This window comes from Zooshikella ganghwensis DSM 15267 (assembly GCF_000428585.1).
In the GTDB taxonomy this organism is placed as follows: Bacteria; Pseudomonadota; Gammaproteobacteria; order Pseudomonadales; family Zooshikellaceae; genus Zooshikella; species Zooshikella ganghwensis.
Genome location: NZ_AUAF01000020.1, coordinates 1 through 57671, shown reverse-complemented (window position 1 = coordinate 57671; position 57671 = coordinate 1). Strand labels below are relative to the sequence as shown.

Below are 57671 nucleotides of genomic sequence, written 5' to 3'. Positions count from 1 at the left end.
TTTCCCATGACTGGTGTGATCCATCAGGGTATCCCATCTTAGACTCTTTATGCCCAACATAGTATACCTCTCCAGAAAAGAACTTTGGTCTGTATTGAAAAAGAGCCTTACTTTGAGTGAGCCAAGAATCTATAAGATCTTGGGTTATGTTAATGCTAAAGTTACTCTTACGGCCAGAAGAAGCAAATAAGCAAGAGATATAATCCAGTTTACTTTCCAATTTTGAAAGCTTTTCCAGAAGTGAGAGGTCTAACTCTACCTGATCACCAAATAAGTAATACAGCACATGATCACATGTGTTATGAGGTTCGGGTAGATCATCGGGAAATGGCGTGTCAATCATTAAAACAGGATTAATTTTTTCCGATTTATTTAGGGCTTGTTGAGCTATTTCAAAAGCAATGAGGCCTCCTAGAGAACTCCCACCTAAATAATAGGGTTTTCCATCACGATGCTGATTTATTTCTTTCTGATAGCATCTTGCCATCTCTTCAATAGTATATTCTTGCGTAGCTGAATGTTGAACCGAGCGTATACCATACACTTCAACGCTGTCCCCTAATGCATCAGCTAGTGGTTTATAAAAATATACTTCTCCACCTATTGGATGAATTAAGTACAATACTTTATCAGCTTTATTCTTGCTTAACGGTACAATAAATTCCCTATTTTTTGATGATTTATTAATAAGACGTTTGTTCTTTGATTGATACGAGTAATTAATCTCATCGATTACAATCATTTTATGAATGGCTTCTACGAACGCATAAAAGTTGGGTGTTTTGACTAACTGTTGAGTTGGAACTTCAATTGACAGCGTTTGGTTTATTTCTCCAATAAGGCTTACAGCCATAAGAGAGTCTCCGCCCAATGTAAAAAAGTCTTTTTCTTTTAACTCATCCAGATTAACGCTAAATCGAGAGTTCCAAATGTTATAAGTCGTTAGTTTTATTTTTTCTAAACTTAAGGCATTACTTTTATTTTGTTTTGTTTTATATTCTTGTTGCTTGATTGACGCTTCATTTTTATTTTTTTCTTTATTGCTTTGATTCTTAATCCAGCACTTCTTTTTCTCGAATACATAAGAAGGAAGCCCTCTTATAAGTGTACGGTGTTCTGTTTGGTAAACATTCTCTAATTGAACATTACATCCAGCCTCCCAGATTAACCCAAGACTCTCAGAGAAGGTCTTTTCATCTGAGTTACTATCTAAATGATGGCCTGTTGTTGATAATATTCGATCATTACTCCGAATTTCGGGATGAAGATTTGTTAGACTCTTCAGGACTTGCCCCGGCCCTACTTCAATGAATATCCCACCATGTTTTCCATCATGTAATTTTCTAACCAAAGTGGATATCCCGTCATGATATCGTACTTCACTCCTAAGGTGTTTAGACCAATAGTTAGGACTACAAGCTTGTTTCTTCTCAATCCAATTACCAGAAACATTGGAGATGTAAGGAATGCTTGGTTCATTAAGCACATGTTTTTCTATAACAGATTCGAATTCTTTCAAGATAGGTTCCATCATAAACGAATGAAAGGCATGAGATGTTTGTAATATTAATGACCTTATTTCATTCTTTTCACAGTACTCTTTTAATTTTGAGATTGATTGTACCGTGCCTGCTACCACTGTTTTACTATGGTGATTCAAAACTGCAATATCAACTTCAGAACTTTGAGACAACGACACGTTGTCGAGCAAATGCTTAGTTTGTCTTTCACATAATTCAATAGATAGCATATCTCCTTTAGGAAGTGACTGCATCAATGCTCCTCTACGACTAACAATTTGCAAGGCAGATTCCAACGAAAATACACCGGCTAAACATGCTGCAACATACTCACCAACACTATGTCCTATCATAAAATCTGGTGTAACTCCGTATGACTCCCAAAGCTTCGCGAGACTATATTCCACACTAAATAGCACTGGTTGACTTAATTTGGTCTGATGGATCAACTCAGAATTTTGCTGTCCGCTATTTGGATAAAGTACTGACTTTAAGTCAATGCCTTCTGTTGATCGAAGCAAAGAAATACAGTAGTCAAGTGCCTTTTTAAACGCGGGCTCATGAATATAAAAATACTGTGCCATATCAACATACTGAGAGCCTTGCCCAGAAAACATAAAGATCACTTTAGGTTGGCTAAGTGTACTAAACGACTGGCTTGGCCTTTGTGCTAGCTCTAACTGCTCTCTTAGGCTTTCCAGGCTTTGGGCTTGAATTATTTTTCGGTGGTTGAAGCTGTTTCTCCCTACTCGTAAGCTGAAAGCCAGATCTGCGACTTCTATTATCTGTTGCTGCGAAAGATGTTCATCAAACGCAGATAACTGTAGGAGCAGAGAGTTGGCAGACTTTGCAGAAAATGGAAATAAGTGATAACTACGCAAGCTTTTTGACGTTTTTCTACTATTTTTTGGAGCTTCTTCCAAAATTAAGTGAACATTACTACCACCAATTCCAGTACTATTTACCGAAGCCCTCCTCAATGTCCCATTATCACTTTCCCAGTGTCTAAGCCGCGTATTGACATAAAATGGAGACGCACTAAAGTCGATATTAGGATTAGGCACTTTGTAATGCAATGTAGGAACAAGTGATTGATATTTAAGGCATAAAGCTGTTTTTATAACTGAAACGACTCCAGCTGCTGCATCTGTATGACCGAGATTAGATTTAACTGATCCCAAAGCACAAGAATTTGCGCTAAGGTCCTGTTTAGCCAGTCTTCTAAAAGCAGCATTTAATGCCTTGATTTCCAAAGGGTCCCCTAAAGCTGTCCCAGTTCCATGTGCTTCAACATAACTAATTTGGTCTGTAGATAGTCCAGAGTTTTTTATGGCTAATTCAATAGCTCTATGCTGCCCATTAACACTAGGAGCGGTGAAGCTTACTTTATCGGAGCCGTCATTCTGCATTGCGCTACCACGAATTACTGCATAAATATTGTCTCCATCTTTCAAGGCTGTCGATAAAGGTTTGAGAAGGATCATCCCTCCACCTTGACTTATAACAGTGCCTTTTGCTTCTTTATCAAAAGGCCGACAATGTCCATCAGATGATAAAATCATTCCTTCCTGATACATATACCCTTGTTTACCAAACCCTCCTAGAAGTGAAACTCCGCCTGCAAGTGCAAGTTCGCAGCGACCTTCGCGGATATCCTGGCATGCTTTATCAATTGCAGCCGCTGATGTTGAACAGGCGGTTTGAACAACTACAGCAGGTCCTGTTAGGTTTAATTTGTAGGTTATTCGTGAGCAAAGAAAGTCAGAAGCATTAGCAATTAACGATTGGTAGGAAAAAGCGAGATCCTCTTGTAGAGTGAGCCCCTTATCTTGAAAGTGTGGATTCAAGTGCTCTTGTTCATACATGTTTTTGCTACAGCCGCCATATACGCCAATATGACGACTTTGGTTATCCAAATTATATGAAGCATCCTCCAATGCCTGATAACTCAGCTCTAAGAACAAACGATGTTGGGGATCAATCATGCTTGCTTCATGCTCGGAGTAGCCGAAAAAGTTGGCATCAAAATCTTCAACTCCTTCTAGCCACCCCTTCGCCCTCACATAATTGGGATTTTGATATATAAACTCAGGAACCCCATCTGCCTGCAACTCCTGCTCATCAAAAAAATATATTCCCTCCTGACCTGATTTTAAGTTTTCCCAAAAAGTTGTTACATCATTAGCCTTAGGTAGACGGCAAGACATGCCTATAATAGCAATTTCTATTTCTTTTTCTTGATCAGGTGTAGGAGATTCAGCCATTGCAGTTGATTTGTTTAATTGACTGAGCCTTAAGTTGCCTTGGCTAGAAATAAATGAAGCAAGTTTGTTGATCGTAGCATGACTTAGCAGATCAGTGACATCCACATTAAAGCCGTGTTTCTTCAATAAATGGGACACTTTAATTATGCTTAATGAATTTCCACCAGCATCAAAAAAAGAGTCATGTATGCCTATTTTTTCAAGCGGAAGTACCTCTCGCCATATTTGATGAATCTTCTCTTCTATAAATGTTTGTGGTTTCAGGTAGTTTTCGATTGAAGTACTGGTTACTTGCTTTTGTTGAAGTATACTACGAGCAATCTTTCCACTTGAAGTAAATGGAAAGTAATCTAGTCTCTCCCATAAGCTTGGAATCATAAACGACGGTAGTTTATTGGCAAGGAACGAATTTAATTCTTCAAGTGGAAGTTTCCTGTCAGACAAATAAAATACAACCAGCCGTTTATTTTCATCGCTCCCTTGTGCTATGACTACTGCATCCTTGATACCTTCATACTGTTTAATATTTTCCTCAATTTCTCCAAGTTCAATACGGTATCCTCTAAGTTTTACCTGACTACCTATACGATCCAACCACTCTACATTACCATCTTCCCGATATTTACAAAGATCGCCTGTTTTATACATTCGAGAATAAGCGACTTGATTGGGATCTGAAGAATCGATAAACGGATTGGATATAAAGAGTTGATTTGTTAACTCTGGCTGATTTAAGTATCCACGCGCAAGGCCTTCACCGCTAATATATAGCTCCCCTGCAACTCCAATAGGAACTGGTTCGAGTTGTTCATCCAATATATACAATCTTGTATTATCAATTGCCTTCCCAATAGGGATTGCCTCCATTTCTCGCTTCATTTGAAAGGTTGTAGATATAATTGTACACTCAGTCGGCCCATACACGTTGTAAACATTATGGTATTTAAGATAATAGCTTAAATCATTGGAGTTGGCTCTTTCTGAACCTGAAATAATTTTTTTTAAGCTAGGAATTCTAGCGTTGTTTAAACTTTTGATAAATGAGGGAGTTAAAAGTATCGACGACACCTGATTTTTATTAATATAGTCAATAAACTTCTCAGTATCGAGTTGTTCTTTTCGTGGTACAAGAACAAGGCAAGCCCCAGATAACAATGAAGAAAAAATGTCATAAATTGCTGCATCAAAAGAGTAAGAACTACATTGCCCAATATTATCTTTCTCACATATATTAAATATTCTAATAAGACTAAAAAGTGTGTTTAAAACAGATTTATGCTCTATCATGACCCCTTTTGGCTTACCTGTAGAACCAGAAGTGTATATGATATAGGCAAGCTGGCTACTACAAAAATCACCATTTAGTTTTTGCTCAGTTTGCCTTATTTTGTGCCAATCAAGGTCAAGATAGATTGTTTCCTTTACAATCGGTATATCAATATTTAATGTCTTATGCGTCAACAATACTGATAATCCGCTATCCTCAACCATATAGGAAAGCCTATCTTCAGGGTAAGTTGGGTCGAGAGGAATAAAAGCTGCACCTGACTTTAGGATCCCTATCATCGCGATTATCATATCAATTGACTTTTCTACACAAATACCCACAAAATCTTGAGGCTTAACACCTTTTTTTTGAAGATATCGAGCGAGATGCTCAGCTTTAGCATTCAACTCCGCATAGGTTACACTTTGATCATAGATTTTTACAGCAGTTGCTTGAGGGGTTTTGGTGGCTTGGACTTCAAAAAACTGATGTAAACCCTGCTCTTTACGACTATGTATTTCCGTCTGATTCCAGTCAACTAATATCGTTTTCCTTTCCGCTTTGCTCAGGATGGATATTTCTGAAACAGGAGTATGAATGTTATTTATTATTTGTTGAATGATTTTCTTATAGCTTCTGGCAAAGCGTTTTATTTTATCATCCTTAAAACATTTTAATTGATATTTCCACAATAATTTAAATCTTCCATTTTCATCAGGAACTATTATTAAACTTAAAGGAAATAGCCCCTCGTGAAATGGGACTGAGTATCCATTCACTACAAATGAAGAATATTGTTTGTGATACTTCTCACTTAAGACACTTTCCTCTGTGGATAATATTTCAAAAACAGCCTGAATAGGCGTTGACACACTTTCAATTTGAGGAAGGTTTAAATCCTGAATCAATTTTGCAAAAGGAATATCTTGGTTTTCTATGCCTTTCTTAACAATATTTTTCATTTTCTCCAATAACGAAAGGAAAGTTTCGCTTTTTGAAATAGAACATGTCAAAGGCAGTAAATTTGCAAAATAACCAATTCCATAATTTTCTTCAATTTTTTTTCTTCCTAAGCTAGGGCTACCAATTAATATATCTTTCTGCTCAGAGTATTTTGATAGTAAAACGCCATATGCTGACAGAAGTAGAGTAAATAATGTTGTATTGTACTCTATTGCAATTGAGCTCAAACTATCCACATCACACGCATCGAGATAAAAAGACTCTGAACCCCCAAAATCGCCGGAGTCTTTTTCTAGATTCTTATCAAATGGAAGCGAAATACTGAAAGAGTACCCCTGTAAGGCCTCTCGCCAATATGATAATTGTTCTATATACGTTTCTGATTCCAAAAACTCTTTTTGCCAGACAATATGGTCAAAATAACTAGTATCTTTTTCCTTCTCTCGAGGTGTTTTTTCCAAAATTAACTGCTGATAGATTTCAAAAATTCCTTGCAAACTAGATATCGACTGGCCATCAAAAATAATATGATGCACCACAATTGAAAAAATCCAGTTTTCTTCATCTACCTGATAAAGATGGAAGCGACAGAGCGAATCTCCTTCAATATTGAAAGGCTGTTGTAAATTTTCAACAATCAATTGCTTTATCTCTCTATCGCTAAACTCTTTGCCACGTAGGTCACTTAGTTCAAGTTCAATAGAAGACATAGCATTGTACAATTGGACAGGTAAATTCTCTTCGTTCAATCTAATTCGAGTCTTCAATATTGGATGTTGTTCAACAAAATGTTTACAGGCTTGTTCCCATAAGCTGATGTTGAGTTTAAAAGGTAACCTAAAACATATGGGTCCATTATAAGCATAAGATTGAGGATTCTTTTTTTGATAAGAAAATAATGCTAATTGATTAGGACTCAAATTTAACTCAAAAGTAGAGTTTTTTTCCGCTTCCAGTAATAACTCACTAAGCTTATCTTTCCAATGAATTGTGTACTCTTTCTGGATACATTGAAAGTGGTCACCTGAAATAGGAACTGTTGTTAAACAAGCATTTGTAAGTGCCAACCAATTTTTTTTACTATTGGGAAAATTTTCAGGATTATTTTTTTGTGCATCAAAAAGATAGATTCTGTTGTTACCTAAGTATTGAGTGGGCTGATAAGCGATTAATGCCCTCTGGTTTGCTTCATAAACCCTTAATGAATCACTCCCAAAAAAATCAGGTACCAAGTTTGATGGCATGGTCTTCACTAAATTAACAAATTTATCTCGACTTAATCCAGTAATCTTATCTTGAGAAATACTCATCTTTGGTGAAATTGCCTTTAGGCCTAGAGATAATGGGAGGGGTCTCCAATCAGAATATGTATCAATTAAGCCAAGAAACCCAACGCAATAGCCATCCACTTTTAGCTGCTGAGCAATTTCATAAGCAATCATTCCTCCGAAGCTATAACCCATCAAATCAAATGGACCAACCTTTTGAATTTTCAAAATCTGCTCTACAAAGAAGCTTGCTATCGTTTTGAGTCTAGAATATGGTTCTGCTTCACCACTTGCTCCCAAGCAATAACCTCCATATATTGGTCTATCAGTGACGCCATCTAGCAGGTTTCTATAAAGAAAGCTATTGCCCCATAATGCAGGCAAAACAAAAATAGGCCTACCCACTCCCTTTTTAATCAAAGGCATGTAATTAATATTTTCAATTAATTTGGAAGGTTTTGGTTCGGCTTCATTAATACTATTATTATCCGTTTCAAAGTTTTTCAAATACCTTGAAAGTTTGTCTAATGTTGGGTAGTCAAATAATGCGCTCATCGAAACTTGATCTGACCATTCAGCTCTTAGCTTATAAACAATTCTCATACTCATTATGGAATCCATTCCATAACTCAAGAAACTTTTATTTTCTTCAATTTCATTTTCGCCCACATCTAATGAATCAGCAATCCACTGTTTCACTTTAAGCATCAGCTCTTGATGGCTTAAATAGCCTATATTAGTTAAATCATTATCATTATTTGACGAATTTGATTTAATGGGAGTAGATAAAGTTTGGAGGAACTTTTCCTTATCGCCGTCGTTAACTATCACTTGGGGAAGACCAAGTTTCAAACTGGTTTCAAATGCATGCAGAAATGTCTCGTCTTTTAAAGCATTCATTCCCTTCAAATTGAGTAGATGTTCTCCAACTCCCTCAACAAGATCTATCCCACCATTAATCAAATAAGGCCAATTAATGCTAGTAACAAACTGGCATGGGTTTGAAAATGAATTAGAAAAACTATCCAAAAATGCATTGGCGGCTGCATAGCTTGAACTTCCTTCAAAACCCAAAGCTGATATCGATGAAAATAGAAACAATTGATCAAACCAACCTTTTTCTTGTAAATTACTTAAAACCAAAGTGCCAGTAATTTTTGGTTGAATTAGAGATTTAAAGTTGGTTAAACTATCATCTTGAACGTTGAGAGTATTTATCAAACCAGCTAAATGAAAAACACCATTAAGTGATATTTTTCTATTTTTTAAATGACTAAATAAATTAATAACTGAATCAAGCTCTGTAATATCAACAGAGTAATATGTTACGTTTATACCATGATGACGAAGTGAATCTAAAAAAGACTGCTTATCAGGGGTAACTTTTGACCGCCCTATAAAAATAATGTTAACTTTATATTTTTGTATCAGATATGTGGATAAGATCTTTCCTAAACCACCTAGTCCTCCAGTTATTAAATAAGTACCTTGCTGTTTGATTTTAGCTCGGTTGATCGCATAGTCTTGATCTGATAAAGTTTTAGTAGGGTATTCTGCTATATTATAAACATAACGTTGATCATTTTGATAAGAAATGAGTAATTCATTTTTTCCTTCTCGAGACTCTTTTTCTAGCATTAAATAGTTTAACTTAGATACACTATCTATATGAAACAACTTTAAGATGCTATGTGGATGTTCTATATTCAGAGATTTGCTGAAACCAGACAGTGTCCAATGTAATGGATTCTCATGTGGTAAGTGACCAGAATAAACGTATGTGAACACATAGTCTGTATGTCTTTTTTTAGTAAAGTTCTGGATCACAGAAACAACAGTATTAATAGTGGAATCTGATGATGACTGCAAATTTTTCAACGTTACAGTTTTAGGTATATCTAACCCCCACAGAAAAAATATTTTTTGTGGTAGAAGGCCCTTTTCTTCCATATCTAAAAGAATATTTTGAATGCTTTTTATACAGCCCGCCCTCAGAGTATAATTATTCGACCCAATATAAGAGTTGTGTTCGCCTCGTTTAATCCAAATGATATTTTCTTGTGATGATAACTGAGAGCTAAGGTTTGATTGGTCATATTTATCAATGAAAACCCAAGAAACTCCCTCATCATAAATACGCTTAGGCTTTTTTAACTCACATAATTTGCGGTTTTCCCAAATAGGTTGATAGTATGAAAGGTTACTAACTTCTTTATGTTGGACTGTATTCGCTCTTCCTTTCTCAATCCAGTATCGATGCTTTGCAAAAGAGTAGGTCGGTAATGAAACTCGTCTCCCTAACTTGGGAGGGTTTGCTTTTTGTTGACTTAGTACCTCTTTGTAATCTTGAATAAACCGATCACTAAATCTTCTCTGATCAACTACTTCAGATTGACTTAAAAAGACTTTTAAACTTTCAATAATATCAATGGTAGAGTCGACGAAGAATGCTAAAGCATGGCGCATTAATTCTCGTCCGTAATAAAGAGTAAATATAATATCATTAAAATCTGGTAATTTATCTTGATCAATGTTTTCCAAAAACAGTATTAGATCTGTGGCCCTTCTATTTAAGCTCTCATTATCCTGAGCAGAAATAACCAGTAGTGACTTTTTATTTTTGGCTGATATAAGTGGTTTTTTAAGATTACTCTGAGTATACTCTTCCAAAATGACATGTGAGTTTACTCCTCCAAACCCAAAAGCACTAACGCCTGCACGTCGGGGAGCGTCTCCACCCTTTAGTAAAGGGGAGATCCAAGGTTGAGTTTTTTTGATTATATAGAAAGGACTTTCCGTTAAATCAATATTTGGATTTATATTTTGAAAGTCTGCTAAGCCTGGAACTTGGTTATATTTGAAAGATAATAAACTTGCTATTAGTCCTGCGATTCCTGAGGCTGCCTCTGTATGACCAATGATCGATTTAACACTGGATAAACCACAATAAGCCTCTTGATGCTCAGTTGAACTTATCTTGCCCCACGCTTGTTTCAGGCCCTCAATCTCTATGGGGTCACCAACCGGCGTACCAGTACCGTGAGCTTGAAAAAATTGAATACTTTCAGGAGTAACGCCAGCATTTTCTTGAGCTTGCTGAATTGTTCTCGCCTGAGCCTTTGCATTTGGAGTTGTGATTGTTGTACCAGAACCTGTATGGCTTACAGCGCTTCCTTTAATAACCCCGTAAATATGATCTTTATCTTCAATTGCTTTTTCTAAGGGTTTAAGTAAAATCAATCCTGCCCCTTCAGAACGTACATATCCATCAGCTCTAGCATCAAATGTTTTACACGAACCTGTTGGTGATAACATTCCTGTAGCTGAATAGGTAAGATACATATCTGGTGTAAGCATTAGATTTATACCACCAGCAAGTGCAGCTTCACACTCCCCACTATTGATAGACTGAACTGCCAGGTGAACTGCATTTAATGAAGAAGCACATGCGCTATCTATATAAAGACTGGGACCATAAAAATTAAAATAGTGTGATATTCGATTGGGAATAATTGCAGGTTGAGCAGTTCCAGTTGAGTAATGAGGTTGAATTTCAATGCACTGTTGCCGAGATAAATCTTTGTAGTCACCATGAGAAATACCAAGAAAAACTCCAATATTTTTTTTCGCTAGGCAAGATGGAAGAACTCCCGCATCTTCAAAGCATCCCCATGCCAACTCCAGCATAATTCGCTGTTGTGGTTCCATACTCTTGGCTTCTTTTGAGGATATGTTAAAAAAAGGAGCATCAAATGCATCAACATCTTCAATAAACCCTCCCCATTTACTATTGGTTTTATTAATCTCAGTATATGGGTTTCCCCAGTATTTCTCCCAACTCCACCTGGTTTTTGGTATTTCTTTTATACATGACTTGCCTTGGACAAGATTATTCCAATATTCTTGATAGTTTTTTGCCTCTGGAAAACGACAAGCAATACCAATGATAGCTATCTCTTTTTGTTGCATAGTCTTTTATCCCTTTTATAACTTCGACGTTTGGTAAAAATTTTCCTTTCGTTAATTACAACTATCTCCATCAACTATCATGAGATAGGAAGAGTAAATAACTTACACATTATACAGCGAATATCGCCTATCCAATCAACTATCCCCTCTAGTACGCAACTTTCATCCAATTGATAGCAGTTGACATTGTAGTGAAATCACCCAAAATCGAGAAACTAACCGCTGAAGACTTTAGTCAACTAAAGCAAGTCATTGAGCAATCAAACTTATCTGATGGGCACAAGATGTTAGTTATTGGTGTATTGGAGCTGTGTTTATGGCTTCAGCAAAAACTGACGTTTTCGCAAATTAGCATTAGCAACCTTAAAAAGGCGTTTGGCATCCAATCAGAGAAGCATTCTCGAGGTACAAAGCCATCGGATACTGATGATTTAGAAGTATCGGCTGAAGATGAATCCAGCCAGGACGAAAGTACTGAGGCTAGCCAATCTGAGTCAAGCACCAATACAACAGACAAACCGAAACGCCCTGGTCATGGTCGATTACCAGCCAGCGCCTATACCGCTGCTGAAACGATTTCACTTGATCATCCTGATTATAAAACTGGTGATCCTTGCCCTACTCAGTGTGGAGGAAAGCTCTATCAAATCAAGACGCCTGGTGTCTTTATTCGAATTGAAGGCGGCCAATTGTTTAATGCTTACCGCTATGAGCAAAAACGGTTACGCTGTGCGGTTTGTGGTGAAATATTTAAAGCCTCATTGCCAGTTGCCGTTACTGAGAAATATGATGAGCGAGCAAAAGCAATGGTCACGGTTTTAAAATACCAGCTTGGCATGCCATTTTATCGGCTCGCACAATGGCAACAGCAAACGGGTGTTCCCATTCCTGATACAACGCAATGGGAGCTGTGTGTTGATGCTCACCAAGTCGCGACTTATGTTTTTAATGCCTGCCTCATTTTAGGGGCTCAAAGCCCTTTATTCTTTCAGGATGATACGACAGTCAAAGTACAATCAGTAATGACAAGTAAGGAGGTGAATCCTGATAAGTCAGATAAAAAAGGCACATTTACTACCGGTCTAGTGGCTGATCACCAAGGTCATCCTATCTATTTATTTTTCTCCGGCGTAAAAAATGCGGGCAATAATCTAACCGATGTATTAAACGAACGGGAGGAGGATTTACCTATTCCGTTTCAAGCTTGTGATGCCTTATCCCAGAATAACGTGGATAAAGCCTTAAAAACGATAGTCTGCCATTGTCTTATCCATGGGCGAAGAAAATTTGTTGAGCTTGAAGATAGTTATCCTGATGAGGCTAAAATCGTCTTGGATACGGTTGGGCAAGTTTATGCTAACGAAGCCCATTGCAAAAACCATAGGCTATCTCCTGAAGACCGACTGACTTTCCATCAGGAAAAAAGCAAGCCATTGTTGGAAGAAATGAAGCAATGGATGGAGCGGCAACTGGCGGGAGAAGAGCCTAAAACGCCCTTAGCGAAAAGCTACCGCTACTGGCTTAAACGCTGGGACACGTTGACCCGGTTTTTAACCCACGTCGGTGCACCGTTGGATACCAATACAGTTGAGCGTGCTTTGAAGCTGGCCATCCGTATTCGGAAAAGCAGCTTATTCCACAAAACCCTCAATGGTGCCAAAGTGGGCAGTGAACTCATGAGTGTTATCCATACCGCTCTAAAAAACGGCATTAATCCCATTGATTATTTAACGGCATTACAGCAACACCAAGCGCAAGTAAAACAAGACCCATTTGCTTGGTTGCCCTGGAATTACCAACAAACCTTACAAGCACTGGCAGAGGAAACTCCACTCGCCGCATAATAGTCACACTCATTTAAAAACCATTAAGCGACAACTGATTTCCAATCTTCCATAATGGCAGCGCGTCTCGGGTCGCCTTGATATAACAGAATTTGTAGCTCTTTAGCACTGATTTTATAAGTGGTGTCACCAGCCTTTGGCCACCATTTTAATTTGCCCTGGGAGAAGCGTTTCATGCAGAGCCAAAACCCTTGACCATCGTAGACTAATAATTTAACAGATTCTTTACGGCGATTAGTAAAGACAAAAATAGTCCCCGAATCGGCTTCTTCATTCAATTGCAATTTACACAAGGCAATCAGGCTGTTGATTCCTTTTCTGAAGTCCACTGGTTTAACGGCCAATAATAATCGATGCTGAGGCGTCAGTTGCAACATAATATTAAGCAATAAAACGAGTAATTAACGCATCAACGGCTTGTGATGATAATGCATTCACCTTCAATACAGTGCCATCAGGTCGCGTTAACTCAATGGATAAAATGTCAGATAAACATGATTCTGTTGCAGGTAATTTTGCAGTTTCACCACTAAAGTCAACCGCAATAAAGTCATTGGCTGGTGGATCTTTTCTTTCAGCAGACTTAGCTTTACCATTTAACCTTTGCTCTTGAACCCTTAATTGAGCATGACTAATTCGTAAAGTGGACAATATTTTTGATATTTTATAGTGCTCCTGAAGTGCAATAACATCACGCCAATATGCCTTTGGAAATGGCTGACGCTTACCTGGTCGCTGTCGCCAAGCATCAAACTTGTCTTGCACTGCCTCAAGAGTTAATGGGGCCTCGGTGGGGGTTGCTGCTTCGGTCATTGTAGTCCTCAACAAGGGGGGTAACTGTTGAGGCTAGGCTATCAAGAGTTAGCATAACAAAGCACGCACATCTGCCGAGGGGACACGATGTAATAGCAAGTACGTACGCAGGACTAAGCAGCCTTAATCGAGTTTAGATATAACTAAAATGGTGTAACATTTTAAGCAGTAAACTGAAGGTGGCATTTAAGCTGAAAAAATGAAGATGACATTATATAGGTGCCTCATCTGACAGCAGAAAACTCTTTAAACCACTTCAGCCATTGGGTTTAGGAGCTTTAGGGAAGGCTCCAGAAATGGGTTCATTAGACAACAACGAAGTTATGCCAACATTGTTGGCATAACTCCGAGTAGCTAAAGAGAGAATTATTTGGAGCAGGATAATACTTTATTGTATTACCAACTATTGGTCTGCGACCTATTCAACCGTAACTGACTTCGCCAAGTTACGTGGCTGATCAACATCGGTTCCCTTAATAATGGCCACATAATAAGACAGCAATTGGAGTGGGACGGTAAAAATAATCGGTGCAACCACTTCATGTACATGTTCAATATACATGACCTTGACACCCTCTCCCCCTTTAAGCTGGGTTGCCTGATCTGCAAACACATAAAGCTGCCCACCCCGAGCACGTACTTCTTCCATGTTTGACTTAAGCTTTTCCAATAAATCATTATTTGGCGCAACAACAACAACTGGCATATCAGTATCAATCAATGCCAGAGGTCCATGCTTTAACTCACCCGCTGCATAAGCTTCAGCATGGATGTATGAAATCTCTTTAAGTTTCAGCGCACCTTCCATAGCAATTGGGTACTGATTACCACGACCTAAAAATAAGCTGTGGTGTTTTTCTGAAAAATCTTCAGCAAGCTGCTCAATATCATCAGCCAACTGTAAAACATGATTAAGGTGATTAGGCAGCTCTTTTAATGCTTTAACAATTTCGGCTTCCATTTCAGCAGACATACCCTGATAACGGCCAATTGCTGCTACCAGCATTAAAAATGATACCAGTTGGGTGGTGAATGCTTTTGTTGAAGCAACCCCAATTTCAGCGCCCGCTCGGGTCATAAAGGCCAGATCTGACTCACGCACCAGAGAAGAACCAGGTACGTTACAAATAGCCAAGGAAGCCATATAACCCTGTTCTTTTGCCAAGCGCAACGCTGCTAAGGTATCTGCTGTTTCACCTGACTGAGAAATAGTCACAAACAAACAGTTTTTCGGAACAACTGATTTGCGGTAGCGAAATTCTGAGGCAATTTCCACATTACATTGCACCCCTGCAATGCTTTCAAACCAGTAGCGTGCAACAAGCCCTGCATGATAACTGGTACCACAGGCAATAATCTGAATTGACTCTACGTTGCTAAAAATATCATGCGCTTCATGGCCAAAGCTGGCTTCGATCACTTGTTTATCCGTCAGCCGCCCTTCAAGCGTATTGATAATAGCATCGGGTTGCTCATAAATTTCCTTCAACATGTAGTGACGGAATTTACCTTTATCACTCGCATCATGCGTTACTGTGCTTTCTGATTCTTCACGTTGAACAGGCTTTCCTGATTGATCATAGATATCAATCTTGTCACGGGTAATCTCTGCGACATCACCTTCTTCAAGGTAAATAAAGCGACGTGTCACGGGTAATAAAGCCAGTTGGTCTGAAGCAAAGAAGCGTTCACCAATACCTACTCCTATTACCAATGGACTGCCAGAACGTGCACCTATCAGTCGGCTTGGATCACGACGATCCATCGCAACCATTCCATATGCTCCTTCCAACTGTTTTACTGTCTGTTGAACGGCTTCCAGTAAACTACTTGTGTGCTGTCGCACTGAGTGAATCAGGTGAACAATTACTTCCGTATCTGTTTCAGAAATAAACTCGTATCCCTGCTTTTTGAGTTTTTCCCTTAGAAATTCGTGGTTTTCAATAATACCATTATGGACAACGGCAATATCGCCATTGGAAACATGTGGGTGAGCATTCCGCTCACTAGGCTCACCATGTGTTGCCCAACGGGTATGCGCTATTCCGGTACCACCAGCCAAAGGCTCAAGCTTTAATGCATCTGCCAACTCTGCCACTTTGCCTAAACGACGTAATCTATTCAGCTCAGTTGCCTGGTTGACAATAGCCATACCCGCTGAATCATACCCGCGATACTCTAGACGACGAAGCCCTTCCAGTAGTATCTCAGCAACATCCCGTTGAGCAACAGCCCCAACAATTCCACACATAACCACGTTCCTTATACTTAAAAACCAGCTACAGGTAACACGTCTTATTTTTACGTGCTGTATTATCTAGCTATTTCTTTTTTGGTCGTTGCCAACCATCAATGTTCATCTGTTTTCCACGAGCAACCGCAAGCTGTTCAGCTGAAACGACTCGGGTAATGGTTGAGCCAGCTCCCACTGTAGCACCTTGAGCAATGGTTAGCGGGGCAACCAGTGAGCTGTTAGAGCCTATGAATACATTATCTTCGATGACTGTTTTGTGTTTATTTACTCCATCATAGTTACAGGTGATGGTACCGGCCCCAATATTTACATCAGCGCCAATCTCTGCATCGCCTACATAAGTCAGATGGTTTATTTTACTGCCAATACCAACATTGACCTTTTTCGTTTCTACAAAGTTACCTACTTTAGCTTTTTTGGCTAGCACTGTTGCAGGACGTAGACGGGCAAAAGGTCCCACTTCAGCTTCTTGACCTACCTCTGCAGATTCCAATATAGAGTGTGCTTTTATAACGGCATTATCAGCTATAACACTATCACTAATAACACAGTTAGGGCCTATCACAACGTTATTGCCAATCGTCACCGCACCTTCAAACACAACATTGACATCAATAAACACATCTTGCCCAACATTCACATCGCCCCGCACATCCAAGCGGTATGGATCAGCAACCGTTGCACCTGCCAGCATTAATTTTTTTGCCTGCTCAAACTGAAACCATCGCTCTAGCTCTGCTAGCTGAACACGATTGTTAACCCCTTGAACTTCCTGTTCACAGCTTGGATGAACTGCATTAACAGTCAACCCGTCAGCAACAGCCATTGCCACAATATCGGTTAAGTAATACTCCCCTTGTGCATTATCATTGCTCAGCTTAGGCAGCCAGTGTTTTAGTTTTTCTGTTTTTACCGCCATGATACCGGTATTAATTTCTTTGATGGCCAGTTGCTCAGGTGTCGCATCTTTATGCTCAACAATAGCCGTAACCTGTTGTTGAGCATTGCGTACAATACGCCCATAACCTGTCGCATCAGCTAACTCAACGGTGAGTAGTGCAAACCCACTTTGCTTAGCTGACGTCAATAAGTTATGCAGCGTATCTGCCTGAATAAGCGGCACATCGCCATATAAAATCAGCACAATATCGGATTCATCAATATGGGAGGTGGCTTGAGCAACAGCATGCCCAGTACCTAACTGTTGCGCTTGGGTTATCCAATTTACCGCATAGTGATTGAGGTGATGTTTTACAGTATCTCCTCCATGGCCTACGACAACATGTAATTGTCGTTTATCCTGCTGCTGCATAGCTTGTTGAGCCGTTAGCATGACGTGCTCTAACATAGGCTTACCCGCCAAAGAATGAATGACCTTTGGCAAGTTAGATTTCATTCGAGTGCCTTGGCCCGCAGCCAAGATGACAATATCAACATTCATGATTAGTCGTGAGGTACTTGTTGGTAATTTTTACAGATAGGGACTTGTGACAGCCCCAATTTTTTGAAAAACCGTACAATTAAAACGAACTATTTAGATGGCAATGTATGCTTTGCAAATCCTACACCATCGCCAAAATTAAAAAAGCGTCTTTAGCGAGAGTTCAATCATAAAAAAAGGGTAGCATAGCTACCCTTTTTTAAACCGGCTGGTTATCTGATCAACGCTTGTGCCGAATATGTTGCAAAGTACGCAGTTTTGCAGCGGCTTCTGCTAGCTGGCTAGCGGCACGAGAATAGTCAAACTCACCACTTTGGTTAGCTAAAGCATGCTCAGCCTCTTGCTTAGCACGAACTGCTGCAGCCTCATCAACGTCGCCTGCACGCAGTGCTGTATCTGCAAGCACCGTGATGGAGTTTGGTTGGACTTCAAGGAAGCCACCAGAAACATAAAAGATTTCTTCTTTGCCACCTTGTTTTACGATTCGAACAGGGCCAGGCTTAAGGTCAGTCAACAGGGGAGCATGGCCAGGGGCAATACCCAGGTCACCCAGGTTACCTGTTGCAATAACCATCTCAACCAAGCCTGAGTAAATCTCCTGCTCAGCGCTGACGATGTCACAATGTACTGTAATTGCCATCGCGGTATGCCTCGCTACGGCCTAAGCCGGTAACTGCTAATTTGCTACCGGCTGCAGGCGCATTAAAGTTTCTTGGCCTTTTCAACAGCCTCGTCAATACTACCCACCATATAGAAGGCCTGCTCAGGTAAGTCGTCGTACTCACCTTCCAGAATACCTTTAAAGCCACTAATAGTGTCTTTAAGTGATACGTATTTTCCTGAAGAGCCAGTAAAGACTTCCGCTACGAAGAATGGCTGTGACAAGAAGCGCTCAATCTTACGTGCACGAGACACAACCTGCTTGTCTTCCTCAGAAAGCTCATCCATACCCAAAATGGCAATGATATCTTTCAACTCTTTATAACGCTGAAGAACAGACTGAACACCACGGGCAACGTCATAATGCTCTTGACCAATAACTAGTGGATCAAGCTGACGTGATGTTGAGTCCAGAGGATCTACCGCAGGGTAAATACCCTTTGCCGCAATATCACGGGACAATACAACCGTCGCATCCAAGTGTGAGAAAGTGGTGGCTGGTGATGGGTCAGTCAAGTCATCGGCAGGAACGTAAACAGCTTGAATCGAGGTAATAGAACCTGTCTTCGTTGATGTAATACGCTCTTGAAGCACACCCATCTCTTCAGCCAGTGTTGGCTGATAACCTACCGCTGAAGGCATACGACCTAGTAGCGCAGACACCTCAGTTCCCGCCAGGGTGTAACGATAAATGTTGTCGACAAACAACAATACGTCACGGCCTTCATCACGGAACTTCTCAGCCATGGTCAAGCCAGTCAAAGCTACCCGCAAACGGTTTCCAGGTGGTTCATTCATTTGACCATATACTAGCGATACTTTGTCCAGTACGTTTGATTCCTGCATCTCGTGATAAAAGTCATTACCCTCACGAGTCCGCTCACCTACACCGGCAAATACAGAATAACCACTGTGTTCAATGGCGATGTTACGGATAAGCTCCATCATGTTTACGGTCTTACCCACACCAGCACCACCAAACAGACCTACCTTACCCCCTTTGGCAAAGGGACAAACCAAGTCAATAACTTTGATACCAGTTTCTAACAGCTCGTTAGCTGCTGCTTGCTCATCAAAAGAAGGGGCTTCACGGTGAATTGAGGAGCGCTCTTGCTCACCAATTGGCCCTTTTTCATCGATCGGATTACCCAATACGTCCATGATACGACCCAGGGTTTCTTTACCCACAGGTACTTTAATTGGGTTGTTGGTATTCTTAACATCTAAACCACGGCTCACACCTTCTGTTGAACCCATGGCGATTGACCGTACCACGCCATCACCCAGCTGTTGCTGTACTTCAAGGGTTAAGTCTTTGCTCTCAACTACCAGAGCATCATAAACCTTGGGTACAGAATCGCGGGGAAACTCTACGTCGACCACGGCACCGATAATTTGTACGATACGTCCGCTACTCATCGATGGTTCCTCATATTCAATAACCTGAACCTGTTCAAACCATTAAACAGCGGCAGCGCCGCCAACGATTTCTGAAATTTCCTGAGTGATTGCTGCCTGACGGGCCTTGTTATAAACCAGCTGTAGCTCATCAATCAGATTACCCGCGTTATCTGTTGCGCTTTTCATCGCAACCATTCGGGCAGCCTGCTCACAGGCATTGTTCTCAACAACGGCCTGATAAACCTGAGACTCAACATAACGAACCAGCAAGCCATCTAATAATTGCTTAGCGTCTGGCTCATACAAGTAATCCCAATGATGTTTTAAAGTTTTGTCATCACTGGCTTGTAGAGGAAGCAACTGCTCACTGTTAGGCTCCTGAGTCATGGTGTTCACAAAACGGTTAAACACCAGGTACAGGCGATCAATTCGACCTTCTTCGTAAGCATCAAGCATTACCTTAACGCCACCAATTAGGTCAGCAATGGAAGGTTCATCACCCAAACCATTGATAGCTGCTACCGCATTACCACCATAGTGGCGGAAAAAGGCACCAGCTTTGCTGCCCACGAGGCAAAGATCAATCTCTGCACCTTGGTCAGCCCACTGTTTCATTTCAGTAATGGTTTTTTTGAACAGGTTAATGTTCAAGCCGCCGCACAGACCGCGATCAGATGACACCACGATAAAACCAACCCGCTTGACTTCTCTTTCCGTCATGTAGGTATGGCGATATTCCGGAGTTGAGTTGGCAATATGGCCAACCACCTCACGAATGCGCTCAGCGTAAGGACGGCTGTGTTGCATACGATCCTGTGCCTTACGCATTTTACTCGCCGCCACCAACTGCATAGCGCTGGTGATTTTTTGTGTGTTTTTGATGCTCGCAATCTGCGTGCGAATTTCTTTTCCGACTGCCATGTAGCACCCTTTCAGGTTGAAAACATTACTGATGCCAGTAATGCAGCAGCGGATCAGCCAATGACTAACGCCTTTGACTGATACCTAACTTACCAGGTTTGAGTCGCTTTAAACTTCTCAATACCTTGCTTGATACCTGCTTCAATTTCGTCGTTGTAGTCACCAGACTCATTAATTTTATTCATCAATTCAGCGAATTCACTGTTCATGAATGAAATGAGTGCAGCTTCAAAATCAACGATTTTCTTAAGCTCAACGTCTTCCAGATATCCTTTGTCTGCTGCGTAAATACTGACGGACATTTCAGCCACACTCAGCGGCGAGTACTGTTTCTGTTTCATCAGCTCTGTTACACGCTGGCCATGCTCCAACTGTTTACGCGTAGCTTCATCAAGATCTGAAGCAAACTGCGAGAAAGCGGCCAACTCACGATACTGAGCCAAAGCAGTACGGATACCACCCGACAGCTTTTTCATAATTTTCGTCTGTGCGGCACCACCTACCCGAGATACCGAAATACCTGGGTTGATCGCTGGACGTATGCCAGAGTTAAACAAGCTTGTTTCCAAGAAAATCTGACCGTCCGTAATAGAAATTACGTTAGTTGGTACGAATGCAGAAACGTCACCCGCCTGCGTCTCGATAATTGGCAACGCTGTCAGAGAGCCTGTTTTGCCTTTAACTTCACCATTGGTAAACGCTTCTACATATTCAGCATTTACTCGAGCAGCACGCTCTAGCAAACGAGAGTGTAGATAGAATACGTCTCCAGGATAAGCCTCACGGCCTGGTGGGCGACGCAATAACAATGAAATTTGGCGGTAAGCCCATGCCTGTTTGGTTAAGTCATCATAAATGATGAGTGCATCTTGACCACGATCACGGAAATACTCACCCATTGAGCAACCTGAGAAAGGTGCCAAAAATTGCATGGGTGCAGGATCTGCAGCACCAGCAGCAACCACAACGGTGTGCTCCATAGCGCCGTGCTCTTCTAGCTTACGTACTACGTTAGCAATCGAAGACTGCTTTTGACCAATTGCCACGTAGATACATTTAATACCTGTACCTTTCTGGTTGATAATAGTATCAATCGCTACTGCAGACTTACCAACCTGACGGTCACCGATAATCAACTCACGCTGACCACGGCCAATTGGAATCATCGAGTCAATCGCTTTCAAACCTGTCTGCACAGGCTGATCTACCGACTTACGTGCAATTACCCCTGGTGCTACTTTTTCAACAGGCGCCGTCAATTCAGCATCAATCGGTCCCTTGCCATCAATAGGGTTACCCAATGCATCTACAACACGGCCTAAAAGCTTCTCACCAACAGGTACTTCAAGAATACGACCAGTACATTTTGCTGTTTGGCCTTCAGCCAAACCTTTGTAGTCGCCCAAAACAACAGCACCGACTGAGTCACGCTCCAAGTTCAGTGCCATGCCAAATACACCACCGGAGAACTCAATCATCTCTCCGTACATTACGTCAGCCAGTCCATGGATACGAACAATACCATCAGATACGCTGACGATCGTGCCCTCATTACGGGCTTCTGTTGCGATATCAAGCTTCTCAATTCGCTGCTTGATAATATCGCTGATTTCAGATGGATTCAGTTGCTGCATGCTATGCCCCTTTAACTCAGGATCTCATCGCGTCGGCCAATTGATCAAGCTTGGCACGGATACTGCCATCAATTACCAGATCGCCAGCTTTGATGATAAGACCACCTAACAGGCTCTTATCAACCTTATTCTCAACATTAATTTCACGACCAAAACGCGAGCTGAGTGATTTTGCCAGTTTATCCTGCTGTTCAGCTGTCAGTTCAAAAGCTGAAGTTACTTGTACGTCAACTTTCTTCTCTTCTTCAGCCTTTAACTGCTCAAACAGGCCAGCGATGTATGGCAGCAAGGTTAAACGTTTATTGCTAGCTAAAGCGTGAATGAAGTTTGCTCCGTGGCTATCAATTTCATCACCACACATATCTAAAAAAACGGCTGCCCGGGTTGCTCCATTAACATCAGGAGAGGACAGCAACTGTTGTACCTTAGGCTGCATGGAAATTGCAGCACCAAGATTTAACATTGCTGACCAGTTTGACAGGCTTTTTTTAGCCACAGCAAACTCAAACGCTGCTCTTGCATAGGGTCGAGCTAAGGTGGTCAGTTCCATTTGGCTAACCCCTGTTATAGCTCAGCGGCAAGCTGGTCTACGAGTTTGCTTTGCGCTTTCTCATTAACCGCTTCACCAAGAATTTTTTCAGCCCCGGCAATTGCTAAAGTTGCTACCTGAGCACGAAGCGTTTCGCGTGCACGGTTAACTTCTTGTTCAATTTCTGCCTGAGCCGCAACCTTCATCCGTTCACCTTCAACTCTTGCTTGCTCTTTAGCTTCTTCAATAATCTGAGATGAACGCTTATTTGCCTGCTCGATAATTTCAGCAGCCTGTTGCTTTGCTTCACGTAATTGTTTGCCGGCTTTATCTTGAGCCAACTCTAAATCACGCTTGGCGCGATCCGCAGCCTCTAAACCATCGGCAATTTTCTTTTGTCTCTGCTTGAGTGCTTGCATGACTGGAGGCCATACATACTTCATACAGAAAATAACGAAAATCGCGAAGGCCAGAGACTGTCCTATAAGGGTCGCATTGAGATTCATGCCAACACCTCTCGCTGTATTTTTATAGGACAACTAATGCACAAACGACTGGCACTAGCCGTTATTTGCATAAATGACCTAATTAACTAAACCAACAAATGGGTTAGCGAAAGTGAAGAACAATGCAATACCCACACCGATCATTGTAACCGCGTCCAATAGACCCGCTACGATGAACATTTTAATTTGTAGCATTGGTACCATTTCAGGTTGACGAGCAGCGCCTTCAAGAAATTTACCACCCAACAAACCAAAGCCAATCGCAGTACCTAAAGCACCCATACCAATTAAAAGAGCTACTGCGATCGCTGTTAAACCAACTACAGTTTCCATTTATTTCCTCCCGACAGTCGTCGTCTTTAGTTAAAGAAAAGTGATGACAAAAACCGATAGATTAATGGTCTTCATGAGCCATACTTAAGTAAACAATCGTAAGCATCATGAAAATAAACGCCTGCAGTACAATGATCAAAATATGGAAAATTGCCCAAGGTACTGAAAGGAACCATTGCGCCCACCAAACAGGAATCAACGCAATTAGAATAAAAATAAGCTCGCCAGCATAAAGGTTGCCAAAGAGACGTAAGGCTAAAGAAACTGGTTTCGCCAGTAACCCAACAAACTCTAACAAGAAGTTAAAAGGAATCAGTGACCAGTGGTTGAAAGGGTGAAGTGTTAACTCACCAACAAAACCACCTACACCTTTAACCTTGATGCTGTAGTAAATAATCAACCCAAACACTGCCAGCGCCATCGCAATGGTGGCATTGGGGTCGGTAGTGGGTACCACCTTCATGAAGGGAATGCCAAGCTGAGTCGCTATGAGTGGCAGCCAGTCAACAGGCACCAAGTCCATAAGGTTCATTAAAAAGACCCAGACAAAAATGGTCAATGCAAGCGGCGCAATCAACGCATTTCGACCGTGGAAAGTGTCCTTAACGTTGGTATCAACAAACTCCACCATCAACTCGACAAAATTTTGCAATGCACCAGGCACACCACTTGTTGCATAAATTGCAGCTTTTCGAAACAGGTATAAAAATAATACCCCTAGAAAAATCGACCAACCAAGCGTATCAAGATGAAGCGCCCAAAAGCCCATTGCTTTTGCTTCCGCAGCATTATGTGCGATCGTCCATGCAGAGTCAGTTAGCGTTTCAACCACCTTACCGTGATGATCAACCCGCTCAAACCCTTCTGGCAGTCGGCCAAATGTCAAATTCTGTAAATGGTGCTGAATATACTCAGCAGATGTTTGGTTTTCAGTCGCCATGGTATGCTCTCGCAGTAATCCAATAAGCTAAAACTTTATTATCCAGGCAGTAAACCAGTTCACCATCTGAACAACTATAAAGGTCCCAAACAAGGCGAAGACATTAAGCGGCTTTATGAAAATAAAGACCAACGCAAAAATTATTGCAGTCAAAATAAACTTTCCAGCTTCACCTTTGTAAAACGATCTGGCTATTTTTTGTGCAGCACGAGCACCTGAGTACGCAAACGCTTTGCTCACTAAATAGGCATTGGGCAACAGAGAAGCTAACCCACCCAGCAGTGCTGAATAGGCTACAACTGTGCTATGTAGCCATAATGCTAGTGCGACCAATACCGTAATTAAGAGTTGTATAATTATTACACGGTATATGGGCGGCTTTCTTAAATGGGGTGCGGTCATGCAGCTAATGCCTTAGCAGCGAAAACACACAACACCTCCAACCAACTGACGTGCGCTACTCGCCTACAACTGTTCAATAAGGCCCCCTCGAGCTTACCAAAGGCCCCCTCGAGACCTCAAAACATAATTCAGTTAATTTTTGGGGCTTGAAGTATATTGGGAATGGCTCGAGTGTTCAACACTCACCGGGCTTAATGAACCTGGCTCATTAGTCAAATACACTAAGCGTCGAGATAGTCCACTGAAAAAGCTGTATTATTTAATATGATCTAATACACCGTCTAGCTCATCAAGACTGTTGTATTTAATGATAAGCTTGCCTTTTCCTTTAGCCGTATGTTGAATAGCGACAGGCGCTCCCAACTTTTCACCCAGGTCCTGCTCCAGCTTTTTAATGTCAGGATCAATAGGCGTACTTTTATTGTCTTTTACTTTTTTGTCTGCCTGAATATGCCGTACTAAAGACTCAGTTTGTCTGACAGATAATCCTTTCGCGACAACACTTTTGGCAGTTTCTGTTTGTATAGACTTAGGCAAGCCTAACAGCGCTTTAGCATGCCCCATATCCAGGTCACCATGCTCCAGCATTGTTTTGACATCATCACTTAACGTCATTAAGCGCAGCAAGTTGGTAATAGCCACTCGCGACTTGCCAACTGCATCTGCAACCTGTTGCTGAGTGAGTCCAAACTCTTGCTGAAGGCGCTGCAGAGCAATGGCTTCCTCAATCGGGTTAAGGTCCTCTCGCTGAATATTTTCGATTAGTGCCATCGCTATAGCTGCTTCATCAGGCACATCGCGAACAACTGCAGGAATGGTATCCAAGCCAGCTAGTTGACTGGCACGCCAGCGCCGCTCTCCAGCAATAATCTCATACTGATCAGCACCAATAGGTCTTACCACGATGGGCTGCATAACCCCTTGCGCTTTAATGGAGTTAGCCAGTTCTTCTAAGGCATCAGGGTGCATATCGCGCCGTGGCTGATAGCGTCCCCGCTGAATAAACTCAACAGGAAGATGCATAAGCTCTTTCTCTTTTTGCTCGCCACTCTCTTCACTAGAGTCTGGCTCATTATAAGATGAGCCTCCTAGCAGAGCATCTAGGCCTCGGCCCAATCCACGCTTTTTAGCTGCCATAGGAAATAATCAACTTTGTCCAAGGGTTAGAATACTTATGCAGACTCTTGTTTAAGCGGTGTTTCCTGGCGTCGAAGCATTTCTCCAGCCAAGGCAAGATAAGCAACCGCTCCACGAGATGCTTTATCATACGCCAGTGCAGGCATACCAAAACTAGGCGCTTCCGCCAGGCGAATATTTCGAGGTATCACCGTCCGATAAACCTTATCACCAAAATGATTGACCAACTGTGATGATACTTCATTAGCCAAACTGGTTCGCGGGTCATACATAGTACGTAACAAGCCTTCTATTTTTAAGTTGGCATTTAAAACCCGACTTATTCGTTGAATGGTATCAAGTAAAGCGGTTAACCCCTCCAGTGCATAATATTCGCACTGCATAGGAATAATAACACCATTAGCTGCAGCCAGTGCATTGACGGTTAACATATTCAGAGAAGGAGGACAGTCAATAATAATATAGTCGTATTTAGATGCGGTCTTAGCCAGTGCATAACTGAGTCGCTTTTCTTTATTAGGTAACTCCAACAGTTGTACTTCAGCTGCAGTCAAATCACCATTGGCTGGTAACAAGTCAAATCCACCTGATTCACTTGTTACCAATGCATCCACCACCTCTTTTTGTCCCGTTAGCACATCATAAACAGACGCCGAAAGCACTTGCTTATTAACACCACTCCCCATGGTTGCATTGCCCTGCGGGTCAAGATCAACAAGAAGCACACGGCGCTTGGTGGCTACTAAAGATGCAGCCAGATTGACGCAAGTGGTAGTCTTACCCACCCCGCCTTTTTGGTTGGTCACTGCAAGTATTTTCGCCACCTTGGATGTCCCTCAGTTCACTTAATTTAAACAGGTTTATTACTAATTTTAATGAGGTGACGCTGCGCATCACACCCAGGGACAGATAACTGATAAGCTTCAATTTGCTCTGTCATTTTTGAATCGAGTTGTGCTATTTCTGCTTCAGGGTAAAGTCCTTTCATTGCTAAAAAATAACCCTCATCAGCACATAAATGATGCGTATTTTGTAACATATCACATAGTGACGCAAAAGCCCGTGACACAATTATGTCAAATGACTGCTTCACCTCAAACTCTTCTGCTCTAGATTGCACAACAGTAACGTTATCCAATTCTAACCGAATTTTTACCTGGGTTAAAAAACGGGTTTTCTTACCATTGCTATCTAGCAGTGAGAAATGCTTGTCAGGAAAAAAAATGGCTAATGGTATCCCGGGTAGACCAGGGCCTGTTCCCACATCCAGAATGTGATCTTTGTCGATATACGGTGTAACACTTAGACTATCCAGCAAGTGTCGCTCAACCATTGTATTGGGATCTCTAATGGCTGTGAGGTTATAAGCCTGGTTCCATTTGACGAGTAAACCCAAATACGTCATCAACGCATCTACTTGACCTGTCGTCAGCGTCAAGCCCATCTGTTTTATACCGTTGACCAGGAGTAAATGTTGTGATTCCACCATACTTTTATTACTTATCATGAAATGGGTTTTACATAATACAGCAACTAAAAACTGAGTGGATTAAAATTAAAACTAAGACTGTTACCAAAATATTGATAACAGTCTTAACCACTCACGAAAGTCGACTTACGGCTAGAAGTGAAAATTAAGCTGACTTCTCATTTAACAATGAGCGCTTCTTCAGATGGACAATCAGTAGAGAAACCGCAGCAGGGGTAACGCCAGAGATACGTGATGCCTGTCCAAGTGTTTCGGGCTGATGTGTAATTAACTTTTGTTTGATTTCATTCGACAGGCCAGGAATGTTGTCATAATCAAGGTCCGCAGGTAAACGTGTCTCTTCATGACGACGAAGCTTGATGATCTCGTTTTCTTGGCGAGCGATATAACCTTCATACTTTACTTGAATTTCAACCTGCTCTGCTACCTGGCAATCGCTGGATACAGGTTCACCGACAAGGTTTGCAATGTGCTCATAACGCACTTCAGGCCGGCGTAACAACTCAAGTAAATTGTACTCATGGGTAATTGGACTGGTAATCACTTTATTGAGCTGCTCAGCTTCGACAGAGGCTGGTTGAATCCATGAAGTTTTTAGTCGCTCCTGCTCTTTCGAAATAGCGTCTTGCTTCGCTGAAAATACAGCCCAGCGGTGATCATCAATTAATCCGAGTGAGCGCCCTTTCTCGGTTAACCTTAAGTCAGCATTATCCTCCCGTAAAATGAGTCGATACTCTGCACGACTGGTAAACATTCGGTAAGGCTCACGGGTACCATGCGTGATTAAATCATCCACAAGCACTCCAATATAAGCCTCATCCCGACGCGGGCACCATGCTTCTTTTTCTTGCGCTCTACGTGCAGCATTCAAACCGGCTAAAAGTCCTTGAGCAGCCGCCTCTTCATACCCTGTGGTACCGTTAATCTGACCAGCAAAGAACAGTCCTTGGATAAATTTAGTCTCCAAAGAGCTGTGCAAATCTCTTGGATCAAAAAAGTCATACTCTATGGCGTAACCAGGTCGGGTTATATGTGCATTCTCAAAACCTTTAATAGACCGAACCAAGGCCAGCTGTACATCAAACGGTAAGCTGGTTGAAATACCATTAGGGTAAAGCTCATGAGTAGTTAGGCCTTCAGGCTCTACAAATACTTGGTGAGATGCCTTATCCGCAAAGCGCATTATTTTGTCTTCAATCGAAGGACAGTAACGTGGTCCAACTCCCTCTATAACCCCAGTGTACATGGGTGAGCGATCTAGACCTTTACGAATGATCTCATGGGTTTGCTCATTTGTATGGGCAATAAAGCAGTTAACCTGTTGTGGATGCTCATCCACTCGCCCTAAAAATGACATGACTGGCAATGGCGTATCACCTGGCTGTGGTGTCATGACAGAAAAGTCGACTGAACGTGCATCAATGCGAGGAGGCGTCCCTGTTTTTAGACGCTCTACACAAAAGGGTAATTCTCTTAAACGTTTAGCCAGAGCAATAGAAGGCTGGTCACCTGCTCTACCACCAGAATGGTTTTCCAAGCCAATGTGAATAACGCCCCCCAAAAAAGTGCCTGCAGTTATTACGACACTGGGCGCATAAAACTTCAGCCCCATTTGGGTAACAACACCTTCAACCTTCTCTTGATGAACAATCAGGTCATCAACTGCTTGTTGAAAAATATCAAGATTGGGCTGATTTTCCAGCATATGCCTAATGGCCGCTTTGTAAAGCACCCGATCAGCTTGAGCACGGGTTGCCCGAACCGCAGGTCCTTTACGAGAGTTAAGAATACGAAATTGAATCCCTGCACGATCCGTTGCTTGGGCCATTGCACCACCCAGTGCATCAACCTCTTTTACCAAGTGGCTTTTACCAATTCCGCCAATAGCAGGGTTACAGGACATTTGTCCAAGTGTTTCAATATTATGTGTTAACAGTAATGTTTTAACGCCCATGCGTGCCGCAGCCAATGCAGCTTCAGTACCTGCATGACCACCACCCACTACAATCACATCATAGCGTGTCGGATAATCCACTATTTCTAACCTCGACTTTTAGCAACATCAACTGCTAGCAAAAACTTTATAGCACTGAGTTCCTTCGCAATTTTCTGTATATGGCTGGCACTTTACACACAGACAAAGTCAAACTAGTGCTTGCTGCAAAATTTGCTAATTATAAAAGGAAAACGTAGAAAAATAACTATAAATTTGGCGCTGAAAACACCTTTTATCGCTACCACTATGATGTTTTTGCTATAAGCTAAAAAGACTTAATCAGCTTTTGCTAGCTTCTTCCAAGCTTGCAGTATCTTCATCGTATAAATGCTTACTTGGGTCGAGGAATGCTAATCACTTTACCCATCACCGCATACTCACTACTTCCTAAGCGAGCTAAAGGGTCAACTCGAAGCGCATCAATCTTACTCCGCCCTTTTGTATCTTCTGCAATAACCTCATCACTCACAAAAAGCTGATGAACTTCAGCATAGATAACCCTTTGTTTATTTCGACCCAGCTCATGGACTTGATTAAAACTGCATGCCATTGCAATGTCACAACACGCTAGTCTGGGAACGTCAAACCCTTCAAACGGCACTAGATCTAACCCTAGCTCATCGACTTCAGAGGTTTCTGCTGGCAGTGTTCTGGATGAGTCAGTAACCAATTGCGCCAAATGACTTTTAGCAATATGAATCACACAGTTTTTGCGGGCAATTAAGTTTTCACTAGTATCCTTATATTCACCACCAGGCTTTCTACCTATGGATAGCATAACTAGTGGTGGATCACTACAAACAGCATTAAAGTAAGAAAAAGGAGCCAGGTTATAACTCCCCATCTCATTCACAGAGATAACCCATGCTATGGGTCTTGGCACAATACTTTGAGTCATCCAATGATAAATTTGAGCTGGTGTTAAACTTGAAAAGTCAATCTGCATGTACCCTCCCTCTTCTACGAAACCACTCTCTTTACGTCAACTGTTTTACATCACTTTTGAACCGTGAATAACCAAAAAGCATAAAGACCACTGGTGTCAAAAATATCTACATTAGTCGCTAGCTTAACCCAATATGTGACGAGGTAAATATCTCCTGTCTTATTTTTTGTCATTATTAAAGCTCGAATACTTTTAATCAGCGACTCAAGGGTACCTCTAAAAAAGTGTATTTTTAGAGGCTCCTCAACGAGTTTTCGCTATTTATCACAAAAATACATTCGAGTTTGGAAAAGAAGAAAACGGTTTTTATAACGTTTTAATTTATTTGTGTGTTATGCCAGCAAACTATCCAAGCTGTTTCAAATAGTTTGCATACTTACAGCGGTTATAAATCTAAATGATGGAGTAAAGATAGGATTTTCTCCTCAAGTAGAAATAAAAACTCTCTTAAAACTAAAGCCGTTAATACGGTGCGCTTGCTGGCATAGACTTGAAACACCTGAGGAATAAACATGAGCCGAATTAGCCTTAAAATAATGTTGTGTGCTGGTGCTATCAGCTCACTTGCTGCATTTCCCTTGACCACTCTTGCTGCGCAAATTGTAAATCTGGAACAAGAAACAGAGTTTCAGGCATTTCGTACAATTGCCCCTCTGCATGAGGTTTTAAACCTTGAATCTGAAAAAGATATCAAATCAGTTGCTACCATGAAGCTGGCTAATGGTGTCACTAAAACCAAGTACCAGCAGCTGTATCAAGGTGTACCTGTATATGGACAGTCGTTTGTTGCAGCCAAAGACAAGCGGGAAGTTTATAGTGATTTGAGTGGTTTTATTGTCCAAAGTCTAGCAAACGATAACCTCAATACGACACCTAGTTTATCCACAACAGACGCATTACAAATCGCTCTGAATGCTAAAGGTTTTAGTCAAGATAACTCACGCGTTGAGCACCATGATAGCCAACTGTATGTTTATGCAGAAAACCCTGAAAAACCTCGCTTAGTCTATGAGATTTCCTACTTTACTCATAACTCAGGTGCACCAACACGTCCCTTTTACATCATTGATGCACATACTGGAGAAGTCGTTGAGCAGTGGGAAGGCCTGAACTTTCAAAAGGCAACGGGCCCAGGAGGAAACCCAAATACTGGTAAATATCATTATGGTACTGACTACCCAAATTTAGAAGTAGATAGTCAGTGTCGTATGAGTACAGAGCACGTCGAAACCCAGGATATGGGCAATGGCCAAAGTCGTGGTCGTGTACATCAGTTCAACTGTCCAGAAAATACCGCAAGGGAATCAAATGGTGGTTACTCACCTCTGAATGATGCCCATCACTTTGGGCATGTAGTATTTCGTATGTATCAAGATTGGTATAAAACGAAACCGTTACCTTTCAAATTAACCATGCGCGCCCACTATGGACGCAATTACGAAGACGCCTTCTGGGATGGTCGTGCCATGACATTTGGTGATGGAGGGAGCACACTCTATCCACTTACTACACTCGATGTTTCCGCTCATGAAGTAAGCCATGGTTTCACCTCAAATAACTCAAATCTTGCCTATCGAAATCAGTCTGGCGGGATTAATGAGGCCTTCTCGGATATGGCAGGAGAAACAGCTGAGTTTTATAACTTCAAAAAAGTTGATTGGATTATCGGTGCCCAAGCCACAAAAAATAAGCGTGGTATAAGGAACTTTAAAAAACCTAGTGATCACCACGGCTCTATTGACCATGCAAGAGAATACCGCCAAGGTATGGATGTTCACCACTCATCAGGGGTTTATAACCGAGCTTTTTATAATCTTGCTATAACCAAAGGCTGGACAATTAAACACGCCTTTGAAATCTTTTTAATTGCTAACAAGATGTACTGGAAAGCAAACACCAACTTTGAGCAAGGCTCATGTGATGTCATGCGAGCTGCGAAAGACAAAAACTGGTCGGTTGGCGATGTAAAAGCAGCCTTTAAAATAGTTGGCTTAGGCAGCAACTGTAATGTACCAGATGGTGGCAATAAACCTGACGACTCAAGCAATCCGAACCCAAACCCAAATCCCAACCCGAATCCAGGCACAGACTACAAAGTACTTACAAATGCTATGGGTGCATGTCTAAATGCAAGCAGCTCAATTGTTAAGGCGCCGTCCTGTAGCTCAAGCAACGCTAAATGGCTGATTGATGATAAAGGACTTGTTCATCCCTCAACAGCACCAGATAAATGCCTGCAAATGCCTTCTTGGTATAGTGGTAAAAACCAAGCAAAAATTGGTAGCTGTGATGCAAAACAGCTCAACCAACGCTGGGTTTTATCTGCAGGAAAAATTAAAAACTTAGCTTACCCTACATTATTTATCACTCACTTTGAAAAATACGGAGATTGGGTAGGTGTATGGAATAACCAACCTGACTGGAAAGGTCAGCAGTGGAAGTGGAAAAATTAATAATATCTATACTAAGAACACGCTTGATTAAGCCCGCCTTATGGCGGGCTTTTTATTCAAAATATTTTACACTTAGCCACTTCTACTTAACTCAACCTATTGATTATTAGCAGTTATTCCAAATTGGCACTAGTTTTGTACTCAATTAAAACTATCTTATCACTACGTGGAGGACAGGCTGGTGCAAAATCCAAAGTTTTTTCAATACTCCCGAAGCCCTCACGATCAACAAGAAATTATTCTAGAAGACTTCCTAGGAAATAAACAAATATTCGAGATAAGCTCATTTTCATTTAGCTGCGAATGTACTGACCAAGACCTTGCAGCAAATACATTTGACTTAACAATCAGACAGTTTTTTATTCAAGCTGAACTACGCTCTTCTGACGTATTTTCGCTAGGGGAAATGATGGTGATAACACTGCACCCTGCACACAGGACACTAACCATTTATCCCGAACAACTCCACAACTTCTCAATACCCAACTATATTTGGCTTAATTTAAACCTACAACTACCTGCATCTCCTAGCCACTCAGAACGGCATGGTTATTTAATTGCTACAACAATTGACAATATTCACTCTACACCCGCCGCATCTATGTTAATGGTTCGTAACAATGGAAAAATACTGCTTGTAAAGAGTCGTCAACGAAACTGGATTTCTACTAACTAAGTACTTTACATCGTTTTGACAAATACAACATAGATAGTAACCACCTATATAAAACGAATGCATCATAGGTTCATCAAGATAAACATTATTGTTACCGCGCTTCACACAAAAAATTTAATCTAATAAATGACTTGGAGCAATAAAAATAACTAAATGCGCTTGTTTCGTTTCTTTATACTCCAAGTCTCGCCATTTCATTTAGTTTCTAACTCTTTTAACTCACTTTAACAGTCAAAGTGCCACAATAACTTTTTTATTTGTGCTAGCTTGCCCCGTAAGTCCATTGCTACTCATCAACACAGTATTTAAATAAGTAAGCAGTAATTTGTATCTGTCTGGCAAAGTTAATTAATATCTTCTATGGAGCTTTTGTTTGAAATATCAACATTCTTATGATAAAAACTGCACATATTACGTTTAGATTATATTGACAGCTTCTATTAAAGACAGCTTCTAAAAGAGTAGGTGAACTTAGACTGTTTGCTTATCCTCTTACTAACACTTAGCTCCACGAGCAGTAACCAAACATGACCGACTCTCTTCAAGATGCTATTAAGCAATACATTGGATACTTGTCTTATGATCCAAGTAATACGCTTATTATTCGCAAGTTGGTGGAGCTTTACCTGGAAGCAAATACCCCTCATAAAGCGCATGAAGTCATAAGTCATTACACTGCTAATGAAGACATTCACTTATCAATTGCAAAATCAGCGCTTGCATCTTATCAAGGCAATGATGAAGAGGTTGTGGCTCTACTGCAACATCATACTGGAGTTTACGAAGAGGCTGTTATTTATTTACTGGCCTTAGCTTACCTGCGCCTCAACCAATATGATAATGCTTTTAATACTCTGCAAGTAATGCCTGTAGAGCAAATGGGTATCCCTACACGTTTATTATTTGCCAGGGCATTACATAATTTAGGAGAAGTACAAAAAGCAATAGCGCTTTTGGAAGAGTACAAAACGAGTGCTGAATGTATAGGCTACTTGGCACTGTTATACTGGGATATTGAAGACTTTGATAAAGCACATACCCTTGCTGACAGCGCGTTAGCTATTGACCCTAAACAACTTGAAGCAAGTATAGTAAAAGGGTTCCAGCTTTTATCAGTGGATAACTTATCAAGTGCCCAAACTACGTTTAGCCAAATACTAAAATTGAAGCCTAAAAGTGGAAGAGCTTGGCTTGGCACTGGGCTTATTTGTATGCAACAAAACGACCTTAATAGTGCTATATCTGCTCTTCGCAAAACAACGCAGTATATGCCTAATCATCCAGGAAGCTGGAATACACTAACATGGTGTTTGCTGATCAATAATCAGCTAGATGAAGCAGAGCAAGCAGCCCTAGAAGGATTAGCTATCGCACCTGCGTTTTCTGAGTCACAAGGTATGATGGCTATCGTACTCTGTTTTCAAAATCGCTTTGACGAAGCTAAAGCTTACTACCGTAAAGCATTACTACTGAATACCGACTCACTTGCTGGCCTTTACGCAAAATACTTAATTCTTGCCCGCTTAAGCCCTGAAGAAGCACAAGATGTATTCCAACAATTAATGAATATTTCTATTACCGAGCAAGTTACCGTTGGGTCTGTTCTGAAAAAAAATATCAATCGTCAAGAAAAGCACTAAAGTATCAAGCCCACTTTATCCTTAAAAATTTACATCACCCAACCATTGTATGTTGGGTGTAAGCCTAGTTAAATCATAGTATAAATCACGACTTAAAATGAATCTTGATGTAGCGAACTCGTTATTAGATAGCATGCTTTGGAATACTGCAAAAGTAGCTGCACCTGTTTTGATCACCAGCTTAGTTGTTGGCTTAATCATCAGTATTTTTCAAGTAATCACACAGATACAAGAAATGACACTGACGTTTGTACCTAAAATGTTGGCTATCTTAGGTGTCCTTTTTATTTTTGGGCCATGGATTCTAACAACGATATCAAGTTACGCTACTGCATTATTTAGTGAAATACCGAATTACATAGGCTAAGGGCTAAATACGATACTCATAAAAGATGGTAATTAACTTTGATGTTACATGGTTATATGCACTGTTACTGACAACAACAAGGATTGGAATCGTATTATTTGCGTTATTTCAGGCTGGGGGAATCAAGCTACCTTGGTTAATTAAAGGTACACTCTCGATTACTCTTGGACTTATTTTATTACCATTTGTTGATCAATCTGTTGGATTGGGCCAGCCAGATATAATACATCTTATCCTTCTTATGGTTAAAGAAGTAATACTGGGTATGCTGTTAGCAACAGGTATATATTTTGTTTTTGGTGCTATTAACCTTGCTGGTCGGGTTATTGATACTCAAACAGGTATTAATGCAATGGCCGCATTTGATCCACATTCACAATCAATGTCTGGTTTTACTACACAATTACTTAGACTCTTGGTTCTATCTGTATTCTTTTTTACTAATCAGCATCATAATCTTTTATATATGTTAGTTTTTTCTTTACAAAAACTAAATCCTCTCCAATTTTATGAGGTAAATATAGCTCACGCCATCCAGTTCTTACCCAATGTATTCTTATTTGGTATAAGGTTAGCCGCACCTGTTATTGCACTCGTTTTTATTGGCGATATAATGTTTGGTTTATTGTCAAAAACAATGCCTCAACTTAACGTATATTTTCTCACCCTGCCAATCAAAATTTTACTAGGACTATTGTTGCTCATTTGTCTGCTACCATCATTTACGAACCTCAATATCGACATATTAGGTTCACTCATTGACTACTGGCAGTCAGTACTTAATTAAAAGGCAGTTCTAAACTCTATGTCGAGTAATACTTCTGAAAAAACAGAACAGCCTACCCAGTTTCGTCTTCAGGAAGCCAGGAAAAAAGGCCAACTTGCTAAAAGCATGGAAGTCACAGGTTTAACTGTGATAACAGTGTTTGTCTTAGTCGTTAGTGGTTATGGTATTAATAGTATTATAGAGATAGCTAAGTCGACCCAGGCAACATTAGACCTAACAGAGTTTGCCGCAGACAAAAAGACTATTTTCGACGCTATAAAAGACTCATTCACGATGACCTGTAGTATGCTTTTTTCATTAAGCGCTATTGCTGTGGTGGCAGGTATACTGGGTAACGTTTTACAAACTGGAATAATATTTTCTTCAGCTCCCTTAAAGTGGGATATACAAAAAATCAATCCAATTAAAGGCTTCAAAAAACTATTCTCCATAAAAAGCTTATTTGATCTTTTAAAATCAGTCATCAAGATAGCTATTCTGGTTACAATTCTTTACTTGTATCATGAAGAAATTGTTAGCGCTGTTATTAGGTTGCATCAACAAGAATTATATCAAGGGATGATATCAATACTTCATATACTTTCTAAACTATGTATTACAGTCATAAGTCTACTTTTAGCTTTATCTATACTTGATTATTTATTCACGAGAAAGCAGTACATAAAGCAACTCAAAATGACCAAACAAGAAGTTAAGGATGAATATAAGCGGCGCGAAGGCGATCCCTTAATCAAACAAAAACGTAAAGAACTTCAAAACAAACTTCGTCAACAAACTGACGGACTCAATAATGTCAAAAACAGCGATGTAGTGATTACAAATCCAACTCACATAGCAGTTGCAATCAGCTATCAACGTAATAAAATGGATGCCCCTAAAGTCGTTGCAATGGGAGCTGATAATCTTGCAAAGCAAATTCGTTATGAAGCAGCAAAAGCGAGTGTCCCTATTATTGAAAAACCCACTCTTGCAAGAGCATTATACAAAAAAGCGGTCATTAACAGCACAATACCAGAGTCAACATTTTTAGATATAGCCATTATACTCCATAAAATTTATCAGCAAAGAAACTCTCTTACCAAGACTGAATACAACGAATGAAGTCAATAACAATTAAAGATTTGCTAGGCTCACAGAGTGAGCTACTGCTTGTGGTTGCTGTTGTTGGCATCCTTCTCGTACTTTTTACTCCAGTGCCCGCTGTTGTTCTGGATATACTACTAATTACAAACTTTAGTTTTGCCCTGCTTATTTTATTAGTCACCTTTTATATCGATCGCCCTGTTGACTTTTCTACATTTCCATCGTTACTACTCATTGCTACCCTATTCAGGTTAGCACTAAACATTTCTGCGACTCGCCTTATTTTAAGTGATGGTGATGCCGGACAAGTTATAAACGCTGTTGGTGAATACGTAGTTGGGGGCAACTATATTATTGGCCTTGTTATATTTTTTATTCTAATCGTTGTCCAATATGTTGTAGTCACTAATGGTGCTCAACGCGTTGCAGAAGTGGCTGCTCGCTTTACCCTTGATAGTTTGCCAGGCAAACAGATGAGCATTGATGCTGAGCTCAACATGGGTATTATCAATGAACAAGAAGCGAGAAAAAAACGTTCTGACCTAGAAAGAGAAGCAAACTTTTATGGTGCAATGGATGGTGCTAGTAAGTTTGTCAAAGGAGATGCGATAGCCGGGATTATCATCGTTCTGATTGATATTATAGGCGGTCTATCAGTAGGTATTGGGCAGAATGGTTTATCTTGGTCTACTGCACTGCATACTTATACTTTAATGACTGTGGGCGATGGACTGGTAACCCAAATACCTGCATTAATTCTTTCAACAGGTACGGGCATTATTGTTACTCGTGCTGCAAGTGACTCCTTTCTTGGTCAAGAAGTTAGCCGACAAGTAACTCGTTATCCAAAAAGCTTAATACTGGTTGCTGTCGCATTACTGTGTATTATGTTTACCAAAGGTATTCCTTGGCTTCCTGTCTTTGCTGTCCTGCTTGTAGTCAGTTTATTGACATATAAAGCTATTATGGCTCACCGCCGTGCTGACATAGAAGAAGACACAAGCCAACAAGATCTTCAGGAAAGTGAAGGCGAATCATTATACAACCAGTTAACTATTAGTCCCATAGAGTTATCATTGGGTAAAGACCTTGCTAACCGGTTTGGTGAAGAAAACAGTCTACTCTCTGAAAAAATTAAGTCTTTCAGAAAACAGTATGCCTTAGAAAGCGGCTTGGTTATTCCTAAAGTAAAAATGATTGCTGATAGTAAGCTCGCCGATAATCACTATGAAATTCGTATTCATGGCTCAAGAGTCGATAGCAGCAACTGTTATTTAGATCGGTATTTAGCTATTTCAACTCAGTCAGATATAGCACTGGAAGGTATAAAAGACAAAGACCCTTCTTACCAACTACCTGCTGTATGGATTACCCAAGATCAAACAAGCATTGCAAAACAGCAAATGTGTACAGTTGTTGATGCAACAACAGTTGTTTTCACACATTTTTGTGAAGTTATAAGAAGACATGCGGATGAGCTGCTAACACGAAGTGAAGTTGAAAAGCTTTTGATACCTATAAAACAACATCATACCTCTTTATATGAAGAGGTTATTCCAAACATGTTGACACTGACAGACATCCAAAAGGTGTTACAACGTCTTGTTAAAGAAAGTGTAAGTATCAGAAATATAGAGCATATTCTAGAAGCACTGGCCGATCACGGTAAAACAACAAAAGACCCTGTTTTTTTGAGTGAGTCTGTTAGACAAAATATGGGAAGAAGTATTTGCGAGATGTTATTGGATGATAGTAATACCCTTCACGTAATGTCATTGTCACCAAAGCTTGAACAACAACTTGTCTCGCAACTACAGCCTGCAACAGACCAGACAACCAATATTCACCTTGATCCATTGTTAACAGAAAGACTTGTTATAGCAATAGCTAATACTGCAGAACAAATGGCCATGAATAATTTAAAACCCGTGTTATTATGCTCTGCAGCCTTACGACCACACTTAAAGTTAGTAACAGAGAGAACGCTTAAGCATTTAACAATACTCTCAATACAAGAAATACCTCCAGTTATTGCAATAACATCTTTTTCAACAGTAGATATCCAAGAATCGAAAAGAGCTAATTAATTATTGGTAATTTCATTCAGCATTTTGAATGTCTAGTTATGCTAAAGGTTTATACATGTCAGACTTAATGAGTGTTTTAAATATATCTGCTAGTCAGGATCTGCAATCATTAAACAATATTACTCATAACCTGGCCAACACAAATACCAATGCTTATAAAAGATGGATGAATGTCAACAAGGGTATTGCATCAGAGAACACTTCATCAATCGATTTATCTACTGGTAGCCTTCAACGAACGAATCGTTATAAAGACATTGCGTTAAAAGGCAGTGGATTTTTTGTCGTTAAACACCAAGGACAAACTTACTTGACTCGTCGTGGTGAGCTAGAAGTTAGTAAAGAAGGCTACTTGACGTTATCATCTGGTGAACGTCTTCAAGGACAAAGTGGTGATATCCTATTAGAACCAAAAAGCTTTAGTGTTGATCAACAAGGTAACATTATTCAGGACAATGTTGTTAAAGATTCGATTCAAGTAGTGAGTGCTGAATTAAGCGGCAAGCAGTATTTGGGAAACGGTTTATTTCTTTATGAAAATACCACCCCAATACAACAACAAGATAAAGACATACTTCAACACCATTTAGAGTCTTCTAATGCTGTTGCCATGGATGAAATGGTAAATCTTATCACGTTAAGTAGACATTATGAGTCAGTTTTTCAGGTAGCCAATGGCTATAACAGCTTATTGGAAAAAACGATTTCTGAGTTAGGTGACTTTTAATTAGTTAACTTTTAATTAAAGTTTTTTATTAGGCATAAAGTAATGATTGATGCAATACATATTGCTGCCAGTGGTATGCATGCAGAGCAAAAAGCTTTGGATGTTATTGCAAATAACCTGGCAAACTTAAATACAACGGCATATAAGAAAGGACGCCTATCATTTAACGAAGTGATGCAGGTTCAACAGGTTGATCACAATTCTCACCAAACAATTCGTCAGGGTGCAGGTGTAACTTTTAACCAAGCTTCGGTACAGTTTGATAGTGGTGATCTAAAGCCTACAAATCGTAATCTTGATGTGGCTATTGCGGGTGATGGTTTTTTTGAAGTCGAGTTAACCAGTGGTGAATTAGCTTACACACGTAATGGCTCATTTAGATTAGATCAAGATGGTTTTTTAGTTAATCAGCAAGGTAATTTACTTGCGGATAGAATTCAAATACCGACAGATGCCAAGTCGCTAACAATCAATGAGTTAGGTGAAGTCAGTGCACAAGTTGGCTATGAAAATATACCGCTTGGTTCAATACAGGTGGTCAAGTTTGCTAACCCTGAAGCACTAGAGACTGTTGGTAACAGCATATACCTCGCTAATGAACAGTCAGGAACGCCATTCTATCTCTCTGCAGGCGAAAATGGTGCAGGAAAAATCCAACAAGGTTTTTTGGAATCATCCAATGTGGATCTCACAGAAGAATTAATGCAACTTACTTTGGCGCAACGCGGCTATGAAGTGAAAGCGCAGATTATCCGTGCAGCAGATGACATCATGAGAATAACAAATAGCTTAAGATCATAAAAAAATGCTTAAGAATACGTTATTATCAGCCATTATTATCAATCTACTGATACTACCTATTCTTCCCATAAGTGCTTTGGGAGGTACGTTGTTCCAACTACCTCCTGCAGTGATTGTAAATGAGTCAAACCCAAAGCTGAAATCAATTGTAAAGCTTATATCAACGACAGAGTCATCCACAAAAATTGACAAAGTCTTAAATCAACAAATTATCTTGGGATTAAAACCTGCACAATACACAGTACTCACTAAAAGTAAATTAGAGCGTAACTTGGCATTAGTGCTAAAAGACTTTCAAATACAAAGTTACGATACAGTAAAAGTGACTCGGAAAGGTTATTCAGTAGCCATAAATGAACTAGCGTTACAAGCTAAACGTTTTTTGCACAATCAGTTAGTACCACTTGCAGAAGATATTGTTATTGAATTAGTAAGTGATATACCTGATGTCTATGTAAGTGAACAAAACTATACTTTAAGCTTTAAACGCAACCTTGATAACCAGTTTTTGAAACGTACTTGCGTATGGGCAACTATCAAAACAAGTAAAAACAGTAAAACAGTTCCTATCTGGTTTAGTGTAACGTTAAAGCAGCATGCTTGGGTTTTATCTCAAACTCAACAGGCCAATAATCATTTTCATCAGTCTCAGGTTTCTCGACAAATCGTTGATATTGCAAAAACACCTGTAGCAAAATTAGTTAAAAACCCTAAGCTTCTTAAATATCGTTATAAGCGTAGCTTACCTGCAGGCACCGTTTTACTTACAACTCACTTAGAAGAATTACCAGCGGTTGAAAAAAATGCGGTAACCCTTGCAAAAACAACGCATAGTGGCATAACTATCAAAACCTATGTAAAAGCACTCCAAGATGGCAATATCAACCAACGTATTAAAGTGCAATCTTTGAGTTCAGGTGAAAATTTTTATGGTATAGTAATCAACACCAACATGATTCATGTAATTAATTAAAATGAGAAAGTTTAAACTTACACTGCTAGCTTGCTGTATTTTTTGCAGCCAAGCCAACGCTACATCTCTTTATTCTGAAGACACCTATCAGTCGTTAGTCGAAGATCCTATTGCTAAAAAAGTAGGTGACAGTGTTACCGTTTTGGTAGTTGAAAAATCTTCCGCAGCAACAAATAACCAAAGTAATAATGATCAAAGTGTAAATGTAGGTGGTAAGTTTTCAACTTCTACGCGAGAAGAAAAAGGCAGTCTTGGGCTTAACTTTGGATATAATGGTACAGACTCAGCAACGCGTTATGGCAAGCTACAAGCCCAAATAACAGTCGATATAATTGAAAAAGACCGGCTAGGTAGATTAAGACTTGAAGGCAAACAAAAAATATTGATTGATGGTGAAGAGCAGTTTATATCTGTGAAGGGCTGGATTAGACCAGAACATATAGATTCAAACAACAATATCTTATCGACTAGAATTAGTCAGGCTGATATTGAGTATACTGGCTTTGACAATGATGAACCCAGCTTTTTTACTCGATTTTTTTCTTGGTTAGGCTTTTAAATGAAGCAGCTTGTAGTAATTTTGACAATGCTTTTCGCATTAGCAGCACATGCAACCCCCATTCAACTAAAAAATCTGGTTCGAATAGAAGGTGTGCGAGAAAATGCCTTAACAGGCTACGGCATTGTAGTTGGATTAGCAGGTACTGGTGATAGTAGACGCAGTCAAGCTACGGTTCATTCTATCTCAAATGCATTACTTAGGTTTGGTATTCGTGTTTCCGACTCAGATATCAGTAGTCGTAATGTTGCAGCCGTTATGGTAACAGCCAAACTCCCTGCATTTGCCAATAAAGGTGATAAACTTGATGTTAATATTGCATCTTTAGGAGATGCAAGAAGCCTGGTGGGAGGTACCTTATTACTTGCCCCGCTAAGAGGAGCGGATGGTAAGATATATGGTTTAGCACAAGGCCCTGTTTCCGTAGGTGGATTTAAGTACGACCTATACGGCAATATAATCCAAAAAAATCATCCTACTGTCGCAAGTATTCCTGATGGACTCAGCGTTGAAAAAGCCATAACAAATAACATTGTAAATCATAATGGCGACATTACACTTTTACTAAAAGAGCCTGACTTTACAACCGCAGCCAGAATAAAGCAGAAACTAAAACAAAAGTTAAAAGGTGTACATGTCAGCGCAGTAAGTCCTGGTAAGATTGTTCTACGTCAAAACAGCCAATATGATTATGTTGACTTAATAGCGACAATAGAGCATTTGACAATTATTCCTGATAATGTGGCTAAAATAATCATCAATGAACGAACGGGTACAGTTGTGTCAGGAAGTGATGTTATAATCGATAGTATTACGGTTTCTCATGGTAATATCGAACTATCAATTACTACTGATTATGTTACTTCACAACCTAATATAAATATTCAAGCCAACATCAACTCATCATCTGGCATTAATACCACTGTTGTGCCCGATATCCAAATTGAAGTGAAAGAAGATGTTGTTACTGCCATTTCAATGCCATCTGGAACAACCGTAGGTAATTTAGTGACAGCATTACGCAAGATACGTGTGAGTACACGGGACTTAATATCTATCTTGCAAGCAATAAAATCTTCCGGCGCTTTACATGCAGAACTTATCATAAAATAGCGGAGCATATATTTTATGAGCCTATTACTAGAAACATCGACAGTAAGCCTTCTTAATAAGTTTTTAGAAGGAACGCTGCTGGAGCATAAGTTAATTGCAAATAATATTGCTAATGTAGATACTCAAGGCTATAAAGCAAAAACTATCAAGACAAATAATAATTTTACAGCGCTAATCAATAGCTTAGATAACTCTCACTCTTCACAAAGTGCGATTAACAGTATCAAGCAGTGGGTTCCAGAGCACAACATACAATCAGACTCTACCGCTAGCAAAATAGAGCTTGAAAAAGAACTTGCAAAGTTATCTAAAAATGTCATTCATTATCAAGCAATTCTTACAGCCAAAAGTAAATTAAATAACATGCTAACACTGGCAATAAAGGAAGGTAAGTCATAATGGATAGCTTCGCATTAAGCGAAATAGGTATGTCACTGCAAAAACAGCAGTTAAATCTAATTGCTCAAAATGTTGCACATGCAAATACTGTTGCAAGGCCTGGAGAAACTTATAGGGCGCTAGAACTTGTAGTCACTAATTCATCAGAACCATTTAGCATCGGTCAAGCACAGGTAAAAGAAATAAAAACACAGCCAATTAAGACATTCAATCCAAAGCATCCCTTAGCAAGTAGCGATGGCTTTATTGAAAGACCCAATATAAATATGGCCGACCAGATGATGAAGATGATGATGGCTACTCGTGCTTACGAAGCAAACTTAAGTGTTTTCAACGCTAGTAAAAAAATGGCACAACTTGTATTAGAAAGGTAGCATGTGAATATTGAATCAATAGAAGCAATTAATGGCATTAGTTATAACCAGCTTCAACCTAAAACAGCCATCAGTGGCAGTGGCTTTGATGCTATTATTCAGCAAATAAACTCATTAGATCAGCAATATAAAACAGCTGAATCTAGCGCTTTAAAAATGGCCTCAGGTGAGATCGAAAATTTGCATCAAGTTATGCAGCAAATAGATAAAGCTTCCCGTAATCTGAACCTGGCAATTCAGGTCAGAAATAAGTGTATTGAAGGGTTGCAAGAAATTATGCGTCTACAAGTTTAAACTGATGAATACTTTTATGAATATCTGGCATAGCATTAGCCAAAAGAATCGAATTTCATTTATTTTACTTGTAGTAGCAATTCTTTTGCTTGCTGCAATATCTTTATTTTTGTTGTTTTCTCAAAACTACTCATTACTCTTCAGTAACTTATCACAACAAGAGCAAAGCCTGATAGTTAAAGAGTTAAATCGTTCAGGTATCGATTATACGATTGATGATCAGAATAGCTTATATGTTGATCCTGATCAGCTACACAAAGCTCGCTTAGCAATTGCTAATAGTGGGTTAGAGCAAAATCAACTACCAGGGCTTGAGTTATTCGACCAAGCAGACTATGGAATTTCTAAATTTGCACAGAAAATCAATTATCAGCGCGCACTTCAAGGAGAGCTTGTTCGAACCATCAATACACTTGAAGAAGTAAGATTTTCAAGAGTTCATATAGTGTTACCTGAAACCAGAGCATTTAGAGCAAACTCGTCTAAAGCAAAAGCTTCGGTTACATTAGCGTTACACCCTGGTAAAAAACTCAGTCCTTTGCAAATCGAAGGTTTACGTACTCTTGTAGCATCAGCAGTGCCAAACCTATTGTCTAACCAGGTTACAATCATAGATCAAAATGGACAACAACTATCTACTGACGCTAGTAAATTTTCTGCTTTTAGCGCTATAAATCAAAAAAGAGATTTAGAGCTATTCTATCAAAAGAAAGTAGAGCGTTTATTAAGAAGAATTGTCGCTAACAGTCAGTACACCGTTAATATTGATATTGCATTAAATCAGGTCAGTGAGTCAATCCATCAAGAACATTCCATTCCTGTGCGTGAAAATGGCAAAGTAATCGTTAGACAAACAGTAGAGGATAAAAAGTATCAATTTGCTAAAGATAAGCAAAATGATATGGCTTTAACTGACAGACTCACAGATGAACATATAAGAAGAGAGTATGTGTTCTCGAAAGAAACAAGAACAAAAAAGCAGCCTGCAGGTACAATAAAATCTATTACGGTAGCAGTATTATTATCATCTGAGATAAGCAACACAGATCAAAATAAGCTTACAGATTTAATTTCCAAATCTGTTGGTTTACAACCTGGCCGCGGTGACAGCATTTCAGTTAGCGTTATCCCTGCATTGCAACTACCTGAGTCAAAAGCAAATAACGATGAATATAATCCACAGCCTATTTTTGATACACCTAATTCCGAAAATACGTTCTTTCAAACCCTGGCTGATAAAGTTCTTGAAAAGAAAGAAGTCGTATCCCTTGTTTTTTCACTAACCGGTATTACCCTATTTCTAATCGTTTTACTTACCATTAGGAAGAAAAAACCTGAGCGACTTACAAAAGACGAAAGACAGCAATTACTACTTGAAGTAAAGGATTGGCTAAAGGTGGATTCAAATGAACGATGAACTGCCTTCTGAGAAAATAGTTGCACTTAAGCTGGCTCAGTTAAGCTGGCTTGATCGTTACTGGATACTACGTAAGCTCGAAAAAAAACAGCGTGTCCGGATTAAGTCTATTTTAAAGACTGTTAGCAAAGCAAAATATGCAAATCTGTCTTTTGACGAGACTAATGAGCTAATAAATCAAGCCACTTCAGCATTTACTTTGAGTGATACCGCTAGTAGCAACAACTATCTTCCTAAAAACAACAATGTACAAAGAGAAAGCTGTGTTCAAAATAAATGCATGACAGCATTCGAAGGCTTACCACCCTTTTTATATAACTATGCAGTCGATAAAGTAAACGGTTATGCTGAGGCTAATGGAAAGATTACAAAGCATACACAAGAAGCGCTTAACAGACTTATTGAAGATACGTTAGTAAAAACTGAGGTCTCTTCATGACAAAAATTTTTCGTGATGAACTGATAAGAAAGTCAAGTGAGGAAGCCCATAGCTTAGCCAATGGCGACAACAGTCAAATTTCTTTAGAAGAACATCATGAGCACATGAATAAGCTACACAAGCTTATTGATCAGCTAAGATCTGAAAATACAGCTCTTCAAAACAAGCTAGCAGAGGTACAAAAAGATCTATCTGAAACAACTGAAAGCCAATACCAAAATGCGCGACGTGAAGGCTATAAAGCAGGTTTTGAAGAAGGTCTTAAGAAGTCAAAACAAGAATTCAGTGACCTCAATGATTCGTTGAATGAATGTTGTACCTTATTAAAGCAAAAAGTTTTAAAAGAAATCGAAAGTCATAAGTATGCTTTATTCACGATGCTTCAATCTTCGTTAACCAAAATTTTGGGAGAAGCTTACACGAAGTCAGAAACCATTGTTGCACTCATTAGCCAAGCCGTACAAACTGTTGATAATCAACACGAACTTGTTATCTATTTACATAAGTATGATTACAACAGAATCAAACTTTGTACTCCCGAAATACAAGCTAAAGCCAAGCCAGTTAAACTGACATTTGCTGTTGATGACTCAATACAGGCTGGTGGCTGTATTCTAAAGAGTCAATATCAAGGATGGGATGCTCAACTAAGTAATCAGTTATCCAGTTTACTTGAAAGTATTTCTTTTTTATTCGATGACAAGTAGAAATGCTCACTAGTCTAATAGAACAATTTGAGTCAGTCGTAACAAGAGCCTCAATAATTACCCCAATAGGCCTTGTTTCCCAAGCACGTGGCTATGCTATTGAAAGTGATGGTCCTGATGCCGCACTGGGTGAGCTATGCACTATCACCAATCATAACCAACAGCCTATTTCGGCCCAGGTTATTGGATTTAATAATGGTAAACTCACATTAATGCCGTTTGGTCAAACTACCGGTATTCGGCTGGGTAGCCGTGTTATTGCTCAAGGGAAGTTTCCATCAATAACACTCAGCAATTCATTAATTGGCTGTTCTATAAATGGCATTGGTGAACCGCTTGATGGTTCTGAAAAAGTTGATATTGGAGAAAATATCAGCCTCGAAGGTGCTGCTCAAAATCCTTTACACCGACAGTTAATCGGTGAGCGCTTAGAAACAGGTATTCCCTTAATCGATATTTTTTTACCCCTTGGTAAAGGACAGCGTATAGGTTTGTTTGCTGGCAGTGGTGTTGGAAAAAGCACCTTATTGGGGAAAATCACCCAAACTCAGCTTGCAGATATCATCGTTATAGCTTTAATTGGTGAGCGCGGACGAGAGGTCAATGAATTTATCTTTCACACTTTAACTGAAGAACAACGAAAACGCGCAATTATAGTTGTTGCAACCGCAGATGAGCCCCCCATAATGAAGATTATGGCTGCAAATACGGCCATGTCTATAGCAGAATACTTTTGTAAAAAAGGCAAAGATGTCTTACTTGCGATGGACTCTATTACACGCCTCGCAATGGCACAAAGAGAACTAGGACTTATAGTAGGTGAACCACCGACATCCAGAGGATATACTCCTTCATCTTTCGCAACGATAGCCAGGCTCGCTGAGCGCGCAGGAAACTTTAAAAAACAAGGCTCGATTACATGTATATTCAGTGTTCTTGTAGAGGGAGATGATCATAATGAACCTGTTGCTGATCATGTTCGCTCAATACTTGATGGTCATATAACACTTTCCAGAGAAACGGCTAATCGAAACCTTTATCCCTCAATTGACCTAATGCAAAGTGTAAGTCGACTTTATAACCGGCTCACATCAGATTACGAGCAAAATATCATCAATCGTTTTAGAAAATCATTGGCTGAATACAACCAAATTCGTGAGATGATAGAGCTAGGTGCTTATGAAAAAGGTAAAAATCAAGAACATGATCATACTATCTCTTTATACAAGAAACTTGAACCCATACTCTATACAGATAAACATGCAGTAAGAGTCGAAGTACTCAAGCGTATTAGCAACTACTTATAAACTGATAGTCCTATTAATGAAGCTAATATCAAGTAAAAAAATTACATTTATAAAGTACTTACTTTTAAAGTGCTCAGAGCGTACTCAGGGTTATGTACAGTTACTTGATCATCTTTCTAGGATGTTGAAATCAAATAGTTCTCAACTTAAAACCAATCAAGATCAAATAACATTACTAGAGAATATGCTAAATAGCATCTTAACAAGCCCTAAGCATTATCAAGCAGATAAGCATGAACAGTTGCTTGGCTACTACCATAAACTTTCTCTAAAGTCAGAACAGCTCATATCAATCAAAGATAAGCTTAATAATGATTATAGATCTACTCATCAAATACTTTGCAAAGAGCTACATACCAAAACTAAACTGACTGAAAAGCTTGCAAACTCTATGAAAGAGAATCAGCTTTTTTTAGAAATCAAAGATATCGAAGAAAATTTGGAACTTTATATTACTCAATCCTTTTATGTAAGTAAGTAACAGTGAAAGCCACAATACACAATAGTTTTAACCTGCTTAAGACATGTCACTCAAACACCCAAGAAAAGAATAAAAAGCAAAAAGTGCTACAACAATGGGAGGAAACTTTACAGTTTGTAAATAAATCTTCTGTAAACGATCAAAGCCGTCGTCTATCAAAAGAATCTCTTAGTAGCAAACATATAAACGCAGCTCTTCACCAAGCAAATCTTGAATCTAAAATAGTACGTAATAATATAAATACAGGTTTTGTTGTTAGTAAAACTCAGATAGATGTTCCACTATCTAATAAACATATTGACTGTTATAATAGTGGACAGAAAAACCTTATGTCAGACGGCAAAGCCGAAACAGGCTTACTGACTGTAAAAGATGCAGATATATTCGTTTCAAAGAGCAAAACAAGAGTAACAACAAAGCTTTCTGAAACAATGTCAAGACTGTTGCCTGTTGAAAGCGCAAAACTTTTATATGATAGCGACGGTAAGTTAAAGCTGTATATAAGAAATTATGTATCTCAAGAGTCCCAAGACAAAAAGAAACTTATTTCGAAGATTAAGTCTTTGAGCAAAGAGCTTAATGTAAAGATTGACTCTGTTGTAATCAATGGTGTCAATACAACTATTTCCATATAACGAAGTATATACCTAAATCAAAGGTATAGCCTCGCTAATAATATATTCGTGAAAAGTATAAAGAAAAACTGGCAGTACATACACCATGACTATAGATGCAGTAGGACAAGTAAACTCAACCAATCAGTCTGTACAAAATAATACTATTAGTGTTGAAGAGTTTCTCAATGTCTTCATTACTCAGCTAAATTACCAGGATCCACTAAATCCTGTAGATAACCGTGAGTTCATGGCACAAATGGCTCAGTTTTCACAACTTGAGTTAGAGCGATCAACAAGAGATACCTTAACTGAACTTACCCAACTTTCTGCTAATACGCAATCTATTGGTTTAATTGGAAAAACAGTCGAAGCCGTATTTGATAATCAAAAACATGTAGGTGAGGTAACCACGTTACGCTTTGTACAAAATACTCCACTTCTCACCATCAAAAAAGAAGATGGTGAGCTTGTTCCTGATATCAAACCATCAATGATTTCAATTGTTCGGTGATAACCAAGCAATGTCAACTTTAAGTATTCTTTATAAAAGTTTTTCTGGGTTACAAAGCTTTTCCCACTCTTTAAATAATCTTAGCCATAATGTTGCTAATATCAACACACCTGGTTTTAAGGGCACTTCTGTTCACTTCCGAGATATGCTATCAGACCAGAACAAAGGTGGTGGAGTTCATTACACAGGAGAAACCTTAAAACTAACTCAAGGTGATATTAGTCGTACAGGTCAGGACTCTCACTTAGCCATCGATGGTAAAGGCTGGTTTGTGCTAACTGATGGAGAGCGTGAATACTTTACTCGTGCAGGGCAGTTTGAGTTTGATCAATGGCAGTTAGTTGATAAGTCTACAGGATATAAAGTATTAGGTATTCGTGATGGAAATATTCAAAACTTCAATCTAAATCACTATAATATTAGTTCACCTCAATCAACTACAAGCATCCAACTCAAAGGTAACTTGAATGCAGGTGCTGCAACAGGAACAAAAGTTCCTGCAGAGGGTGAAGAAAAACTAGAAGCCGTTTATTTTAATAAGCTTGGAGAGAAACATACACTTTACTTTAGCTTTACGAAAAAAACGGGTAATGAGTGGACTGTAGCAGTAAAAAAATCTGAAACTGAAACACTTGCAACTCATACGATAAAGTTTAACGGTAACGGCTCCCCGCATGCGGATAGTGCTAACTTATCAGTCAAAATTGATGACAACCAATCAATTAAACTAAATATAGGTCAGTCTGGTACTTTCGCTAACTTAACAGGCTATTCTTCAGCTAATTCATCTGTCGCATTCAATGCTGAAGATGGAAGAGAAGCAGGTCAGTTGAAAGGTTTATCATTTGACCATACAGGTAAACTGTCTGTTGAATACACAAACGGTGATAAGCAAGATACTTTACATGTACTATTAGCAAATTTACCTAATGATCAATATTTAACCTCTGTTGGTAATAGTATTTTTGTCTATCAAGAGAGATCTGAAATCATATATGGTCATGGTGGCCAAAAAATGTTTGGCACAATAAAGGGTGGCTCCATCGAAAAATCAAACGTTAATATGTCACATGAGTTTTCTGAAATTATTATAGTGCAAAGAGGTTACCAAGCTAGCTCTCAAGTACTTAGTGTAACTAATAAAATGATTGAAGAACTTTATAACAGTGCTCGAGGAAAATAGCATTGATTTATCCTCTAACACTCTATAGTAATGAACATTTATTTTCACTAGTGAGTCACTTTAACTCTCTTTATTCAAAATGGGTTAAAAAGTGGTTTATTTCATGTGATTCATCATTAGCAGTAGATATACCAACAGAGAGCTTATTACTTGATAAAAAAAATGAAATAAATAATAAGTTTAACATTCCTTTTTACGGTTTTGATAACTGGAATAAAGTATTATACAGCTCTCTGTTTGAAGATGAATGTTCCAATGATCAACTTACACACCCTCTCTGTCAATCAATCCTTAATGAGTGTCTTTCAGACTTATTAACTGTTTTAAAGGTTAGCTCACTGAGTGATATCGATGTTGACCAATCAAATATTCTGAAGTTTGGCAGTGGGTGGTTAACTATCAAATTTTTTATATCGGAAAATAATTATTTTTCTTTACTCCTCCCTTCTTCGTTTATTAAACCAATTTTAAAGCTACCAGTAATAAAAGATAATAAAGCTCAACTAACAAGTAGACTTAATACTATCTCAGATAAAACTATAATATTGAAAGCTACATGTGATTCTATTTCTTTAACAGTCAAAGAACTAAATAGCTTACGTACTGGTGATGTAATCTCATTAGATACTGTATCTGGCAATACCCTTTTTCTCAAATCTCATGAGAAAAAAGAAGTTTTTACATGCAAACCATGTAGTGATAAAGATAATAAAGCTGTTTACATTGTTGACAAAATTTTATAGTTATTCCGAGGTTACCCATGAAGCATGAATCTATTGATTTATCTAAAGTAAGTTATACAAATAATGATACTCCTTCGCCCAAAGAGTCTCTTTTTGATAGAATTCAGCCATCAATTATTGAAAGCTTAAATATTTCAATCGAAGCAGAGCTAGGTTCTGCTGAAATGTCTGTTTCAGATTTTTTTGAACTGAAAAAAAATGATGTAGTTACACTTGATACATTAATTGATCAGCCTTTAGAGCTCAAGGTTAATGGACATACCATCGCAACAGGAGAACTTGTTGTTGTAAATAATAACTTTGGTATCCGTATTATTAATATTCTTGAGAATACTTTATGAAAAGCTTGTACGTTTTGGCTTTACTGTACTCTTTATCTACTACGGTTTTTGCCACAGTAGATAAAATACCAGAAAACAATGAAAAAATTGTTTTTAAGAGTGAGTCAGTAACTGAAAACTATAAGCTTACGCAGTATAGTGTAACTATTGGTGCCATTTTATTAATAGCAGGAATTCTCATCTTTTATAAAAATAAAATTTTACTAAAAAATAATAATCAAAGTACTTTTGATTTTAAAATCATTGATCAAAAGAAACTAGACTATAAAAATACTATAACTATTATTAAGATAGAAAACCAGCACTTTATTGTTTCCCATAATAGTAATTATAATCAAATAGTACCTCTCTCCCAATCATCTCAGTCTATAAGTGATCAGACATCATGATTAAAAAGATATTCATCCTTTTAATCTTATTAAGTATTGTTCCAATTGCTAGCAGCTCAGAAGTTGTTAATATCTCTGGATTATCTATCGGCTTTGACAATACAAGTAGTGATCTTTCTTCACCACTTCAAGTAATTTTATTACTCACGGTTTTAAGCTTAGCACCAGCCTTATTAATGATGCTGACGTCTTTCACCAGAATAATTATTGTCTTATCAATGATGCGTCATGCTTTAGGTCTCCAGCAAACTCCTCCAAATAATGTATTAATAGCATTAGCATTATTTTTAACATTTTATACAATGCAACCTGTTTGGCAGCAAGTAAATAATCAAGCACTCCAACCTTTAAAAAATGGAGAAATTACTTCTATTCAGGCAGCAGAAATTGCATCTCAACCTATAAAGCAATTTCTGCTTAAACATACCAGAGAGCAAGATCTAGCAATGATTCTTGAGCTATCTGGTAGCGAAATGCCAAACTCTGTACAAAGTGTTGATTTAATTTCATTAGTGCCAGCTTTTTTATTAAGCGAGCTACAAACAGCTTTTCAAATAGGCTTTATCATATTTCTTCCCTTTTTACTTATAGATCTATTAATTTCAAGTACATTGATGTCAGTTGGTATGATTATGTTACCTCCCATGATGATATCTTTACCAATAAAACTCTTAGTTTTTGTATTAATCGATGGTTGGTCATTAATCACTTACGCTCTCGTTGGTAGTTTTTTTTAGAGGCTTTAGTCTATTCTCATGACGACTAAAGACTCAAAAAATATTGATTTTTTTTGGAGGAAATATAAGCAAGATACTTGTAAAGAAAACTTTGATAAGCTCATTGAAATATATACCCCTCTCGTAAATAAAATTGCAAATATCTATTATAAAAAAGTCTTTATTTCAGGGATATCTTTGGATGACTGTATTCAATATGGATTTGTAGGCCTTATAGAAAGTATTAAAAACTATAATATAGATAAAGGCTCTAACTTTGATATTTATGCATCTTTAAGAATTAAAGGTTCAATTTTGAATTCTGCACATACATTTTCTGAGTTTTCAAATTACTATCACTGGAAAAGAAAGCTTGAAAGTCAGCATAATAATGCAATGTCACAATCTATTGTTAAATTAAACCTTGAAACAATTATTAATATTACTATAGACTTAGGAATCAAATATTTTTTATCAAATGACTTTGAGTGTTTTATAGTATCAAGTGAAAACAGTATCAATAATACAAGTAAAATAGATGCACCTCTAGCGGTATCTATCTATCGTGCAATTGAATCTTTAGATGAAATATTAAAGCATATTATTATTCATCACTACTTACTTGATGAGTCTTTTCAAGAAATTGCTGATACTTTAAGCTATTCCAAAGCTAGAGTCTCACAATTACATAATATCGCAATATGTGAGATCCGCTCAAAATTTTTATCGCCTAACAAATACACATTTGTGTAAAAGTTACTTTTATAATTATAAGCTTTGTAAAATTTTTCTCAGCTCTATAAAACTACTATGTGTATCGATTATTTCAAAGAATTTTTTTGTGACATTACTAATCATTCCTTCCGAAACACAATCTGCGCCTAGTTTTTCTAATAACAATACTGTCACAAGCTGTCTACAGAGTTCTTTATCAGATAATTCATTCAGATTTGTTTTTGAAAACTTTGATGCTAATACTTCATTTATTGACTCTTCTTGCTCAATTTTAGCCGAAAAATGATCAGTTCCACTTGATTTTCGATTGCTTAGTTTAGATAGTATACGAGATATACTATCTAACTTATTATCAATTTTCATTGTTATCTTGCTGATACTTCGATATAAATATCTTGTTTATCGCACTATCTTTATTTACTTTACTTTCCAGTAAGAATTCACTTTCTTCTTTAAGATTCTGCTGTTCTTCTCTTATGTTATTTTCAGTAACTGTTCGTATTATATTCTCAATATCACCATTTAAAGGTTTATTTTCATTATTAGCTTCTATTCCTAATTCTAATTTTTCTATCCCTAAGCTAATATTTTCTTCCTGTAATAGTAAGAGACCCTCAGCAAATAGTTTTAAGTAATCTGTAGCATTACTTTCTTTCAATTCAAGCCACACAGTAGCTGCTTCTTCAATTTCTGATATAGTCAAATATAACAAGCTTAACTGAAACTTTGCTATCCATAAGTTAGGATCTTTTTCTAATGCAATTTTCATTTCCTCAATTGCATATTGATATAGTCCTATTTCAGCGTGTTCAGCCGCCAACATATAATAATAAACTGCACGTTCTTCTTTTTGAATACATTCTTTCAATAGTATTATTGCTTGAGCATGATCTCCTTGCTCACTCGCAGAAAGTGCACAGTGGAATATCTCATCTAAATTCAAATTATCAGTAAACTTCATCTATAAATCTCACTTTTCTTTTAAAAGTATTCTATTCTAATAAGTTTAAATTTACAAAATGTAATAGTTTGTGTAAAAATCATAAACTATACCACTTAGACAAGCAGTACTTAATTTCCTCTAAACTTGGAGGCTGCTTCAAACAAGCATCAACAACACCAGACTTAATAAAGCCTTGCTGTTTTTCAACATCAAGACAAGCTGAGCAAAGTATTAACCTCATTTCATATAAAGCTGTGTCATTTCTCACATAGTGGCAAAAGTCAATACCATTTTTAATCGGTAGTTCTCTTAATTCGCTGTCGCGGTACAATTGCTTTTGTAACCTTTCAATTGTTCTTCTACTATAGAGAGGCATGCACCAGTCTGTAATTGCAAGATCAAACTTAAAAAATTTATTTCGAAGTAATGAAAGACCAATATTGCCATTTTCACATACAGTAATATTGGTTATAGAAAGCTTATTTAATATATTTTTGATTTGAGTTTGATATTCTTGTTGATCATCAATAATGAGTACAGACAGCTTATTTACATTCATAAAAGTGTATTATATTTCTTTATTTGTGTTCAAATATACCACTCTTTTTTGGTATACTTACCTGGATCGCCAACAGATTTTAGCCGGTATAGTAAACTGAGTCTGACTTGTTTCTTTACCATCTAGCAAGTTTTTTGTAATTGTATAGGCGGTATAAGCAAGAGAAGTACAGTCTTGTGCTACTGAATCTATATCAATGGGCAAACAATCAAGTATATGGTAGTCATCAAACGTTGCTATTCTTATATCAAAATCGAGTAATTGGTGATCACGTAAATAACGCAAAACCCCTTCAAGTATGGTATAGGATGCAGTGAATAAGCTATAAGGTGGACGTCCTAATTCTTTTATACATTCATCCATCATTTTATAGCCTGATTGAGGCTGATAATCTGCATGCTTAATCCAGCCAGGTCTGAGTATTAAGCTTGCTCTTTTTAGTCCTAATTTATAGCCATCAAGTCGTTGTTTACTTGGCGACAGTTCTAACTGACCACCAAAAAAGTAGCATTCTTGTCTCGTATTTGATATTAGCTTCGTTACTACATCCGCAGTTGCATTACAGGCATCTGAACATACAAGTGGTAAGCTTGAGTTGCCGATCTGTCTGTCTAACTGGATAACTGGCAATTGATTTGTGAGTTTTATATAAAACTGATCATTGGTCATAGCAGAGCCCACAATGAGAGCATCTACCTGTCGTTCAACAAGGTGAGTTACGACTTTTTTTTCTAAACTTTGATCATCTTCTGAACAAGCAATAAGCAACTGTAAACCATCTTCTCGGCAGTGCTTTTCAAGTTCTTTAGCTATTGAGGCAAAGCCTAAGTTTGTTAGATCGGGTATGACCAAACCTATGGTATAACTACGCTTGGACTTTAATGAACGCGCATGAATGCTTGGACGATAGTTATACTCTTCAACTATCGCTAACACTTTTTTACGGGTGGTTTCGCTAATTCTTAGTGCTTCAGCCTTTCCATTAAGAATGAAACTAACTGTAGATTTTGATACACCAGCTTTTTTCGCTATTTCTGCTAGTGTTATTCGCTTTTTCTCTTTCACAACCCACCTGGCCAGCCCTATGTGAGTCGACTATTTTATAACACATTAGTTTGATAGACGAATAAAAATAGCTATGATGGTCAGTTACCTTATTAAAACCCTTACCCCCATTTACACTGAAAGCCAAAGCTATACTGGAGACACCGCCATAACTTTAGATTGTATTAAGCTTTGTATATCAATTGTTAGAAAACTAGTAACTATTCACTTTTTAGTACATTACTCTTTGGAACAACATGCATAAGAACTTACTAATGCACACCTCGAACAAAAAATCTTGTGGGAATGAGTGGATATTAATATGTGACTGGGGTTGCAGTTAAATGCTCCTCGGCAATAGCTCCTGCATTGCTCTACTATATGACATCCATGTCATTATGCATAAACTGCATTCCCACCATCCTTGGCATTAAATTACCCACAATTTTGGGCGAGTTCAAAGCCTGCCTTCAGCTCATATAGTCTATTAAGACCACGCCAAATGACTGTATTACCTGGAGGTGGGTCATTTGACCTAGCTAAGTATCCACCTAACTTGGCCAGTCGAAGGATATAGTCTTGTAATGTCTCTGGCTTCTTCTTTTTTAATGTAATTTTCCAAAATAAGCCTTTCTACATTATCAAAGGCCAGTTTAGGTGCCAGCCTTCTATCTTCCCTATTGAGCATCGTTAGCCAATGAATTCGCCA

Annotated in this window: 53 protein-coding genes (1 of these 53 running past the window's edge); 29 read left to right on the top strand and 24 right to left on the bottom strand. The window is 38.9% G+C overall.

The window, feature by feature from the left end; all coding sequences use genetic code 11:
- Positions 1 to 11251: the 5' portion of a hybrid non-ribosomal peptide synthetase/type I polyketide synthase gene (locus F607_RS0107025; protein ID WP_027707528.1), read on the bottom strand. The gene continues 161 nt to the left of window position 1, outside the view; only the first 11251 of its 11412 coding nucleotides appear in the window; its start codon is at positions 11249 to 11251; its stop codon lies beyond the left edge, outside the window.
- Positions 11252 to 11442: 191 nt separating this feature from the next.
- Here F607_RS0107025 and tnpC point away from each other — a divergent pair, with 191 nt between their 5' ends.
- Positions 11443 to 13095: an IS66 family transposase gene (gene tnpC / locus F607_RS32595; protein ID WP_051311029.1), complete on the top strand. Its 1653-nt coding sequence runs from the start codon at positions 11443 to 11445 to the stop codon at positions 13093 to 13095.
- A 23-nt stretch (positions 13096 to 13118) separates the two neighbouring features.
- Here tnpC and tnpB read toward each other — a convergent pair whose 3' ends face one another.
- The 19 genes from tnpB to F607_RS35760 form a co-directional block, all read right to left on the bottom strand.
- Positions 13119 to 13472, bottom strand: a complete 354-nt coding sequence (gene tnpB, locus F607_RS28510) for an IS66 family insertion sequence element accessory protein TnpB (RefSeq protein ID WP_038290447.1) — start codon at positions 13470 to 13472, stop codon at positions 13119 to 13121.
- Between the two features lie 4 nt (positions 13473 to 13476).
- The gene (locus tag F607_RS0107010) at positions 13477 to 13908 is read right to left on the bottom strand and encodes a hypothetical protein (RefSeq protein ID WP_027707526.1); all 432 of its coding nucleotides are present in this window, start codon (positions 13906 to 13908) and stop codon (positions 13477 to 13479) included.
- 418 nt (positions 13909 to 14326) lie between these two features.
- On the bottom strand, positions 14327 to 16159 hold the full coding sequence (gene glmS, locus F607_RS0107005) for a glutamine--fructose-6-phosphate transaminase (isomerizing) (RefSeq protein ID WP_027707525.1): 1833 nt from the start codon (positions 16157 to 16159) through the stop codon (positions 14327 to 14329).
- Between the two features lie 70 nt (positions 16160 to 16229).
- Positions 16230 to 17603, bottom strand: a complete 1374-nt coding sequence (gene glmU, locus F607_RS0107000; protein ID WP_027707524.1) for a bifunctional UDP-N-acetylglucosamine diphosphorylase/glucosamine-1-phosphate N-acetyltransferase GlmU — start codon at positions 17601 to 17603, stop codon at positions 16230 to 16232.
- Between the two features lie 220 nt (positions 17604 to 17823).
- Positions 17824 to 18243, bottom strand: a complete 420-nt coding sequence (locus F607_RS0106995; RefSeq protein ID WP_027707523.1) for a F0F1 ATP synthase subunit epsilon — start codon at positions 18241 to 18243, stop codon at positions 17824 to 17826.
- 62 nt (positions 18244 to 18305) lie between these two features.
- The gene (gene atpD / locus F607_RS0106990) at positions 18306 to 19682 is read right to left on the bottom strand and encodes a F0F1 ATP synthase subunit beta (protein WP_027707522.1); all 1377 of its coding nucleotides are present in this window, start codon (positions 19680 to 19682) and stop codon (positions 18306 to 18308) included.
- 42 nt (positions 19683 to 19724) lie between these two features.
- Entirely contained in the window at positions 19725 to 20585 is an 861-nt protein-coding gene (gene atpG, locus F607_RS0106985) for a F0F1 ATP synthase subunit gamma (protein ID WP_027707521.1), read from the bottom strand.
- Between the two features lie 89 nt (positions 20586 to 20674).
- Complete coding sequence (atpA, locus tag F607_RS0106980; protein WP_027707520.1) at positions 20675 to 22219, bottom strand: F0F1 ATP synthase subunit alpha; 1545 nt, start codon at positions 22217 to 22219, stop codon at positions 20675 to 20677.
- Positions 22220 to 22235: 16 nt separating this feature from the next.
- Positions 22236 to 22769 (bottom strand): F0F1 ATP synthase subunit delta, encoded by a 534-nt coding sequence (locus F607_RS0106975; RefSeq protein ID WP_038290423.1) that lies wholly within the window; start codon positions 22767 to 22769, stop codon positions 22236 to 22238.
- 14 nt (positions 22770 to 22783) lie between these two features.
- On the bottom strand, positions 22784 to 23254 hold the full coding sequence (locus F607_RS0106970; RefSeq protein ID WP_027707518.1) for a F0F1 ATP synthase subunit B: 471 nt from the start codon (positions 23252 to 23254) through the stop codon (positions 22784 to 22786).
- Between the two features lie 78 nt (positions 23255 to 23332).
- Complete coding sequence (gene atpE / locus F607_RS0106965; protein ID WP_027707517.1) at positions 23333 to 23587, bottom strand: F0F1 ATP synthase subunit C; 255 nt, start codon at positions 23585 to 23587, stop codon at positions 23333 to 23335.
- Between the two features lie 61 nt (positions 23588 to 23648).
- The gene (atpB, locus tag F607_RS0106960; protein ID WP_027707516.1) at positions 23649 to 24527 is read right to left on the bottom strand and encodes a F0F1 ATP synthase subunit A; all 879 of its coding nucleotides are present in this window, start codon (positions 24525 to 24527) and stop codon (positions 23649 to 23651) included.
- 27 nt (positions 24528 to 24554) lie between these two features.
- Positions 24555 to 24929, bottom strand: coding sequence for a F0F1 ATP synthase subunit I (locus tag F607_RS0106955; RefSeq protein ID WP_027707515.1), 375 nt, complete (start codon positions 24927 to 24929; stop codon positions 24555 to 24557).
- A 255-nt stretch (positions 24930 to 25184) separates the two neighbouring features.
- Positions 25185 to 26066, bottom strand: coding sequence for a ParB/RepB/Spo0J family partition protein (locus tag F607_RS0106950; protein WP_027707514.1), 882 nt, complete (start codon positions 26064 to 26066; stop codon positions 25185 to 25187).
- A gap of 35 nt (positions 26067 to 26101) precedes the next feature.
- The gene (locus F607_RS0106945; RefSeq protein WP_027707513.1) at positions 26102 to 26890 is read right to left on the bottom strand and encodes a ParA family protein; all 789 of its coding nucleotides are present in this window, start codon (positions 26888 to 26890) and stop codon (positions 26102 to 26104) included.
- Between the two features lie 26 nt (positions 26891 to 26916).
- On the bottom strand, positions 26917 to 27555 hold the full coding sequence (gene rsmG / locus F607_RS0106940) for a 16S rRNA (guanine(527)-N(7))-methyltransferase RsmG (protein WP_027707512.1): 639 nt from the start codon (positions 27553 to 27555) through the stop codon (positions 26917 to 26919).
- 145 nt (positions 27556 to 27700) lie between these two features.
- Positions 27701 to 29590, bottom strand: a complete 1890-nt coding sequence (mnmG, locus tag F607_RS0106935; protein WP_157365394.1) for a tRNA uridine-5-carboxymethylaminomethyl(34) synthesis enzyme MnmG — start codon at positions 29588 to 29590, stop codon at positions 27701 to 27703.
- 292 nt (positions 29591 to 29882) lie between these two features.
- Entirely contained in the window at positions 29883 to 30497 is a 615-nt protein-coding gene (locus F607_RS0106930) for a flavin reductase family protein (protein ID WP_027707510.1), read from the bottom strand.
- Between the two features lie 385 nt (positions 30498 to 30882).
- Positions 30883 to 31011, bottom strand: coding sequence for a hypothetical protein (locus F607_RS35760; RefSeq protein WP_268967635.1), 129 nt, complete (start codon positions 31009 to 31011; stop codon positions 30883 to 30885).
- Between F607_RS35760 and F607_RS28505 the strand changes: the two genes are divergently transcribed.
- The 28 genes from F607_RS28505 (at position 31010) to F607_RS0106780 (ending at position 54434) form a co-directional block, all read left to right on the top strand.
- The gene (locus F607_RS28505) at positions 31010 to 32950 is read left to right on the top strand and encodes a M4 family metallopeptidase (RefSeq protein ID WP_051311028.1); all 1941 of its coding nucleotides are present in this window, start codon (positions 31010 to 31012) and stop codon (positions 32948 to 32950) included. The two genes, F607_RS35760 and F607_RS28505, sit on opposite strands and share 2 nt — an antisense overlap.
- A gap of 181 nt (positions 32951 to 33131) precedes the next feature.
- A complete protein-coding gene (locus F607_RS0106910) occupies positions 33132 to 33626 on the top strand; it encodes a hypothetical protein (RefSeq protein ID WP_027707509.1) in 495 nt (164 codons plus the stop codon).
- A gap of 527 nt (positions 33627 to 34153) precedes the next feature.
- The gene (locus F607_RS0106905; RefSeq protein ID WP_027707508.1) at positions 34154 to 35266 is read left to right on the top strand and encodes a tetratricopeptide repeat protein; all 1113 of its coding nucleotides are present in this window, start codon (positions 34154 to 34156) and stop codon (positions 35264 to 35266) included.
- Between the two features lie 97 nt (positions 35267 to 35363).
- Entirely contained in the window at positions 35364 to 35633 is a 270-nt protein-coding gene (fliQ, locus tag F607_RS0106900) for a flagellar biosynthesis protein FliQ (protein WP_027707507.1), read from the top strand.
- 25 nt (positions 35634 to 35658) lie between these two features.
- Positions 35659 to 36420 (top strand): flagellar biosynthetic protein FliR, encoded by a 762-nt coding sequence (locus F607_RS0106895; protein ID WP_027707506.1) that lies wholly within the window; start codon positions 35659 to 35661, stop codon positions 36418 to 36420.
- An 18-nt stretch (positions 36421 to 36438) separates the two neighbouring features.
- A complete protein-coding gene (locus F607_RS0106890; RefSeq protein WP_027707505.1) occupies positions 36439 to 37521 on the top strand; it encodes an EscU/YscU/HrcU family type III secretion system export apparatus switch protein in 1083 nt (360 codons plus the stop codon).
- On the top strand, positions 37518 to 39590 hold the full coding sequence (locus F607_RS0106885; RefSeq protein WP_038290417.1) for a flagellar biosynthesis protein FlhA: 2073 nt from the start codon (positions 37518 to 37520) through the stop codon (positions 39588 to 39590). The genes F607_RS0106890 and F607_RS0106885 overlap by 4 nt, the downstream gene beginning before the upstream one ends.
- Positions 39591 to 39645: 55 nt before the next feature.
- Complete coding sequence (locus F607_RS0106880; protein ID WP_038290413.1) at positions 39646 to 40317, top strand: flagellar hook-basal body complex protein; 672 nt, start codon at positions 39646 to 39648, stop codon at positions 40315 to 40317.
- 42 nt (positions 40318 to 40359) lie between these two features.
- Positions 40360 to 41118 carry a flagellar hook-basal body protein gene (locus tag F607_RS0106875; RefSeq protein WP_027707502.1) on the top strand — a complete coding sequence of 253 codons (759 nt, stop codon included), beginning with the start codon at positions 40360 to 40362 and terminating at the stop codon, positions 41116 to 41118.
- Between the two features lie 4 nt (positions 41119 to 41122).
- Entirely contained in the window at positions 41123 to 42091 is a 969-nt protein-coding gene (flgA, locus tag F607_RS0106870; RefSeq protein ID WP_027707501.1) for a flagellar basal body P-ring formation chaperone FlgA, read from the top strand.
- 1 nt (position 42092) lies between these two features.
- The gene (locus F607_RS28500) at positions 42093 to 42650 is read left to right on the top strand and encodes a flagellar basal body L-ring protein FlgH (protein WP_051311027.1); all 558 of its coding nucleotides are present in this window, start codon (positions 42093 to 42095) and stop codon (positions 42648 to 42650) included.
- The gene (locus F607_RS0106860) at positions 42651 to 43763 is read left to right on the top strand and encodes a flagellar basal body P-ring protein FlgI (RefSeq protein ID WP_027707500.1); all 1113 of its coding nucleotides are present in this window, start codon (positions 42651 to 42653) and stop codon (positions 43761 to 43763) included.
- Positions 43764 to 43778: 15 nt separating this feature from the next.
- A complete protein-coding gene (locus F607_RS0106855) occupies positions 43779 to 44162 on the top strand; it encodes a flagellar basal body rod protein FlgB (protein WP_027707499.1) in 384 nt (127 codons plus the stop codon).
- Positions 44162 to 44536 (top strand): flagellar basal body rod protein FlgC, encoded by a 375-nt coding sequence (locus F607_RS0106850; RefSeq protein ID WP_027707498.1) that lies wholly within the window; start codon positions 44162 to 44164, stop codon positions 44534 to 44536. Before F607_RS0106855 ends, F607_RS0106850 begins: the two co-directional genes overlap by 1 nt.
- 3 nt (positions 44537 to 44539) lie before the next feature.
- Positions 44540 to 44830 (top strand): flagellar hook-basal body complex protein FliE, encoded by a 291-nt coding sequence (gene fliE / locus F607_RS28495; RefSeq protein WP_051311026.1) that lies wholly within the window; start codon positions 44540 to 44542, stop codon positions 44828 to 44830.
- 4 nt (positions 44831 to 44834) lie between these two features.
- Positions 44835 to 46247 (top strand): flagellar basal-body MS-ring/collar protein FliF, encoded by a 1413-nt coding sequence (gene fliF / locus F607_RS32590; RefSeq protein ID WP_027707497.1) that lies wholly within the window; start codon positions 44835 to 44837, stop codon positions 46245 to 46247.
- Positions 46237 to 46686 carry a hypothetical protein gene (locus tag F607_RS0106835; RefSeq protein ID WP_027707496.1) on the top strand — a complete coding sequence of 150 codons (450 nt, stop codon included), beginning with the start codon at positions 46237 to 46239 and terminating at the stop codon, positions 46684 to 46686. Before fliF ends, F607_RS0106835 begins: the two co-directional genes overlap by 11 nt.
- Positions 46683 to 47393, top strand: coding sequence for a FliH/SctL family protein (locus tag F607_RS0106830; protein WP_027707495.1), 711 nt, complete (start codon positions 46683 to 46685; stop codon positions 47391 to 47393). Before F607_RS0106835 ends, F607_RS0106830 begins: the two co-directional genes overlap by 4 nt.
- A gap of 2 nt (positions 47394 to 47395) precedes the next feature.
- Positions 47396 to 48700, top strand: coding sequence for a FliI/YscN family ATPase (locus tag F607_RS28485; RefSeq protein WP_084611144.1), 1305 nt, complete (start codon positions 47396 to 47398; stop codon positions 48698 to 48700).
- A gap of 16 nt (positions 48701 to 48716) precedes the next feature.
- On the top strand, positions 48717 to 49181 hold the full coding sequence (locus tag F607_RS0106820; RefSeq protein WP_027707494.1) for a hypothetical protein: 465 nt from the start codon (positions 48717 to 48719) through the stop codon (positions 49179 to 49181).
- Between the two features lie 2 nt (positions 49182 to 49183).
- Positions 49184 to 49816 carry a hypothetical protein gene (locus F607_RS0106815; protein WP_027707493.1) on the top strand — a complete coding sequence of 211 codons (633 nt, stop codon included), beginning with the start codon at positions 49184 to 49186 and terminating at the stop codon, positions 49814 to 49816.
- 85 nt (positions 49817 to 49901) lie between these two features.
- Positions 49902 to 50309, top strand: a complete 408-nt coding sequence (locus F607_RS0106810; protein WP_027707492.1) for a flagellar hook assembly protein FlgD — start codon at positions 49902 to 49904, stop codon at positions 50307 to 50309.
- A gap of 10 nt (positions 50310 to 50319) precedes the next feature.
- Positions 50320 to 51492 carry a flagellar hook-basal body complex protein gene (locus F607_RS0106805; RefSeq protein WP_027707491.1) on the top strand — a complete coding sequence of 391 codons (1173 nt, stop codon included), beginning with the start codon at positions 50320 to 50322 and terminating at the stop codon, positions 51490 to 51492.
- Between the two features lie 2 nt (positions 51493 to 51494).
- Positions 51495 to 52235 carry a FliM/FliN family flagellar motor switch protein gene (locus tag F607_RS0106800; protein ID WP_027707490.1) on the top strand — a complete coding sequence of 247 codons (741 nt, stop codon included), beginning with the start codon at positions 51495 to 51497 and terminating at the stop codon, positions 52233 to 52235.
- 17 nt (positions 52236 to 52252) lie between these two features.
- The gene (locus F607_RS28480) at positions 52253 to 52576 is read left to right on the top strand and encodes a FliM/FliN family flagellar motor switch protein (RefSeq protein WP_051311025.1); all 324 of its coding nucleotides are present in this window, start codon (positions 52253 to 52255) and stop codon (positions 52574 to 52576) included.
- A complete protein-coding gene (locus F607_RS0106790; protein WP_027707489.1) occupies positions 52573 to 52965 on the top strand; it encodes a hypothetical protein in 393 nt (130 codons plus the stop codon). Before F607_RS28480 ends, F607_RS0106790 begins: the two co-directional genes overlap by 4 nt.
- Positions 52962 to 53702, top strand: coding sequence for a flagellar type III secretion system pore protein FliP (gene fliP / locus F607_RS0106785; protein ID WP_027707488.1), 741 nt, complete (start codon positions 52962 to 52964; stop codon positions 53700 to 53702). The genes F607_RS0106790 and fliP overlap by 4 nt, the downstream gene beginning before the upstream one ends.
- 18 nt (positions 53703 to 53720) lie before the next feature.
- Positions 53721 to 54434 (top strand): sigma-70 family RNA polymerase sigma factor, encoded by a 714-nt coding sequence (locus tag F607_RS0106780; protein WP_027707487.1) that lies wholly within the window; start codon positions 53721 to 53723, stop codon positions 54432 to 54434.
- 15 nt (positions 54435 to 54449) lie between these two features.
- Here the strand turns inward: F607_RS0106780 and F607_RS0106775 are convergent, their stop codons facing one another.
- From F607_RS0106775 to F607_RS0106760, 4 genes are all read right to left on the bottom strand, one after another.
- Positions 54450 to 54779, bottom strand: a complete 330-nt coding sequence (locus F607_RS0106775; protein ID WP_027707486.1) for a hypothetical protein — start codon at positions 54777 to 54779, stop codon at positions 54450 to 54452.
- A complete protein-coding gene (locus F607_RS0106770; RefSeq protein ID WP_027707485.1) occupies positions 54769 to 55377 on the bottom strand; it encodes a tetratricopeptide repeat protein in 609 nt (202 codons plus the stop codon). The genes F607_RS0106775 and F607_RS0106770 overlap by 11 nt, the downstream gene beginning before the upstream one ends.
- A 79-nt stretch (positions 55378 to 55456) precedes the next feature.
- Positions 55457 to 55918, bottom strand: coding sequence for a response regulator (locus tag F607_RS32585; RefSeq protein ID WP_027707484.1), 462 nt, complete (start codon positions 55916 to 55918; stop codon positions 55457 to 55459).
- A 57-nt stretch (positions 55919 to 55975) separates the two neighbouring features.
- Positions 55976 to 56983: a LacI family DNA-binding transcriptional regulator gene (locus F607_RS0106760; RefSeq protein ID WP_027707483.1), complete on the bottom strand. Its 1008-nt coding sequence runs from the start codon at positions 56981 to 56983 to the stop codon at positions 55976 to 55978.
- Positions 56984 to 57671: the final 688 nt, after the last annotated feature.

Bases quoted from the DNA above. Each gene is read 5' to 3' on its own strand.
- F607_RS0107010 (WP_027707526.1), bottom strand. From the start codon at position 13,908: ATGACCGAAGCAGCAACCCCCACCGAGGCCCCATTAACTCTTGAGGCA.
- F607_RS0106875 (WP_027707502.1), top strand. From the start codon at position 40,360: ATGATTGATGCAATACATATTGCTGCCAGTGGTATGCATGCAGAGCAA.
- F607_RS0106970 (WP_027707518.1), bottom strand. From the start codon at position 23,254: ATGAATCTCAATGCGACCCTTATAGGACAGTCTCTGGCCTTCGCGATT.
- F607_RS28505 (WP_051311028.1), top strand. From the start codon at position 31,010: ATGAGCCGAATTAGCCTTAAAATAATGTTGTGTGCTGGTGCTATCAGC.
- F607_RS0106855 (WP_027707499.1), top strand. From the start codon at position 43,779: ATGAGCCTATTACTAGAAACATCGACAGTAAGCCTTCTTAATAAGTTT.
- F607_RS0106770 (WP_027707485.1), bottom strand. From the start codon at position 55,377: ATGAAGTTTACTGATAATTTGAATTTAGATGAGATATTCCACTGTGCA.
- F607_RS0106905 (WP_027707508.1), top strand. From the start codon at position 34,154: ATGACCGACTCTCTTCAAGATGCTATTAAGCAATACATTGGATACTTG.
- F607_RS0106775 (WP_027707486.1), bottom strand. From the start codon at position 54,779: ATGAAAATTGATAATAAGTTAGATAGTATATCTCGTATACTATCTAAA.
- F607_RS0106955 (WP_027707515.1), bottom strand. From the start codon at position 24,929: ATGACCGCACCCCATTTAAGAAAGCCGCCCATATACCGTGTAATAATT.
- F607_RS0106790 (WP_027707489.1), top strand. From the start codon at position 52,573: ATGAAAAGCTTGTACGTTTTGGCTTTACTGTACTCTTTATCTACTACG.
- F607_RS0106805 (WP_027707491.1), top strand. From the start codon at position 50,320: ATGTCAACTTTAAGTATTCTTTATAAAAGTTTTTCTGGGTTACAAAGC.
- F607_RS0106975 (WP_038290423.1), bottom strand. From the start codon at position 22,769: ATGGAACTGACCACCTTAGCTCGACCCTATGCAAGAGCAGCGTTTGAG.
- F607_RS0106895 (WP_027707506.1), top strand. From the start codon at position 35,659: ATGGTAATTAACTTTGATGTTACATGGTTATATGCACTGTTACTGACA.
- atpB (WP_027707516.1), bottom strand. From the start codon at position 24,527: ATGGCGACTGAAAACCAAACATCTGCTGAGTATATTCAGCACCATTTA.
- glmS (WP_027707525.1), bottom strand. From the start codon at position 16,159: ATGTGTGGAATTGTTGGGGCTGTTGCTCAACGGGATGTTGCTGAGATA.
- rsmG (WP_027707512.1), bottom strand. From the start codon at position 27,555: ATGGTGGAATCACAACATTTACTCCTGGTCAACGGTATAAAACAGATG.
- F607_RS0106880 (WP_038290413.1), top strand. From the start codon at position 39,646: ATGTCAGACTTAATGAGTGTTTTAAATATATCTGCTAGTCAGGATCTG.
- atpA (WP_027707520.1), bottom strand. From the start codon at position 22,219: ATGCAGCAACTGAATCCATCTGAAATCAGCGATATTATCAAGCAGCGA.
- atpD (WP_027707522.1), bottom strand. From the start codon at position 19,682: ATGAGTAGCGGACGTATCGTACAAATTATCGGTGCCGTGGTCGACGTA.
- F607_RS0106850 (WP_027707498.1), top strand. From the start codon at position 44,162: ATGGATAGCTTCGCATTAAGCGAAATAGGTATGTCACTGCAAAAACAG.
- F607_RS28500 (WP_051311027.1), top strand. From the start codon at position 42,093: ATGAGAAAGTTTAAACTTACACTGCTAGCTTGCTGTATTTTTTGCAGC.
- F607_RS32585 (WP_027707484.1), bottom strand. From the start codon at position 55,918: ATGAATGTAAATAAGCTGTCTGTACTCATTATTGATGATCAACAAGAA.
- F607_RS0106995 (WP_027707523.1), bottom strand. From the start codon at position 18,243: ATGGCAATTACAGTACATTGTGACATCGTCAGCGCTGAGCAGGAGATT.
- F607_RS0106950 (WP_027707514.1), bottom strand. From the start codon at position 26,066: ATGGCAGCTAAAAAGCGTGGATTGGGCCGAGGCCTAGATGCTCTGCTA.
- F607_RS0106830 (WP_027707495.1), top strand. From the start codon at position 46,683: ATGACAAAAATTTTTCGTGATGAACTGATAAGAAAGTCAAGTGAGGAA.
- F607_RS28485 (WP_084611144.1), top strand. From the start codon at position 47,396: ATGCTCACTAGTCTAATAGAACAATTTGAGTCAGTCGTAACAAGAGCC.
- F607_RS0106930 (WP_027707510.1), bottom strand. From the start codon at position 30,497: ATGCAGATTGACTTTTCAAGTTTAACACCAGCTCAAATTTATCATTGG.
- F607_RS0106860 (WP_027707500.1), top strand. From the start codon at position 42,651: ATGAAGCAGCTTGTAGTAATTTTGACAATGCTTTTCGCATTAGCAGCA.
- F607_RS0106810 (WP_027707492.1), top strand. From the start codon at position 49,902: ATGACTATAGATGCAGTAGGACAAGTAAACTCAACCAATCAGTCTGTA.
- F607_RS0106820 (WP_027707494.1), top strand. From the start codon at position 48,717: ATGAAGCTAATATCAAGTAAAAAAATTACATTTATAAAGTACTTACTT.
- F607_RS0106885 (WP_038290417.1), top strand. From the start codon at position 37,518: ATGAAGTCAATAACAATTAAAGATTTGCTAGGCTCACAGAGTGAGCTA.
- fliQ (WP_027707507.1), top strand. From the start codon at position 35,364: ATGAATCTTGATGTAGCGAACTCGTTATTAGATAGCATGCTTTGGAAT.
- F607_RS35760 (WP_268967635.1), bottom strand. From the start codon at position 31,011: ATGTTTATTCCTCAGGTGTTTCAAGTCTATGCCAGCAAGCGCACCGTA.
- F607_RS28480 (WP_051311025.1), top strand. From the start codon at position 52,253: ATGAAGCATGAATCTATTGATTTATCTAAAGTAAGTTATACAAATAAT.
- fliP (WP_027707488.1), top strand. From the start codon at position 52,962: ATGATTAAAAAGATATTCATCCTTTTAATCTTATTAAGTATTGTTCCA.
- F607_RS0106835 (WP_027707496.1), top strand. From the start codon at position 46,237: ATGAACGATGAACTGCCTTCTGAGAAAATAGTTGCACTTAAGCTGGCT.
- F607_RS0106780 (WP_027707487.1), top strand. From the start codon at position 53,721: ATGACGACTAAAGACTCAAAAAATATTGATTTTTTTTGGAGGAAATAT.
- atpE (WP_027707517.1), bottom strand. From the start codon at position 23,587: ATGGAAACTGTAGTTGGTTTAACAGCGATCGCAGTAGCTCTTTTAATT.
- glmU (WP_027707524.1), bottom strand. From the start codon at position 17,603: ATGAATGTTGATATTGTCATCTTGGCTGCGGGCCAAGGCACTCGAATG.
- fliF (WP_027707497.1), top strand. From the start codon at position 44,835: ATGAATACTTTTATGAATATCTGGCATAGCATTAGCCAAAAGAATCGA.
- atpG (WP_027707521.1), bottom strand. From the start codon at position 20,585: ATGGCAGTCGGAAAAGAAATTCGCACGCAGATTGCGAGCATCAAAAAC.
- flgA (WP_027707501.1), top strand. From the start codon at position 41,123: ATGCTTAAGAATACGTTATTATCAGCCATTATTATCAATCTACTGATA.
- F607_RS0106890 (WP_027707505.1), top strand. From the start codon at position 36,439: ATGTCGAGTAATACTTCTGAAAAAACAGAACAGCCTACCCAGTTTCGT.
- tnpB (WP_038290447.1), bottom strand. From the start codon at position 13,472: ATGTTGCAACTGACGCCTCAGCATCGATTATTATTGGCCGTTAAACCA.